The following is a 57,671-nucleotide window of genomic DNA, read 5'->3' on the forward strand; positions in this document are numbered from 1 at the left end:
ATAACGACATTTATCAAAAACTATGATTTTATGGCATATAGCAGTTCTAATTAGTGGAAGCTTACAACCTCATGATGCATTGGATAAAATGGCAACTATAGAATACGCAAAAATTAATGCGCTTTTAAAAACCACAAATAAAACTAAAAACAATAATTTTATACCATCAAGCAGTTCTAATTAGAAGAAGCTTACATTATCAGAAGTTTGAACAAACCGATAAAGAGGGGTTGTCCCGCAAGTTGCATTCTATTATTTTTAGACTGTTTACCTGAAACTTGGAAATAACAAAATATTTACTGGTTCCATTATAATACCAATTTTCCTTATTGTACTTTAGATTGAATGCATAAATTGAAAAAAAAATACCGTAAAGAATTTCTAAAGTTATTGTATGCATTTAAAGATTTTAGGTGCGAGGATGCTGTAGTGATTTACAGCGAGCCTCGCAGCGGGAGTACCTGGTTGATGGAAATTATTCAATACTATACTCCAAACTCAGTAATCAATTGGGAGCCTTTGGATCATAGAAAGGGAGTTTTGCCATCTAATTGTAATATTGGATGGAGGCTTGGTAAACCTATTGATGAGGAAAATAATTTTCAAATAATTTCCTATTTCAAGGAAATTATTACAATGAAAAAGATAAATCACCATACCTTAATGTTAGCAGGGATAAAAGAATTATTCTCGGCTAAATGGGTGATCACAAAGTTTGTTAGAGCAAATGAGATAATTCCTTTACTGTTAGGAAATTTTCCTGATACAAGGTTTATCTACTTGCAGCGGCACCCTTTAGTTTGTAGCGTTTCACAATTGAAAAATTTTAATAAAATTAATTCCAGTAATATCTGGAATGAAATACCTACTTCAGAGCTCCCCGAAATTTTTAACCTACCCGGATTTGAAAAGGACAGAGCATTTATTCTTACTTTAAATACTTATATCGAGCGGGAAGTAGCAATTTGGTGTTTTTATGCCATCAGATTAGAAAATAGAATTCAGGATAAGGAGCATAACATATTTAAAGTGTTTTATGAAGAATTGGTAAATGAGCCTTTTGCAGTTTTAGAGAGGATAAATGAAAAGTTTAGATTTTTAAACCTGGAAAAACCTGACTTTCCATTTAATAATGCCAGTAAATCAAATTATAGAAATACCTATGATTATGAAGATAGGTTAAAAAATAATTCCATATTTAACAGCTGGGAATCAGAAAAATTGGAAAAGATTCAGGCTGTTTTTAATCATTTTAAATATAGAACATATACCGCTTTTTCTCCATATCCCAGAGTTTTAATCAATGAGTAAACCATTAGTAAGCATCATCATCCCTACCTATAACCGGGGCCATTTCCTTGGCGAAACCCTGGATTCGGTCATAGATCAAACTTATATCAATTGGGAGTGTATCCTTGTGGATGATGGCTCTAGTGATTATACTGAGGAACTAATGGAATTTTATTGTAAAGTTGACAAAAGGATTAGTTTTAGCAAAAGACCAGAGGAAAAACCGAAAGGGGCTAGTTCCTGTAGGAATATTGGCATTAATCTTTCTAAAGGCGATTTTATTCAGTTTTTAGATTCAGACGATCTCTTAAGAGAAGGCAAACTAGAAAAGCAAGTGGAATTGAGCGCTGGGGATTCAGTCCTAATGACTTGCAAATGGGGTGGATTTAAGAAAAAGACAGATTTCACCAGTCGGTTTAAATATGAGTATCATTCGTATAGAGATTTTCGTAAAGGAATAAATTTGCTCAAAACCTTTGGAAAAAGGAATGAATTCTTTCCTCTCCATGTATATTTGACTCCCAGAAAATTAATAGAACAAGCAGGTTTGTGGAATGAGGAGCTTACTAACAATGATGATGCTGAGTTCTTTACAAGAATAATCCTTGCTGCTAAGCGTATTAAGTTTACTACTGAAACTGCTGTATATTACAGGTATTCAGGTTCGGATAAATTAAGTAGTTTTACCAACGAGGAGCGAGTTGGAAGTGCAGTAAAAAGTTGGGAATTAATTGAGGAGCATTTAATGAAATTTGGGATGGAAACCCATGTTTATGTTCGAAATGGCAAGAAAATCATTTTAAATTTATTACTTGATAAGTACCCTCATTTAATTAATAGGTATGCTTCTTTTTTAAAACCCAGAAAATCCTAAAAATCAAACTCTATTAAATGCCGAAATCAGTTGTTTTTAGAATGTGGAGGTTTCCCGGTTTCTGTGAAACTTTTCTTTTAAATCAAATTATAACTTCTATAAATTGTGGTTTGGAAACAAAAATATTAGTTGAGGATACTACTCCACTTGAATCCAACCCACATAAAAATTTAATTGAACAAGCAAAGATTAAGCAAAATATACTGATTGAGGAATACCGAATACCAGGGAATATTTTTTTGGCCTACTGCAGGGCTGGATTCCTGATTTTTTCGAGGTCAAGATGGCTATATCAGTTTTACGCCTATATGAAAAGTCATAAGTCGTTTCAGATTTCCGATATATTTAAGTTTTTCTTTTTTATTAAATTAAATAATTACGATATAGTTCATGTGCAATATGGCACCAACGTAAAACCCTTGGAAATATTAAAATTAACAGGTGCATTAAAATCAAAATTAATTGTTTCATTCCATGGTCATGATTTACATTTTCCAATCAATGGTAGAATTTCAGATAAGGATTATTATGACGATGTTTTTAAAGCGGCTGATCTACTAATTACTACTACCGGTTATTTAAGGGGTCTACTTCTTGACCTTGGCGCTCCACAAGCTAAGATAAAAACAATCCCTATGGGGGTTGATACAAATTTTTTCATGCCTGAACATTTTAATAAAAAAAACTCTTTAGTTAAGCTTATAACCGTTGGTAGGTTGGATGAATTGAAAGGACAAAGATATGGTATTGAAGTAGCAAAATCACTTAAGAAAAGAGGCTATCATTTTAAATATACATTGGTAGGGAAAGGAGAGGAAAAGAAAAATCTTCAAAAATTAATAATTAATTATGGACTTGAAAACTATGTGACTATGCTTGGAGAAAAATCTCAGAATGAGGTTAGAGACCTATTACAAGTACATGATATTTTTTTAATGACGTCAGTCGAAAGTACTGGCAAAAGTAGAGAAGGGCAGGGTATTGTTGCCTTAGAGGCTCAAGCCTGCGGTTTACCGGTTGTAGCATTTGATTCTGGAGGCGTGAAATATACTTTCGAGAATAGCAAGACAGGTTTTTTAGTGCCTGAAGGGGATGTAAATGAAATGACAGATAAGGTAGAAAAATTAATTCAGAATGAACAATTACGAGAGCAAATGTCTAAAGCAGCAGTTAAGCATATTGAGATGAAATTTTCTCAAAATAGTATTAATGAAATTTGGTGTAAGGTTTACGATTCTTTGATTGATGGATGATATTTTAACAGAATAAGATATGTTTTTTGCAGATAGAATAAAGTCAATTAAACCAACCGATCGCGTTTTAGAAGTTGGTCCTGGTGCTACTCCCCATCCTCGTTCAGATATTTTTCTGGAGTTAAGATATGAAGATGTAAATGAAAGGATAGCACAATCCGGGAATATTGGCTTACTTAAAACAGACAAAGAAGTAGTATATTATGATGGAGGGAAATTTCCATTTAAGGATAAAGAATTTGATTATGTTATTTGCTCTCATGTTCTTGAACATGTTTTTGATGCCGATGAATTCCTGAAAGAATTACAAAGAGTTGGTTATAAAGGTTATTTAGAGTTTCCAACAGTTTATTATGACTATTTATATAATTTTCCAGAGCATCAACTATTCTTATTTGAGAAAGATGGAGTGATTTATTGGATGACGAAAGAAGAAAGTGGATTGAAAAATTATGAGGAAATCCAAAAATTCTTCAATATATCCTGTCAACTAAGATACCATAATACTATTAATACTTTTAAGGAATATTTTTTTCAGGGATTTGAATGGGAGGGAATTATTGTTTCTCAAAGAGTGAAAGATATTCAAGAGATTACCTATTCTAAAGAACAAATTAAATTAAAACCATATAAGTTTACCGAGGAAAATGCAAAAAAAATATACCCCGTCATTTCTTTTAAAAAATTTTTAAAATATAAAATTGATAAGAAGTTCCAACAGATAAAAAAGAAAATTGGATAAGCTTAATAAAACTGAATAAATAATAATGGTGCAGCTTAATGAGAAATCGAATGATTAATGCTGTATTGAATGGGGATACAAGGGGTCATCATTGGTGCCGGGTTTCCTGGAAAAACCATTTGCATTCTTATATCATTAAACCTAAGGTGTTAAAAATAAAGTATGAAGATGTTTTATCACATTCGGTGAACGAATCTAAAAAGATCCTTGATTTTATTGGGGAAAAAAGAAGTGTAGCAGAGATAGAAAAGGCTGTTGATTTACAGTCTTTCGATTTTGTTAAAAAGAAATTTATTAAAGAAGGTGAAATTCACAAGGCAAAATTTTTAAGGAAAGGATCTTCCAGGCAGTGGAAGAATGGATTAAATAAAAGAGAGAAATTGCTATTTATTAAAAGTATAGCTCCGGAAATTGATTCCCTGGGTTATGAAAGATGGTAAAGATTAAGTGAGAAATATTATTCTTATAAAATTGAACGGAGGTTTAGGAAATCAAATGTTTCAATATGCTTTGGGGCGCCTGATAGCCTTAAAACATGAGGCTGAAATTTTATTGGATAAAGAACTTTTTGATTTAACAGAAATAAAACCGGGGCATACACCTCGGGAATACGAATTAGAGATTTTTGGTCTTGATCATGCTTCTGCTTCCAAAGAAGATATAAACTATTTTGAACAATTAACCGTAATTCATAAAATTAGAAGGGAACTGAATCTGAACTATCCTAAAATGTGCTTTGAGAAGGACTTCAGATTTGATGCTAAAATTGAAAGGGCTGTGCCACCTTTATATTTAAGGGGATTTTTTCAGACTTATAAATATTATTCAGGCTATGAAGAAATAGTAAGAGAATTTTTTAAATTTCCTAACAATAAACTTGATCCTGAAAACAGGAAAACCCTTGCTGAAATAAAGGGAACTAAATCTGTAGCAGTGCATATAAGGAGAGGAGACTACGTAAAAGATAATATCACCAATAAGGTCCACGGTGTATGTGGCCTGGAATATTATCAAAAAGCTATTGAAAAAATGAAAGAGATGGATAACGAGATGGTCTTTTATTTTTTTTCGGATGATATGGATTGGGTGAAAACTAAATTTGGAAGTCTCGAAGGAGAAAAAAAATTTATAACAAAAAATGATGGGGATAACAGCTGGAAGGATATGATGTTAATGAGTAGCTGCGATCATAATATCATTGCTAACAGTTCTTTTAGTTGGTGGGCGGCCTGGCTAAATACCAATAAATCAAAAATGGTGATTGCACCCAAAAGATGGTTTAAAGATCCGGATAAAGAGCAATTTACCTCGGATTTAATCCCAAAAGAATGGATTAGGTTATAATAGGGATAAAGCAATCCTGATTAATGATTAAAAATGATATGAGGCATGGTTCAATAAATAATAACTATTTGCTTAGCATTATAATTCCTTGTTATAATAATTCTGGAACTATTGCCACTGCAGTTAATTCAGCAACCAGCCAGACTTATTCTAATAAAGAAATCATCGTAATAGATGACGGATCAAACAGGGAAACAAAAAAAGTCTTAACCAGCCTGAAATCCTCCATTGATTTATTGCTGGCACAGGAAAATAAGGGACCTTCAGCAGCGAGAAATAAAGGGATCGAAAAAGCGAGCGGAAGATATATCCTGGTCTTAGATGCCGATGATTATTTTGAGCCTGATTTTGCAGAAAAAGCGATTGAGGTATTAGAATCAAATTCACTGTGTAAACTGGTTACCTGTTATGGCAGGTGGTTTGAATCCGACAAGAAATCGGTTATACATAAGCCTGCTGGAGGTGGGATAGATAAATTTATGTATCAAAGCGCTGCTTTTGGCAGTACTTTATTCAGGAAAAAAGATTGGGAGCGTATAGAAGCTTATGATGAAGGGATGAAGATAGGTTTTGAAGATTGGGAATTTTATATTCGTCTTCTTAAGGATGGGGGGCATGCTTATGTAATACCTGAAATTTTATTTCATTATCGGAATACAAAAAATTCCAGGAATTCAGTGGCAAATATTAAAAAATACGAAATCTGGGAATATATTTTTTTAAAACATAAAGACCTCTATATCCAGGATTATGAAAGGATGATTGGAAAGTTTACAAACTTGCTTCAACAGCAGAAAAATGAAAATGAAAGGACCCGGAATAAACCAGATTTTCGGTTAGGCTATTATTTGTTGTTTCCCTTGAGGAAAATCAGGCATTTTCTAAAACTATGACTGTAAAAAAAACTACGCCGAAAATTTCTGTCATCATCCCATTATTCAATAGGGAACAATTAATACCTGAGACCCTGGAATCTTTGCTTTCCCAAACTTTTGAAAACTGGGAATGTATCATCGTAGACGACCATTCCATAGATAAAGGGTTTTCTGTGGTGAAGAATTTTTCCCAGCAGGATAGTCGTTTTAAATGTTATCTGCGCCCGGAAAAACTCAAGAAAGGAGCTAATTCCTGTAGGAATTTTGGTCTTTCTAAATCCCATGGAGAGTTTATTTATTGGTTGGATAGTGATGATATACCCCATCCCAATTTGCTTGAATATGCTTTAAGGTGTTTAAAAGGTTCATGCCTGGACTATGTTCGATTTAAAAGAAAACTTTTTTATGGCAAGTTCGAGCAAAATCTTATAGAAGATAAAAAATTAAAACCTGGCAGGGAACTAATCCCTTCTCCTGATTTAATTGAAGCTATGCTTTTAAATGAATTGGAATTTAATACCTGTAACGTGGTTTGGCGAAGAAATTCTCTAAGTAATCAGCGATTTTGTGAAAATATCGTTTATGCAGATGAGTGGGAATACTATTCCAGATTATTAATAATGGGGTTAAAAGGACAAAATCTCGAAAATATTTTGATTTTTGGACGAAAACATAAGAACTCTACCACTGCTGAATATAGCCTAAAAAGTTCTGTTCGCGTTGCTTCTAAGATTAAGGCAGTACAAATGGTTTTGAAAAACTTAAATGAAAATAAGCTTTTTACTCCCCGGTTGAAGAGTTATTTTCTCCGTTTGGGATTTGAGGTAAAATCTTTTAATATAATAAAGTTGAGCTTAAAGGCAGCTAATGCCGGGATGCTGGAGAAATGGAAATATAAAATAGGTTATCAATTCTACCCGGTTTTAAAACCCATTTTTTATCTTAAGGGCAAAATTCTAAAATCTTGAAAATCCTCCTCTGTTTTGGTACCCGCCCGGAAGCAATAAAAATGGCTCCGGTAATTTTAGCATTAAAAAATAATCATCTTGCTTACGAGGTTTGTGTTACCGGGCAACATCGGGAAATGCTGGATCAGGTGCTGGAGTTCTTTGAAATCAAACCAGACTTTGATTTAAAAATTATGCAGGAGGAACAAAGTTTAAACTCCCTGAGTGCATTAATTCTTGAAAAAACAGATGTGATCCTTCAGGAAGCTAAGCCTGATCTTATCCTGGTACAGGGAGATACTACTACTGCATTCATTGCTGCCCTGACTGCTTTTAACCGCGGAATAAAAATAGGGCATATCGAAGCGGGTTTGCGTACACAAAATTTACATTCTCCTTTTCCTGAGGAAGCCAACCGACAATTAATTAGTAGAATAGCTGATTTTCATTTTGTTCCTACCTCTTCTAATCAGGACAAGCTTTTAAGGGAGGGAATATCTAAAGATAAAATTTTCATCACCGGGAATACCGTAATTGATGCCTTAAGAATGGCGGAGAAGAAACTTAACAGCGGATATGAAAATGAGGAGCTAAAAGGGCTCAAAGGCCTACTAAATAAAAATAAAAAAGTACTTTTAGTTACCGGGCATCGTAGGGAGAGTTTCGGTGGCGGACTCGAGGAGGTATGTAAAGGCCTACGGAAGTTTGCCGAAAGGAAGGATGTGCAAATCATTTTTCCGGTTCACCTAAATCCACAGGTTCGCAGAAAGGTTTTTGAGATCTTAGGCAAGCACCCGAACATTTATCTCATTGAACCTGTGAGCTATCCCAGCTTTTTATGGTTGATGATGCAGGCTAGTGCAATTATTTCAGATTCTGGGGGAGTACAGGAAGAGGCCCCGTCTCTAAAGAAACCCGTTTTGGTAACCCGAAAATTTACCGAGAGGGAGGAGGCAGTAATTGCCGGATTCTCAACTGTGGTGGGGACTTCGGGAGAAATGCTCATAAAGAAATTAGAGGAAGTTCTGGAGAATCCTCCGGATTTTACAGGAGTTCGAAATCCTTATGGAGATGGCGAGGCTTCTCAAAAGATTGTGGAAATAATAAAGAGAGAGAACGCATGAAGCCATAATATAAATCTCGATGATAGTGGTGGCGATTGATGTGGGGGACAGTTGTGGTTCTCACGGAAACACTATTTATGATAGGTGGAAACCATTAAAAAAACATAAACCAAGTGAAAAACCTTAGAAAAAATTAGGATTTACTATTACTTATTTAATTTGTTATGAAAATTCTCTATATCAATGCAAATCTAATGGATTATCAGCAAGACATTATTTATGGGGGGCTGGTAAAAGTACTTGGGGCCAAAAATGTACATCCAATTCCTTTCAATCATTCATTTTATTTTAATTTAAGAAAATACCCTAAAAATATAGGCTACCACCAGGGTGGATTATTTGCCTATTTGAAAAATAGATTTTTAAGTTTTAATTATGACTGTGTAATAGTTTCTTCAACAAAATATCAATCATTTGATTTCTATTCCGAAATTCTAGATAAAATTCCAGACTCCTGTCCTGTAGCTTTTCTTGATGGGGGAGACCGTGCTGAAATAGGAGGTGATTTAAGCAGATTAGGTTATCCTAAGCTTTACCAAGAAACCATAAAAAAAAGACCTTTTGATCTGATTTTTAAAAGAGAAATGCTCAAAAATGTTGATTATCCAACAAATGTCTATCCTTGTCCTTTTGCTTTCAATATGGATAGAATTAAAAGTATAAAAAAGCATACTACAAAAAAATATGATGTTTCTTTTTGGGCAAATGAATCACATAAATCAAGAACGAAAATATTTTCTTTACTTAAGGGGAAATATGATTGTGAAGAAAATGGAACTATAAGGGGATTTTCCTTTGGAAGTTTCCAAAGACGAGGGAATTATTATTTTGAAGAACTTAAAAGATGTAAAGTAGTTCTTAATATACGAGGGGCTGGATGGGATACTTTACGGTTTTGGGAAGTGCCTGCTCTTAGTACGTTTATGTTATCTCAAAAACCAGATATTATGATTCCGAATGATTTCACAGATGAAATGAATATAGCTTACTTTGAAGATGATTTTTCGGATTTTTATGAAAAAATAGATTATTACCTAGAGAATGAGAGCGTTAGAGAGAAAATTGCATTTGCCGGATACCAACACCTTTGTAAATACCATACCGACATTGCCAGGGCTAAATCAATTATTAACAGGATTAGTAGCCTATAGAATAATAATGTTAAACAAGGGATTAATGTTAGGTCTTCAAGAGAGAAACTATAGGTTTTGGTTTATATCTTTGGAAGTCCATCGGATTTTACAGGAGATGTAAACCGATATGGAGATAGCCGTGCAGCCCAAAAGATTATGGAAATTATAAAAAGAGAAAATGCCTGACCTGATAAAAAGAATCCTGGTCGTAGTTGAGTCGATTGATGTGGATGACAGCAGTGGTTCCAAAGCCAACGTAGCCCTTATAAAAAACCTTTACAAAGCCGGCTTTGAGTTGCAGGTTTATCATTACACCAGAAAGGATATTCAGCTGGGTGACATTCCCTGCCATTCTATCAAAGAGAACCGAAGAAGTTTGCTGTTTTTCTTAAGCAGGTCGGAGCGTTATTTACGGTATTGGTTTAATTTGAACTTATATAAACCCATCGAGCAAGTCTTTGGATTTTCCTTTACACTGTTTAACGACCGTAACAGCATTGTAGCCGCTTTAAATAAAATCAATGATTTCGAACCCGATTTGGTTTTAACGCTAAGTAAAGGAACCAGTTTTAGACCGCACCACTCACTTCTTAAAATTCCGAAGTGGCATTCAAAATGGATGGCCTATATTCACGATCCTTATCCCTTCGCTTCATACCCCCGGCCTTATGATTATGTGGAACCCGGGCATCAAAAAAAAAGGGAATTCTTTCTGAATGTTTCAGAAAAAGCCCGCTTTGCAGCTTATCCCAGCAAATTACTGGCAGAATGGATGGAGAGCTACTTCCCTCCTTTAAAGGGGAAATCGGTAATAATTCCACATCAGATTGATGAAGAGGAGGTTGATTCTCCGGAACTACCAGAGTATTTTAAAAAAGATGCTTTTACTATTGTACATGCAGGAGCTTTAATGAACGCAAGGAACCCGAGGGGATTGATTAAAGCATTTAGAGAGTTTCTGAAAGAAGTTCCGGAAGCCGCTGAAAATAGTCAGCTTCTTTTTATTGGTAAAAAATCAAAATATACCCCGGAGTTTGAAGAACTAAAAAGGGAAGTATCGCAGTTTTATTCCAGTGATGATTATTTGCCTTTTACCCAGGTACAGGCCATTCAGAAAAATGCAGCGGTGAATGTGATATTGGAAGCCAAAGGACCCATAAGTCCTTTCCTCCCCGGAAAATTCCCGCATTGTATCCAGGCAGGGAAACCGATCTTGTTGTTAGGTCCTTATTATAGTGAATCAAGGAGATTACTTGGAGATGATTACCCCTGGTGGAGTGAGATTGATGATGAAGAAAAGATCACTCAGCAGATAAGTGAACTTTATTTTAAGTGGCTTGATAATCAGATTTTTATGGAGTATGATTATTCTTTTTTAAGGGAGCGTCTATCTGCTTTAAGTTTAAATCAATTGTACGAGTTAATTAATTAATTTCAGGAAAGACCTTGAAAAAATATTTAAAAAGGAATTTACCGGACTGGTTGTTTTCTGCAATGAAATCAATCCATAGAAACTATAAGTTAATTAAGCACAATTTTCATTATGCAAAAATAAAATTTGGACTACTTCTCGCAGGTATATATTTTACAATTTTTAAAAAAACCTACAAGAACAACGGGTTGATTATTCATATTCCATTCGATTTAACTGACTTTCAATTTAGAGGCCGATTTGCATTGCATCAATACGAAGTAGAAGAAGCGCAATATATTGATAAATATTTACCGAAAGATGCAAAAGTATTGGAGTTAGGAGGCTGTTTGGGATACGTCTCTTGCTTAATAAACAAGAAACTTATAAATAAAACTCAACAGGTTACCTTAGAAGCAAATCCAAATTTAATTGATTGGATAAAAAAGAATAGAGATGAAAACGATTGTTCTTTCTTTGTAGAAAATTCAATTATTTCGAAAGAAACTAAAAATGTATTTTATTTAACGAATTGTTGGAGGCAGTACTAAAAGAGAAACAGGGAATAAAACCTATGTAAACGGACTTGATTTAGACTCCATAATGATAAAATATAATATTGAATTTGATACTTTAATTATGGACATTGAGGGAGGGGAATTAGATATTATTAGAAACTTTAAGGAGAATCTTTCGAATTTTAAAAGAATATTCCTTGAAGTACATCCATTTGGAGGTATTTTAACTCACGCAGAAGTAAAAACTTGTGAGGATATTTTAAAGAGGATTGGATTTAGCATAATTGTGAGAGATGGGAATTTCCAAATTTGGGAGAAAATCTCCACAAAAAGTGTTTGACGAATTCAGATTAACTTCTCATAAATTCGTGATTTAGAATCTTTAATGAGTACTTCATATATGGCCTAAATTGTAACTTTAAAAACTCACAGTCAACAGTAATCTGTTTTATATTTAATTAAACCTTTCGAATGCCCCAATCTTTAACTAGTAAAGAAATTAAAGAATATTTTCTGAAGTTAGAACAGAAGTACCCCGTAAATCATTGGAATATTTTTGGGGTAGATATTTGGCCTCATATTCGTATCAAACTTTATTTCTTTCTATTAAATCTTGATGCTGATAAGCCCAAATTAAATGATTCCTGTAGTTCACAAAAAAGGAAATATGGGATAGTTAAAAGACTACTTAAAATTCCCGGGGCCTTAATGAATGCCTTATCTGGTTTGTATCAATTCTATAAAAAACTCGAGCCTAAAAAGATTATTTTCTTTGGTTCTCATTTTCATCGTACACGGCAGAATGGTGTCTATTTTAATAGATTCTATGACTCGATGGTAGATACCCATAATTTGCAAGATGAGGTATATATGATTGAATTTGAAAAGATTTATGAGAAGAATTATAATCAAAAAGCTATCCTGCCTCTTCATCAATATCTGGATCAATTTAAATTGCTTAAAAAGCTAAATGGGTTATTTTCTCAACCGGTGAAAGAAAATATTGAATTAAGAGACTATAAAACCTTTTATGAAGAGTTGATTTCTGATTTTCCCACGGCTAAAAATTTAAATATCTCCTTGGAGGCCCTGAGCCAATGGGCCCGGAAGGTAAGTCGTACGAAAGGCTTCTTCTCTAAGCTTTTCAAAAAAACAAAGCCAGAAAAAATTATTTTTCTTAGTTATTACGGCTATGATGACCTGGCGGCCGCACTTCTGGCTGCCCATGAATTGGGAATTAAAACCATTGATTTCCAGCATGGGCCACAAACCAATGTGCATATGGCATACAGTGCCTGGACTAAACATCCTGATAGGCCATATAATATAATGCCTGTAGAATACTGGACCTGGGATCAAAGATCAAAGGAGAACATTGAAGCATGGGCAGGAAAAACAGGATTCATAAAAGTTATAAATGTTGGGCATCCTTACCTGGCATATTTCAAAAAGAAAATTTTGTTTCAGGATCTGGGTGAAAAGATATTTTTCAGTCTCCAAACCTTGAGTTTGGAGGAAATGCTTCCCATTGTCCTCTTAGATTTTATGAAAGAATCAGAAATGAAATGGATCCTAAGAATGCATCCGAGAAGTAACTTCACCAGGAATGACCTGGAGTCTTTTTTAAAAAAGAATAAGATTCATAAGAACATTTATAAAATAGAGGATGCCCTGGAAACCCCATTACCGGAATCTTTAGCGGGTGCAAAACTTCACATAACAAACTTTTCAGGCTGTGTGCTTGAGGCCGGGATGCTTAATATTCCCAGTCTTTTAATTCATGAATCGGGGGAGGAGATTTTTAGGGCATATATTGATGATAAATCGGTTTTTTATTTGAATCCTGCCGCGCCTGGATTTAAGGAAAGCTTTAAAAATATTCTGGAGAAGCTACCTGAAAAGGATAGTAAAAGGGAGGTTTTTGAGATCCCAAACCCCCTTATGTAATGTGATTTTGGAATTTAAATATCCTGGGTAAATTCTAAAATAGCGGTCGTGAATGGATTTGCTCAGGCTATAAATCTTATATTAGTCTTAAAAATAATTAATGAAGTCAATTGGTTTTATTCCACTTAGGAAAGATTCAAAGGGAATTAAAGGGAAAAACAAACGGAAATTATTAGGTCGTCCTTTATTTTCCTGGGTACTAACAGAAGCAGCCTTTTCTGATTTGGATGAAGTTTTTGTTTACACCGATGATGATGATATAATTGAATTTATCACCCAACAATATTCCTGGAACTCTAAAATAAAGGTGCTAAAAAGAAGTGCTGAAAGCGCCACTGATGAAGCTTCAACAGAAACTGCCATTCTTGAATTTAGTGAGAAAGTCTCCTATGGATTTGATGTTTTTTGTCTGTTACAGGCCACCTCGCCCTTTACCACAAGAATAGAAATCAATAAAGCCTTAGAGGAAATTAAATCCGGTATGGATTCAGCGCTAAGTGTAGTTAGAACTCAAAGATTTTTTTGGGATAAAAATGGTAAACCAATCAATTATGACTTCCGGGAACGACCCCGGCGTCAGGATTTTAAAGGCACCCTGGTTGAGAATGGAGCCATATATTGTACCACCAAAGCAGCCCTGCAAAAAAGTAAATGCAGGATAAGCGGGGATATAGGGCTTATAGAAATGCCGGAAGATTCTTATACTGAAATTGATTCGGTTCCAGACTGGAATATCGTTGAAAACCTATTACTTCAAAGACTTCAGTCGGAAAGGAATCCTTCAAGGATCACTCATCTCTTTTTAGATGTTGATGGTATTTTTACAGATGGGAGAGTATTATATTCTGGAAATGGAGAGCTTGCCAAATCATTTGATATGAGGGATGGAATGGGGCTTGAGATTTTAAGGCAGGATAATATTGAGGTGTCTGTCATGACCTCAGAGAATTCAGCCCTGGTCGCTGCCAGAATGAAGAAACTGAATATTGATAAAGTTTATTTAGGAGTTAAGGATAAATTGGGGATGCTGAAACATCTTTCCCTAACTCAGAATATTAACTTAAATAATATCGCCTATCTGGGAGACGATGTGAATGATATGGCTTGTATGGCAAGTGTAGGTTGGTCTATATGTCCTAATAATGGCATGGAAGAAATAAAAAGAATTTCAGATATAAATTTAACATCCGATTCCGGTTCGGGAGCGATTCGGGAAGCCTGTAGGTTTATAACTAAATACAATAAACGATTTGAAAGAATATAATACTCCTTTTGTTATAGCCGAAATAGGTTGCAATCATAAAGGTGATTTCGAGATTGCTAAAGAAATGATCAGGGTTGCCAAAATATTTTGCAAGGTTGATGCGGTCAAATTTCAGAAGCGCAGCAACAAAGAATTATTAAGTAAAGAACAATATGAGGCACCACATCCCAATCCCATCAACTCCTATGGAGATACTTATGGGGAACACCGTGAGTTTCTCGAGTTTAATATCGAACAACATAGGGAGTTAAAAGAATATTGTGAGGAAATGCAGCTAACCTATTCCTCCTCAGTTTGGGACCTAACATCAGCCAGAGAGATAGCATCTTTAAATCCTGATTTTATAAAGATTCCTTCAGCCTGCAATAACAATTACCCAATGTTAGCATGGTTATGTGACAATTATAAGGGGGAAATTCATGTTTCGACTGGGATGACCACTCCCCAGGAAATATCGTTGCTAGTAGATTTTTTTAAGGATAAAAGCAGAAATCAGGACCTGAGCCTGTATAATTGTACCTCGGGTTATCCTGTGCCTTTTAAGGATGTATGTTTATTAGAGATTAATAAGTTGAAGAATAAATATGCCGGGTCTGTTAAACAAATTGGGTTCTCAGGACATCATTTAGGGATAGCAGTAGATGTAGCAGCCTTTACCTTAGGAGCCTCTGTTGTAGAAAGGCATTTTACTTTAGATCGTACCTGGCGGGGTACAGATCATGCGGCTTCCCTTGAGCCTGCCGGTTTACGAAAACTCAACCGCGATCTTTGGGCGGTATATGATGCATTGTCCTATAAAGAAAAAGATATTTTGGATATTGAGGAGGAACAAAGGAATAAATTGAAATTCAGACCTGATTCTTAATTGATGAAAATCCTAATGCTCTCCATTTTCGCACCACATTTCTTTAACTGGACCGAACAGTTGAGAGATTCCGGTCATGAGGTATATTGGTTGGATGTATATGACTCCAACACCAAAGTAAAGCAGATAGATTTTGTTGAGCAGATCCTTGGATGGCGATATAAGTGGAATTATCCCGGAAGGTATCTTCTTAAAAGTAAAGCTCCCGGAATAACCCGTTTCATTAATATTTTCAATGAACGCAATTTCCAGGAACAACTGGAAAAGCAAATTAGGAGAATAAAACCGGATGTAGTGCATAGTTTTGTGATGTATCTTGGAGGAGCGCCAGCCTTGCCGGTAATAAAAAAGTTTTCCAACCTAAAATGGACCTATACCGCCTGGGGCAGTGATATGTATTATTATCAACACCAACCAAAACATCTTGAAGATATGAAAGAAACCTTAGCCCAAATGGACTATATGTTCGCCGATTGCCAGAGAGATTATAGCATTGCTCAGGAACATGGCTTTAAAGGTAGGTTTCTCGGAGTTTTTCCCGGGGGAGGTGGTTTTGATTTTAAAAGTCTTGATCCTCTTATTAAGGATAAGGAAAACAGAAATATTATTCTAATAAAAGGGTATCAGGGGCTACACGGAAAATGCATTTCTGTATTAGAGGCGCTTCAAAAACTAGAAATGCAATTAATAGATAACCGGATTGTTGTATTTGGAGCTGCACCGGAGGTATTTAAATTTGTGGAGTCTTCTTCTTTAAAAGCATTTAAAAATTTGGAAGTAGTTGGTAAACTGCCTCACCAGAACCTGATGGAATTGATGGGGCGGTCTTTAATCTATATCGGGAACAGTAGTTCTGATGGGATGCCTAATACCCTTCTGGAAGCAATTGTTATGGGTGCTTTTCCCATTCAATCTAATCCAGGTGGCGCCACAGCCGAGATAATCACCCATAAAAAAAATGGACTCCTAATTGAAGAGCCTGAGGATTCCGGTCAAATTGCAGAATTAATAAGGGAGGCATTGTTTAATCCAGCGTTTAGAAGAAAAGCTATTGCCTGGAATTCAGAAAACATCAAACCAAACCTGGAAAGAGAACGGGTTAAAGCCCGGGTTTTAGAAGCTTATGAATTAATAGAGAAAGATCTGTAATGCAGCCAGTAATTTCAATCCTATACGCCCACCGCAACCGGGATTCCGAAAGGATTAAAATCTCCTTTGACTCCCTGCGGAAACAAGAACTTCAGAATTTTGAAGTGATCTTTGTAGATTATGGGAGCAGGAACAAACTTGTAAATGAATTGGAAGAGCTTGAAAGGGAATTTCCTTTCGTTCGCTTTTATCACCTTCCAGTTGCCCAGCTCTTATGGAATAAAAGCAAAGCCCTAAATTTTGGGATTACAAAAGCGAGTGGAGAATATATCTTCATTGCAGATATTGACCTTGTTTTTCATCCCCAAACCTCTGTTTTATGGAAAAAGTTCCAGAACCCGGATAAATTTTATTTATTCAAACTCGGTTATTTGGAAAAGGAAGAATCACAGAAGCTTTCAGGGAATTATGTATTTGAAGATTTAAAGCCAGCCCGGGTTGGGGAGGTGAATGGAATGATTCTTACGTCCAGGGAAAGCCTGATGAAGGTGAACGGCCTGGATGAGTTTTTTCATTTTTACGGGGCCGAAGACGAAGATCTTTTCGCCCGATTGGAAAATGCGGGGTGTCAGAAAGAGCAAAGAAAGGAGGAGTATTTTTACCATAATTGGCACCAAAGTTTTTCAGGGGCTGAAGACATTCTCCTCACAGGGAATCCACGGGTAAAATTTATCATGCGCATTAATCAACGGCATTTTGAACGCAACCGGGACCGGGGAATTATAAAACCTCTGAGGCAGGGGGAAATGGGGGACTTTATAGCTGCAGAAAGATCAGAAGCTTTAAAGAATCCGGATAAAAAACTTGAAATTCCCAATATCCTGGCAAGGGTAGAACATCTTTTAAGAGAAGAGTTACCTTCCCGGAAAGGAGAAGTGGTTAGGATGGAATTTTTTGAAGACGATTTTTATACTTCTTTAAAACACAGGTTAAAAAAAGGCCTGGGCAAGCAAACGCAGCCCTATATTTCTATGAAGGAAGTTAATGATATGGTATTAAAGGAGATCCTTTATAATTACCGGGATCATAATTATTCCTTCAGGCTGGGAGAAGATTTGAAAAGAATCGACTTCATTTTAGAAGTTTAATTGAAAAAGATTTCGTGATGCCTTACGAGCGAAGAATTTATAAAATGAATTGAATGTCCCTGAAATTAAAACTTAAAGAAGGCCTATTCCGTATATTAAATCTGTTACCTGAGAAACAGGGCTTTTATTTTTATCATAAAATCCAGGACGTTGTTAACGGAGAGAATATGTTACAGCGGGTAAAAACCAACGAGCCCAGTTTTGGCCTTTTACAAAGATTATTACAGGAGAAGGGACTGTCCTTAAAAGGGAAAAATATTTTAGAGATCGGTTCGGGATGGGCACCGGTGATGCCTTACTTTATGCTTTTCCATGGAAAAGCCAAATCAGTCTCCACCTTCGATCTTAATAGGCATTTTAGTAAGAAGGCCGTCTATAGGTTGAACGAAGTTTTCTTTTCGGAATATGGGATCAGAATCACTCCTGAGCCCAAAAGAGCATATCACTTACCAAAAAACATCGAGTATTATCCCAATACTAACCTGATAGCTGCCGACTTACCGGAAACCGACCTTGTTTTTTCCCGATTTGTGTTGGAGCATGTAAAGCCTGAAGACCTCAGATTAATGCATAAAAAATTTAAAAGAGACTTAAAACCGGGGAGTTTAATTGTACACCTGATTTCCCCGAGTGATCACCGCGCTTATGTGGATAAGAATTTGAGTCTGCAGGACTTCTTACAATACAGTGAAGCCGAATGGCAAAAGAAGCAAACCAAATTTGATTACCACAACCGGCTGAGACTTCCGCAATATTTAGCTATTTTTAAGGCAGCAGACCTGGAACTTTTGCATGTGGAATATGATCAACCCGGTGAGGATATTTATAAGAAGTTCAGGGCTGTAAAAATACACGAAGATTTTAAGCACTTTACAGATGAAGAATTGACGGCCGGTTCTATTAATGTGGTTTTGAGGGTGTAGAAGGAAAAGCTTGTCCTGAAGCAAGCAGCATCCGAAGGATCGAAGAACTGTCAGGCTGAGCCCGACCAAAGGGAGGAAAGTCGAAGCCCTTTTGAAAGCCTAAAGACAGTCGTTTCCTACTACTAAGCACTTCGACTTTTCGTCTGCTATCGCAGCCGGCTCAGTGTGACAAATAGTTTTAATAATTAGTTTTTCATAATCCAACAATGTCAGGCTGAGCCTATGTTTCTGGCCAGAAGGACAGAAATATGGAAAAGCCAGTCCTGAGCGCGTAGCAGCCGAAGGGTAGGGGCACTGTCAGGCTGAGATCTGAGATAAAATTTTTATCTAGCGGAGGGGATGACAGATAAAATAGATATTACTGAATTTATAAAGGCTTAAATAGATTCGTGATCTGTTCTTTTTCCATTGATGAAAAAGAACCAAAAAATCTAGGCTTACGAAAATGGATCTAAATTTTTCGTTCGATGTCTAAATTTTCTGAACTCGCGGGAAAAACTTGAGTAAGGAGAAAAAGACGTGTCGCTCAAACAGCAGAAAATTTAAACGACATCTCACTTCAAATTTCACGATCAATTTTCGATAGGCCACTTAATTTTCAACTTAGTCTTTACTACGTAACCTTTTATTAAATAAAAAAACTAACTCTGTCAATACTAGCCAGAATAGATGACCGGGTGGACGGTTGGGGGGAAAGCCTGTCGTGAGCCTGGACGAAGGCTCGAAGCCCTTTTAAAGTTTAAAAAGTCGCTTCGAACTACCAAGCACTTCCCTTCGACTCCGCAAAAGCTGCGCTCAGGACAGGCTCATCGCCTCCTTCGTTGTCGGCTTAGTGTGACAAAGGCTTTAATAATGAGTTATTCATAAACCAGGAATGTCAGGCTGAGCCCCTTTAAGCGGCCGGGAGGACGATTGGAGGGAAAGTCGAAGCCCGTTTGAAGGTCTAAAGACAGTCGTTTCCTACTACTAAGCACTCCCCTTCGACGAAGCTCAGGGCTAGCTCTTCGACTCCGCAAAAGCTGCGCTCAGGACAGGCTCATCACCTCCTCTGTCGGTGGCTCAGTGTGACAGCTCGTTAATAATGGGTAATCAACAAATCAATATCATCGCAACATCACTTCGTCACAACCTTACAAAATCATCACTCAACCAATCCCCAATTCACGAATTCACGAATCCCGAACTAACCAATCCCCAATGAACTAGTTAACCAAATAACCAACCAAAATAATTAACTTGCTTTCTCAATTTGATATCGTGATCTTATGCCATATATAATTGCAGAAGTTGGGCAGGCCCATGAAGGAAGTTTGGGCTTGGCTCTATCTTATATTGATGCCCTGGCAGAAACCGGAGTGGATGCAGTGAAGTTCCAGCTGCATATAGCCGAGGCCGAAAGCAGTAAGTTTGAACCTTTTCGGGTGAAATTCAGCGAGCAGGACAAAACCCGTTTCGATTACTGGCAGCGGATGGAATTTACCCTGGCGGAATGGAGGTTTCTAAAGCAGCGTTGTGATGAAAAAGGGGTGGAGTTTTTGGCCTCTCCTTTTAGCAATGCCGCAGTTGAGCTTCTGGAAGACTTGGGCGTAAAGAGATATAAGATCGGTTCAGGAGAGGTTAGTAATTTCCTGTTGCTTGAAAAAATTGCCCGAACCGGGAAACCGGTCATTCTTTCTTCAGGGATGAGCTCCTTTGAAGAACTGGATCGAACTGTTGGATTCCTAAGGAAAAGAAAGGTGGAATTCTCCATTCTGCAATGCACCACCGCATATCCCACTCAACCTGAAGAATACGGCTTGAATGTAATCACAGAGTTAAAAGAACACTACAAGGTGCCTGTAGGTTATTCCGATCATTCTGCAAAAATAGAAACCTGCATTGCGGCAACTGCTCTGGGCGCTGAAATCCTGGAATTCCATGCAGTCTTCGACCGCCGAAGCTTTGGCCCCGATGCCACTTCCTCCCTGGAGATCGATGAGATCAAAAGCCTGGTGCAGGCGGTAAGGAATATTGAAACTTCTCTTCAACATCCCGTTGATAAAACAGATAATACCCGGTATAAAGACTTGAAGGATATTTTCGAAAAATCTCTGGCCGTAAATAAAGACCTGCCTGCAGGCCACAAACTGACTTTCGATGATCTCGAAGCGAAAAAACCTAAAGGCCATGGCATTGATGCTTCAGAATTTGAACAACTAATAGGACAGGAGTTAAAAAGGGAAATGAAGCAATGGGAGTTTTTGAATGATGAAGATTTGGTGTGATTAAATCGTCATTGCGAGGAAGCGGGGGCTGACGCGGCAATCCGTTGTTTTTATTCAGGCATCTGACTTTATTCTCCAAACAACAACCCCTACCAACTACTAAGCACTTCGACCATCACCTCCTTCGTCGGCGGCTCAGTGTGATGGCATGTTTTAAAAGAATTTCATGAATAAACCAACACTGTCAGGCTGAGGCCGACCGGAGGGAGGAAAAGCCTGTCCTGAGCGCGCCGCAGTCGAAGGGTCGAAGCCCCTTCTTAATTCCAACCACAGTCGTTACCAACTACTAAGCACTTCGACTTCTCGTCTGCTCCCGCAGCCGGCTCAGTGTGACTCTATGTTTAAAAAGAATATTTATGAAAGCCCACTATTGTCCGACTGAGCCCATATTTTGAAAAACCTTGAGTACAGTAGAAGATGTTGCTCCAAGCAACTACATGCTCATTGAGTATAGCTCGTTAGGTTCGAGTGTCCTGACGCTAGTTGGGATGTGTCGAGAACCGTTAAGTAGCAAGAACTCTATAAGCTTCTCGATACTCCCGATAGCTATCGGGATTTATTCCGCTCTGCTACATAAAGAATCACTCGAAGTCAACGCAACATGTTCTACAATTTTATTTTACGCGCTCGTAACGCCCAGCCCGTTGGGTTCGAGTGCCTTTGCAGAGCGATAGCGGTGCAAAGGTGTATCGAGAACCGCATGGGAGAACGAACCCTTCAAGACTTCTCGATACTTTTTTTATTCCGCTATCGCTTCATAAAAAACACTCGAAGTCAACGTCCCTTTCTGTTGGGATAGTTATATGAAAGCCCTCCCCGTGAGTAGCACCATCTTTATTCCGCTTCTCAAATTAATAAATTAACCGGGGCAAATCTGTCCTTTATGACCCGACTCATAAAACAGCCTTCCTGAAGCTTTCATCTTTGTACCTATTAAATGAAGCTTCTGTAAAACTATACCCACTGAGCATGAAAAACCCACAAAATAAAAAAGTTCCTATCTCTTCCGCAGTCAAAAATCGACGCTTTTAGAATGAGAGAATTAAAGAATTAAAGAATTAAAATCCCCTAACCCACCGAAAAGGGAAAAGCTTGGTATTTCTTTTTCGGCTTCTAATTATAACACCCATGAGTAAAGAAAGAAAATTATGGATTGCTTTCCTGCTGGTTATGTCAGTATCCTTTGCCATCCTCGGTTATTATGGTTTTGAAATCTATCAGAAAGCACCCCCTCTGCCTGAACAAATTGTCACCACCGAAGGAGAAGTTGTCTTTGAAGGCCAGGACATCAAGGATGGCCAGAACGTTTGGCAAAGTATGGGCGGCCAGGAAGTTGGCTCTATATGGGGACATGGCGCCTATCAGGCCCCAGACTGGACTGCAGACTGGCTTCACCGGGAGGCCCTGTTTATCCTTAATGAATGGTCTGAAGAAGACTATGCTAAACCTTATGAGGAGCTTGAAAGTGAAAAACAGGCCCTCCTGGAGAGAAGGCTTCAAGTGGAATTGAGAGAAAACACCTATGATGAAGCCGATGGCAGCATTACCATCTCTCCCATGCGGGCAAAAGCGGTTAGATTTCTCAGCAACTACTACCGTGGATTATTCATGGAGAACCCAGAGCTCGACGAACTGAGAAACTACTATGCTATTCCCCCGAATTCTATTAAAGATGAGACAAGAATGCAACAGATGTCGGGCTTTTTCTTTTGGGCTACCTGGGCAACAGTAACCGAAAGACCTGGCAGCGATGTTTCCTATACCCATAACTGGCCTCCGGATGAACTGGTGGGCAATAAGGCTACCGGCGATCTCCTCATCTGGACAGGATTCAGTATTATCCTTCTTCTGGTGGGAATAGCACTAATGATATTCTATCATGCGAAAATGAAAGAGGAGGAAGAGCCTGAAAAACCGGTTGAAGACCCTCTCATGAAACAAACAATTACCCCTTCTATGCAAGCGGTGAAAAAGTACATGTGGATAGTATGCGTTCTTATACTTATCCAGGTGACTTTTGGTGTCATAACGGCACATTTTGGGGTAGAAGGAGATGGTTTTTATGGTCTCGATCTCGCCGAAATTCTTCCTTATTCCATCTCAAGAACCTGGCATGTGCAGCTGGGAATTCTCTGGGTCGCCACTGCCTGGCTGGGAACAGGCCTTTATATGGCACCCGCAGTTTCAGGTAGAGATCCAAAGTTTCAGAAGTTTGGCGTGAACTTCCTCTTTGTCTGCCTTTTAGTAATCGTATTTGGTTCTATGGCCGGGCAATGGATGGGAATTATGCAAAAACTTGGGCTGGCAGAAAACTTCTGGTTTGGACATCAGGGTTATGAATATGTAGATCTTGGAAGGTTTTGGCAAATATTCCTTTTTGTAGGTTTGTTTGTATGGCTTGCACTTATGGTGCGACCGCTTCTACCGGTGATCAGGCAAAGAACTTCTGAAAGGAATCTGCTCATCATGTTCCTGGTTTCTTCTGCCGCTATTGCGCTCTTCTATGGTGCGGGCCTAATGTGGGGAAGACAAACCAACCTTGCGATCGCCGAATACTGGCGGTGGTGGGTGGTTCACCTGTGGGTAGAAGGTTTCTTTGAGGTATTTGCTACAGTAGTGTCGGCTTTCCTGTTTGTAAGGCTTGGTTTGCTGCGCACCAATACTGCCACCCTCAGTGTGCTGTTAGCTACCGTTATCTTCCTTTCGGGAGGTATACTGGGTACTTTCCACCACCTGTATTTTAGTGGTACTCCAACAGCGGTAATGGCCCTGGGAGCCACTTTTAGTGCCCTGGAAGTAGTCCCGCTGGTCCTGATTGGTTACGAAGTTTATGAAAACTACAAGCTATCCAAAGCCACGGAATGGCTTAAGGATTATAAATGGCCTATTTACTGCCTTATTGCTGTAGCCTTTTGGAACTTTTTGGGAGCAGGTATTTTCGGTTTCATTATTAATCCTCCTATCGCTCTTTATTATATGCAGGGACTTAACACCACGGCAGTACATGCCCACACAGCTCTTTTCGGAGTGTATGGTTTCCTTGGAATTGGCCTCATGCTGTTTGTTCTTAGGAGTCTCTACCGGAAACAAATATGGAATGACAAATTGCTGAGTTTTTCTTTCTGGTCTATTAATATTGGTCTTATCCTTATGGTGCTCCTAAGTGTACTCCCTATTGGATTACTCCAAACAGTTGCCAGTGTAAATGAAGGAATGTGGTATGCCCGTTCAGCTGAATTTATGCAGCAACCGGGAATGGATACCCTGCGCTGGATGAGAGCTATTGGTGATACCATTTTTGCAATAGGTTTATTTGCCTTTGTATGGTTCGTTTTCTCTCTTAACAGTAGCAAGAGATTGCCGGAAGAGAAAAAAGAAGCAAAAGTGCGCGAAGAGGAATACGCAGAAGTATAAAATCACAGAGGAGGTAAAAGCTGTCATCGCTCTGAATGCGAGTGTTAAATGCGGTTTTTGCCTCTTTTTTTATCCCGTTGGATTTGAGACTGCTCCTCGATACATTTTTTTATTTCGCTATTGCTGCATAAAAACCCACTCGAAGGCAACGCCCGATTTAGTAAGAGTATTTCCCAACAACCCCTCGCCGTTGGGTTCGAGTGATCCCGATGCAAATCGGGATTGTATCGAGAAACGGTTAGGAGCAGGAACTCTTCAAGACTTTTCGATACTTTTTTTATTTCGCTATCGCTTCATAAAAAACACTCGAAGTCAACGATCGGTTTTGTTTGGGTTGATATTGAAAACTTCACCAGTTGCATTTACCTCACAAGACTTCTCGATACAATTCTTTCTTCCGCTCTGTTACATAAAGAATCACTCGAAGTCAACGTCTGTTTTAATTAGAGTATTTTAATAGATCACTCCATCACAGCGTCACCAATTCACAAATTAACCGACCTCCAGAATGCTACCAACTAAAGACTAATGACTAAAAACAAAACTAAAGACTCCAGGCTACCGACTAACGCCTAATTTATTTACATTTGTTCAAACCAGAAAACCACCTATGCTTCTCATCATCCATCAACATGCTGCAAGGCTTGTCCGCGTCCATTACAAAGGAGAAGATTTAAAGGTAAAGGAAACTGATCTTTGCAGGATTTTTTGGGATTTAGCAGAACAGTATCCTGAGGAATTGATCTGTTGGTGTGAAGAAAGTTATGTTGATGAATTTAACAAGAGCCTTTTAAAGGAAATATTTCCGCATGATTTAATCATGGCCTCTTATGCCCTGGAGCATTCGTATTTTCCAGAACAAATTGGTTATATCGATCAGCATCCCGCAATAAATGTTAACCCGGAAGTACGTTATGGAACCTGGAGAATGAGTACTGATGTCGGCGGTATTAAGGGAAAAACTTTATTGTATTTCCGGGATTCTTTTGGGAAAATAAAAGATATCGGATTTTTATTAAATTCAATTGCTAAATCCGGGCAGCATAACGGATTATTCTGTTATTCAGAGCCGGGTTTCTTCAAAACGAGCCTGGTAAAGCAATATATACCTCAGCCGGTTGCGGGCATTTCAGAGCTTTTCTCCTTTGTATATATGCATTATAAGACAGGTCGGGTTTGGTTGTTATTATGGTGTTTTATAAAGTTTGAGCGCTCCTTGCCGATTCTTTCCCTGTTGAGATTATTTTTCAGAAAGAAGTATTTTTTAAAGGAAATCGATCTAAGGAATCTTGAGAAGAAAAGGGTAAATAAGCTTCCTAAATCGATAAGTATTGATGTGATCATCCCTACCCTTGGAAGAAGAGAATATTTGTTGCGGGTTTTAGACGATCTTAAAAAACAAAGCTTATTGCCAAAAAAGGTAGTCGTGGTAGAGCAAAATCCCGATCCAAAATCCCAAACAGAATTACCAGAGCTAAGCTCGAAAGCCTGGCCTTTTGAAATCGTACACCATTTTATTCATAAAACCGGGGCTTGTACGGCCCGTAATATGGCCCTGGAAGAAGTAGATGCCGATTGGGTGTTTTTTGCCGATGATGATATAAGATTGACTTCTAATTTATTACAATCAAGTTTGGAAGAATTGAATCGATTGGGAATAAATTGTCTCAATTTGAATGCCTATCAAACTGGTGAAAAACAATTCTTTCATAAGATCAAACAATGGGGAAGTTTTGGATCCGGAGTTAGTATTGTTAATTCAAAGTTCACAAAAGACTTAAGATTTGAAGAGGTTTTTGAATATGGGTTTGGCGAAGATCAGGAATATGGCATGCAATTACGAAATGCCGGATGTGATATCATCTATCATCCAGATTTAAAGATATTACATTTAAAAGCTCCCAGGGGTGGCTTCAGAGATATTTCTCTACCACCATGGAAAAACGATGGCCCCAAGCCGTCTCCCACCATCATGTTGTTTGCCCAGAAGTATTTTAGTGCGTACCAGTTGAAAGGATTTAAAACTGAACTTTTTTTCCGGAATTATGACTTTGGCAAAACCCTTAACCCCATAAAATATTGGAGGAATATGCAATTGCGGTGGAATAAAAGTAAAAATTGGGCTAAAAAACTGTCACTTAAATAATTTTCCATGATGAAATTTTTAATCAGCCAGAGGGCCCTTGATCATAATGATTTTCAAAAACTGGAATTGAAATATCAGGTTGAGACGGGTTCTGCAGGGCCATATAGTTTTGTCACCGAAAAAGACACCAGCGTTTACAATGGGCAACGCCTTAGGTTTTTTATAGATGGGTATATACGGGATTTTAATTGTGCAATGCCGGATGTAGCTTCTCAAACTGAAAATGCCATTGGCTTAATTACTAAACAATGGCCCGTCCCAGACTCCATAAGTGGGTCTTTTTCCAGTGTGATCATTGAGGAAAACACTGGGGAAATAGTTATTTGCAATGATGCGATAGGGGTGTATCCTTTATATTACTTTGCGGGGGAGGATGAATTTTATATCTCTAACAGTCTTATTTGGTTGGGTGTCTTCTCTGAGGCTTCCATAGATGAGGTGGGGCTATTTCAACGCACTTATTGTCCTGAATTTGCAAATATCGGGTCCAGAACGCTATTAAAAAATGTAAAACGCCTGTTACCGGGAGAATGGATTAGGTTTAATAAGTCGGGAGAAATAAAAAAGAAAAAATATGATAATGAATTATACCAGAACCTTTCAGATAGTATTCTTCCTTTAGATTATTGGATAGCATTTAAAAGGGAGATATCATATTGCCTGGCAGAGGAGGAGAATGTCCACATAGGCTTGAGTGGTGGGATGGACAGTAGGTTAATAATTGCCGGAGTTCCAGAGGGAAAAAATATGTCCGGACATACATACGGGCAGGAAGATTATTATGAAACTCTTATTGCAAAACGCGTTGCGGAGCTGTATGACGCCAAATTCAAAAGTTATTCCCATCCTGAATTGAATTTTCCATCTAAGGAAATCCTTGAGAAATATACTATTGAAACAGAGGCTATTTATTTAAACCATTGGCTTGAAATTTTAGAGGACCAGAACAAAGATAACAGGGAAATCATGTTGGTAGGGGATATGACCGAATCTTTGCAGGGAAGAAACCTTCCGATGAAAAAAAACTGGAAAAACTTTAAGCAGTATTACCTGGGACGCAAGGAATATCCTTTAACTCAAAATACAAGCGAAAAATTTGAGGATTGGAAAGAAGCTGTCATAAGTAAATACACCGGTTTGGTATCTCAAAAGCATCTCAATCGGATAAATGTAGAACTAACGGAGAAACAAATAAAGAATGAGATTACTGCAGATCTAGAAGAACTATTTTTAAGGATTGAACAGCATAATCTTCCTTATCTGGAACTGGTTTCCGAGATATTTACCTGGTTTACTCATTCCCGAATTCCGATGGGCAAACAGATACTGATCTTAAATTCTAATTTTAAAAGTCTTTGTGTTCCGATGTCTGTTCAAATTCTTCGGTTAACCAGCAATCTGCATCCAAATCTTAGACTGAATGGCAGGTATATAAAATCTTTGTTTGCCTCGGTTAAGGATTTAAAATCGGCTGCAGGCGTGCCTACGAGTCAGATCCCATTTATCCCTTTTAATTCGCCGGAAATATTAAAAGTCCCAATATGGTTTTTAAGATCGGAAATAGATGATTTTCTTATAAAGAGAGTGATGAAGTCTGGTAACCCAAAGAAGAGATACCGGGTATTAAAATCTTTTAATTGGGTAGAAGTGTATCAGCAGCCGAAAATGGAGGCAAAATTGCGGTCTTACTTCGAGAAAAATTATTTAGGAGAAGGATATACAAATGCTGTAATTAATGGAGCTCTCCAACGTAGAGACCTGGAGCAATGGCCGCTTAGCAATATCAATATAATTAATGCTGCAGCATTAAATGCAGAATTAGCCCTGCTAAAAGCCCTCAAAGACGAATGAAATTTAATCTAATCATCTGTACATATCAACGGAGGCAGGCCATAGAGCGACTCTTAGAATCGGTTAGGGAGCAAAAGTTATATCCCGATGAGATCCTCGTCATTGATGCTTCTCCCGATGATTTAACGAAAAAGCTATTTGAGGATAAGGTTTACCCTGCTTTAAAATACCACAAAGTAGGAAAGGATGATAGCGGATTAACCCGCCAGCGTAATTTTGGGATAAAACATTCGAGTCCCGAGATGGAGGTTCTTTGTTTTTTGGATGATGATATAGTGCTTGAACCCGATTATTTTGAGAAGCTGGTTGAGAGCTATATTAAATACCCCCGGGCCATTGGAATTGGGGGTAGGATAAAGGATGATATTGCGTGGAAAAAAGTTTCAGAAAACAATAAACCGCGATTTGCTGAATTTCAATTTGATGGGTATGTCCGGCCTCTGGGACAACGAAATGTCTTAAGAAAACGATTAGGCTTATTATCAGACAAACCGCCGGGCGTCATGCCTGAATTCTCCCATGGTTTTTCAACCGGATTCTTACCTCCTTCGGAAAAGATTTACCCGGTAGAATTCTTTATGGGGGGAGTGGCCTCTTATAAGCATGAACTTTTTTCAGAAATAAATTTTTCAGAAAAATTTATAGGTTATAGTTTGTATGAAGACCTCGATTTTTGTTTACGAGCCTCCAAAATTGGGCAATTATATGTGAATACGGCTGCAAAAGTAGCGCATCTTCATGACGAAGCTGGCAGGCCCGATCATTATAAATATGGGAGAATGGTTGTTGAGAATGGATATCACGTATGGAAATTGAAAAATCCGAAACCTTCCTTTAAAGCAGCCTTTAAATTCTGGGCAATACATGTCTTATTGTTAATGATTAGATTTGTAAATGGCTTTAGTAAAGATAAAAGTGGGTTTAATGATGCCCGGGGAAGACTTCGAGGTTTATTAAGCGTGTTAAACCAATAGATCAACCCGATAAATTTGTTTTAGCTTTTAACTGATAATATGTCTTTGCTGTAATTTAATTTAAGTTGATGGGTGCTGATAAAAATGAAATTGTCTTATTATTAACCGGGACTATTGAAAGGAACTCTTCAGATGTCCTGGCGGTGAAGGATCCAGAAATCAGAAAGCAGCAATATTTAGAAGCAATATCATTTTATTTAGCTAATACTCCTTATAAAATAGTTTTTTCTGAAAATTCCGGTTACTCCCTGGCTGAGTATTTTCCAGGGTCGGAGAGGTTGGAATTTATAACTTTTCAATCTCCGATAACTTCTCCCGATAGAGGGAAAGGTTGGAAAGAGTTAGAAATTATAGATTATACTTTAAAAAAATCAGGATTTATTAAGGAGACAAGTATAGTTGTAAAGATAACGGGGAGGTTGAAGGTTTTGAATATTAATAAATTGGCCAACCCTGCTCAAAAGCTGATGTCATCTAATGATAAATTAGTGATGAGTAATATTTACAAAAGATTGAAAATGGATTCCAGGTGTTTTCTTTTTACAAAGGAATTCTGGCCTTATCTAAAGGAAAACGGAGACTCCATAAATCTGGGATTCTCTTTTGAAAAAGCCCTATGGCAGGCAATTATGGATTTTAAAATTAAAGAGAAGGGGAGTTATAGACAATTCTCCCAACCCTTGAGAATAAAAGGGATTAGTGGAGGTTTTGGCACACCATATAAACACGGGAGTTTAATAATTTTTGCCAAACAGCTTAAACATTTTCTAAATCCTATCGCTTATCGGGAGATTTTAAAATGAGCTGTTTTCAAATAAATAACGATTAATTGATAACCGATGCAAACAGTTTTTATAGCTTTTACTTTAAAGAATTCTTCGGTTGCCGAATTTTTTGTAAGTCTGGCGAATAAACTATCAAAAACTCATCACGTAATTATTTTTACCTATGCCACTGAAGCTCATAAGCTAATCCTTGATGAGTCGATAAGTATTCTGGAATGGCCGTCCAGAAGACCTACGAAGTTTGCTGATTTTCGGTTCTTAGTAAAGAATATAAGGGAGCATAAACCTGAAATCCTGATTGCAAGCTTTGGAGCTGTTAATCTTTTTATTCTGGCAGGCTTCTTAATGAGGGTAAAGCATCGGGTGGCCTGGTATCATACCTTGACAAGCCAATTAGAATTTAAGCATTTCCTGTTTTGGCGAAAAAAAAACCTATTCAAGCTGGCTACCAGGATAATGGCGAATTCAGAATCGGCGAAGTTAGATGCCATCAAGGCCTTTAATATAAATAGTGAAAAATTAGAGGTTGTACCCAATGCAGTACATGACCCCCTGATTCAGGAGAAAACTAATCAAAACAAATTGGTTTATGCCGGGAGATTACATAGCGTTAAAGGAATTAAAGTTCTTTTAAGGTCTTTGGCCATTGTCAGGGAGGATCATCCCGATATTTTATTAGAAGTAATAGGAGGGGAAGATGAGCAAGGACTTATGCCGGAATTGATTAAACTTAAGGAAGAATTAAACCTGGAGAGAAATATTCGGTTTGTCGGGAGTCAATCAAAAGATTATGTATTGCGAGCTTTTTCCACTGCCTTTTGCAGTATTGTTCCTTCTTATTATGAAGCTTTTGGATATGTGGTGATAGAAAGTTTTTCGGTACATACTCCGGTTATAGGTTCTAATACTACCGGGATAGCCGAAATTATAGAAGATGAGGTGAGTGGTCTATTATTTGAGCCGGGAAATCATCGGGAATTGGCATCACAACTACTTAGATTATTGGAGCAACCGCATTTTAGAGATGAACTTGCGGAACAGGCTTATAAGAGGTTTCTGGGGAAATATGAATTAAATAATGTAGTTGATGATTTTGTGGAGCAATCTATTATCTTTAAATAAGGTTTACTGTTTAAATGAATAAAGAACGAGAGGAAATAAATAAGCGACAAAGAGAATTTTATCAAAATTTTGATAAGAATTTACCCAGTAAGATCTGGTCTTATTTTAGAAACAGAGCCTTGAACAGTCTTAAGAAGCAAATTGGCGTAGAACAGGATATTTACGATTTGCATAAAAGCTGGTTTGGAGAGCTTTCACAAAAAAAGGTGCTTGACCTTGGGTGTTATGCCGGAAATGTTTTGAGTATGCATCTCGCCCAGCACTCGAAGGAATATTTGGGGATAGATTTAAGCCCTAAAGGGATAGCCCTCTTTAACCGAAGACTCGAAAATATCCCGGGAGCCAGGGCTGAAGTGATGGATTTTCTCTCGGAGGAATTCAAAGAAAAAGATTTCGACCTGATCTATGCCTATGGGGTTTTACATCATTTTAAAGATGTAGATGAGCTAATAAATACATTGCTGGAGAAACTCGCGGTCGGGGGTGAGATTATTAGTTATGACCCACTTCAAACCAGTAAACCTATAAAGTTATTAAGAAACATTTACCGACCTTTTCAAAGTGACCGCGATTGGGAGTGGCCTTTTTCCAAAAAGACTTATTATAAGTTCGAAAAGGCATTTGAAATGAAGGAGCGCAGGGCTGTGCTGGGCAAGGCCAAGTGGAGTGCCCTGATTGGATTTCTGCCGCTTTCTGAAGAAAAAAAACTAACAAAGGCCAGAGCCTGGCATCAGGAGGACTGGGATATGTCTGCCAGTTCTGATGAACATATGTTTTCATGTATGCATTTAAGTATGCGCATGGCTAAAAAGCCATCAAAATGAGATTTGCCATTTTCACCCATGTGATTCATCATAGAATTCAGGGCCGTTATCATGCCTACAGTCCTTATGTGCGTGAGATGAATTTGTGGTTTAAATATCCAGAAGAAGTTGAAGTTGTGGCAGCTTTAGAGAAGAGAAGGAGAATGGGGGAGAAGGAGACCAGGGGAATGGAGGCTCGCTATCTTCACGAAAACCTGACCTTTACTGCAATCCCGGCTTTTAATCTACTTGGTGTTAAAAATATCGTTATAGCACTCTTTAAAATACCGGTGATTTTCTTCAGAATAATGAGGGCAATGCGGCGGGCCGATCATTTGCATCTGCGTTGCCCGGGGAATATCGGATTGCTTGCTGCTATTGCCCAGATCTTTTTTCCGAAGAAACCCAAATCGGTTAAATACGCGGGGAACTGGGATCCCGATGCCAGGCAACCCCTTAGCTACAGGCTTCAGAAATGGATATTAAGCAATACTTTCTTGAGTCGGAAGCTCAAGGTATTGGTTTACGGGGACTGGCCGGGCCGGACTAAAAATGTAATTCCATTCTTTACCGCCAGTTTTTCTGAAAAAGATAGAGAATTGGTTCAAAAAGATTTCAGCCCGCCATATAAGTTTGTCTATACCGGAAATTTGGTGGAAGGGAAAGGAGTCTTTGAGGCAATCAATCTTATCTGGGCGCTTAAGAAAAAAGGAGTCGAAGTAGAACTTGAGATCTACGGCGACGGAGCTTTAAAAGATTCTCTCAGGGACTATATTCAGAAAAAAGAGCTGCAAAAATTCGTAAGACTAAAAGGCCGGAAAAGCCTGGAAGAATTAAAACAAGCCTATAGAGAAGCCCATTTCGTGGTTCTGCTCTCAAAGAGCGAAGGCTGGCCGAAGACTTTAGCCGAAGGCATGTGGTTTGGATGTGTTCCTGTGGCTACTAATGTTAGTTGTGTGCCGTGGATTTTAGATTACGCCAGGCGTGGAATACTTGATGGTTCAGGGTTTAAAGTTCAAAGTTTAAGCTTCAAGGCTCAGGGGTCAGGGACTTATGATAAGAATTTGAAGAGTAAGCTGGAGAAGGGGGGCAGAGGATTAACGGGGGTGGAGAGTGGAAAGTGGAAAGTGGATAGGCAACACGGATTAGAGGATACAGTAAGGAAAATCGTAGAACATATTAATAATCCGGAAGAGATGAAAAGGATGTCGATGGCTGCGCAGAAATGGAGTCAGGAATATACTTTGGAGAGGTTTGAAAAATCGATTAAACAAATCCTTATTGAAGAAAAACCGAATAAAGTTTACCCCAACCCCAATTCCTCTAAAACAAAAACTGACAACCCACAACCCACACCTGATAACCATAAACAACAAACCATAAACCATAAACATCTCCGGGTATTACAACTAATCGATACTCTAAACCCCGGCGGAGCCGAACGCATGGCGGTGAACCTTGCGAATTCGTTGGTCGGAGAGATTGAAGCTTCATATCTGTGCTGTACCCGAAAAGAAGGCACCTTGAAACAGGAACTGCAAAAGGAAGTGGGTTATCTTTTCCTGAATAAAAAACACAGCCTCGACCAGAATGCTTTTTGGAAGTTGAGGACATTTATAAAGAAGCACCAGATTGATCTGGTTCACGCCCACGGCACTTCCTGGTTCTGGGGAGTACTCCTGAAATTATCCGGACTCAAGCTAAAGCTGGTGTGGCATGATCATTACGGGGAATCGGAGCGGATCGAACAGCGGGATATAAATTTTCTGAAACCGCTCTCAAAGTATTTCGATGGAATAATTTCTGTAAACGAAGACCTTAAAGCCTGGGCTCAAAGGGAATTAAAGTCCACCGAAGTGATACAACTGAACAATTTTATCATGCCTTCAGATGGCATAAATTCCGGGCAACTATTAAAAAGCAGTTCCGCCGATTTTAAAATAATTTGTGTCGCTAATCTTCGTCCGCAGAAGGATCACCTGAACCTGCTCGCTGCTTTTGAAAAACTCGATATAAAGAAAATCAGTTTGCATCTTATTGGGGCCGATCCGGGTACAATTTACTCAAAGAAAGTTAGGGAGAAAATTGCGAATTCAGAAAAGAAAATCTTTTATTATGGCGGTCTTCCCGAGGTCTCAGGCCTTCTCCAACAGGCCGATCTTGGGGTGTTGAGTTCCCGTTCTGAAGGCCTGCCCCTGGCCCTATTGGAGTATGCCCTGGCGGGTTTGCCGGTGGTTTGCACCGAGGTGGGGAATTGCAAGAAGGTGACCGGAAGCTCAGCCTTGCTGGTACCTCCCGGCGATCCCGATGCCCTGGCCGTTGCCATTACGCAATATTTCAGCAATTCAAATATGAGAACAAGGGATGCCCTTTCTCTGCAGACCAGGATCAGAAAAGCCTACTCAAAAAAGGAGGTTCTGCCTCTTTTTCTGGAATTTTATACTAACTTGAGACTTAGATAATGGCTGCCACAAGTAGATATCAATTCAACTATGTAGAGTTACTCCTTATTCATCTGGGGATGGCGCTGGCTATATATCTGTATCGTCCTGCCTCTTCACTAATCCTGCTAGGGGTTATTGTCTATTTCCTGTTTTTAACTATTACAAACGAAAACAGGAACAATGAAGCCCTGATGGGAGCGGCCTATATAGCCGGGGCTGAAGTGTTTTTCCGGCAAACCGACGGAATGTTTTTTTACGAGACGGGAAAATATATGGTGATTGTCTTCCTGGTAATAGGCATGTTCTTTAAAGGTACTTCCTCGCGTACCGTACCTTATTGGACATATCTTCTCATCCTTATTCCCGGGATTGTCGTAGCTTCTATCAACATGAGTTATGAAGCGGAAGTGAGAAAATTAATCGCATTTAATCTAAGCGGACCTGTAGCTTTGGGGGTCACGGCAATTTATTGTTATTATAAAAAGATCAGGGAAAGGGATTTTCAGACAGTGATCTCCTTTTTATTGATGCCACTGATTGCACATATGTTTTATTTATATTTCTATACTCCCAGTATGATGGATGTAGGTATTAACTTACAAGCTAACTATGCGGCCACCGGGGGCTATGGGCCTAACCAGATATCTACCGTTTTTGGCTTTGGTGCCGTTTTATTAGCTATGAGGCTTTTTACCATTAAACATAAACTTATAAATATCATAGACTTGATTTTACTGGGGATGATGGGCTACCGTGCCCTGATCACCTTTTCCCGTGGGGGCGTATTTACCGCTATTGTTTGTATTATCGCATTTCTTGTTTTACTTTATTACAAGAAAGGAGCCCGGGAACAAAAGCGTTTTAATTTTAAAATTCTGCTCCTTGGAGGAGCAAGCCTGATAGTATGGCTATTTTCTTTAGCCCAAACCGGGGGACTTTTAAGTAATCGCTATTCAAACCAGGATGCGGCAGGGAGATTAAAAGAGGATATCACTACCGGCAGGGCTGAACTGATAGAGACAGAATTACAGGCTTTTGTTAAGCATCCGGTAACGGGGATAGGGGTTGGAAAGGGTTATGAATACCGCCTGGAAAATCAGGATATTTCTATTGCCACCCATAACGAGATCAGCCGGATGTTATCGGAACACGGGTTGCTGGGCTTAGTTGCAATATTTATACTTTTGTTGGTGCCGGTGATTTTCTGGACAAAGTTTAAGAACAATTATTATTTTTTGGCGTTCTTAGCTTTTTGGTTTGTTACCATAAACCACTCGGCTATGCGGATCGCCCTGCCGGCCTTTGTTTATGGTTTGGCTTTATTATATATAGTAGATGACAAAAAGGATCCTGTACATAGGAAACGACTTACGCGTTAACAGCTTTACGGCAACTTATATCTCTTTCTTCAGCAAGGTGCTGCGAAGGGAGGGCTACAAAGTAAAAACCGCCTCCACCCGCAATAACAAGGCTTTTAGACTGCTGGAGATGCTGGGCCTGATCATCCGCTATCATAAAAAAACCGATGTGGTGCTCATCGACACTTATGGGGCTATGAATTTCTATTATGCCTACCTGGTGGCCAAAACCTGCCAGGCCTATAAGCTGGATTATATCCCTATCCTTCACGGGGGAAACCTCCCCGAACGCTTAAGGGGCTCCCGGTCTTTTAGCCGAAGCCTCTTCGGAAAGGCCAAAATCAACATTGCGCCATCTCATTTTCTCTATGATATATTTAAGGCGGAAGGCTTTGAGAATATCAGGATTATCCCTAATGCCGTACAGCTGAAGAACTATCCTTTTAAGGAGCGTCGGGAATTCGGACCGAAGCTCTTGTGGGTACGTAGATTTCAGAAGCGCTATAACCCCATGATGGCTTTGCAGGTACTGTTGCTGCTTCAGAAAAAACATCCCGATGCCGAAATGTGCATGGTAGGTCCTGATAAGGATGGGAGCATGAAAACCTGTAAAAACTTTGCCCGGAAACATAATTTAAAAGTAAAATTCCCGGGGAAACTTCCTAAAAAGAAATGGGCAAAATTATCGAGGGATTATGACTTCTTTATCAATACCACAACTGTAGATAATACCCCTATCAGCGTGATCGAGGCGATGAGCCTTGGCCTTGGAATAGTCTCCACCGATGTTGGGGGAATGCCTGTGTTGGTGAAGGACGGGGGAGACGGAGTATTGGTTCCTGAAAACGATGCCACGGCAATGGCTGTGGCCCTGGAGGAACTAATTGCTGATCAGGATAGAACAGCAATTATGTGCCATAAAGCCCGGGAGAAAGTAGAAGCTTTCGACTGGGAGATTGTTAAGCAGGAATGGAATAAGGTTTTGGGGTGAGCTTAGTCTTTAGTTTTGTTTGTGGTTTGGTGTTTATTGCTTGGAGTCAGTTGTGGGTTATGAGTTTTCAGTTCTCAGTTTTTTATATTTTGAACCTTGAATATTAAATCTTGAACCTTAAAAATGAAAAACCTGCTGTACATAGGCAATGAACTTAAGGCCCGGGGAGGAGCCCCAACCTCCATAGATGTTCTTGCCCCTCTTTTGAGAGCAGAAGGTTTACAAATCCAAACGGCCTCTTCGAAGAAAAATCAACTGCTCCGGCTTAGCGATATGCTGATCACTCTTATTAAAAACTCTCACTGGGCTGATGCAGTGCTGATCGACACCTACAGTACCCGCAATTACTGGTATACAGTAATAATTTCACAGCTCTGCAGGATTTTAAATCTGGATTATATACTGATTCTTCACGGGGGAGGTCTACAGAAGAGGCTAAAAAAGAATCCAAAGCTTTCCAGGGTTTTATTTAGTCATTCCAAACTGAATATAGCTCCTTCTCATTACCTGTATGAAACTTTTCAAAATGCCGGATTCAAAAACCTGATATATATTCCTAACAGTGTTTTTCTAAAAGAATATCACTATCTGCCGCGAAAAGTATTGAAGCCTAAACTGCTATGGGTCCGCGCTTTTGCTGAGATCTATAATCCCCATTTTGCTCTTCAGGTTTTAAGGGAACTTTTAAATGAATATCCCGAAGCCGAGCTTTGTATGATTGGCCCCGCAAAAGACCAATCCTACCAGCATTGCCTTGAATATGCTCAAAAGTATAAGTTGCCGGTCAGCTTTCCCGGAAGGCTGAGCAAAGCTGAATGGATAGAACTTTCAAAAAAATATGACATTTTTCTCAACACCACCAATATAGACAACACCCCAGTGAGCGTGATTGAGGCCATGGCCCTGGGACTACCTGTGGTCTCTACCAATGTGGGAGGCCTGCCTTATCTCCTTGAGGAGGGGGAAACCGGTTTGCTGGTGCCGCCCGGGGATTTTTTGGCTATGCTAAACGCCATCAAAAACCTTCTTGACTCACCGGAATTAGCAGAGAAGCTAAGTCAAACAGCCCGTGAGCAGGTAGAAAAGTTTGATTGGGAAGTGGTTAAAAGTAATTGGATTGAAATGTTCGAGCAGTTGTGAGATCCCGGGTCTGGATTTGATTTGTTTATGAGTTGCTGTTTGTAGTTTGCTTGCTGTAGTGTACTGAATAGGCTTGAGCATTTTGAAGTGTAAAGTGTATAGTGAAACTGGAAACAAATAAAAAAGTATCCCCGTAATGAGATGCTGAATCAAGTTCAGCATGACGGTACAATTATCGTGGTGGATTATAAGGTACGTCCTCCGCTAAATTCTTTCCGGTCTCTATGTGAACCCTTTTCTTGTAATAACACGGATTGTTTTTCACGTATATTTTGTTAAACTAACTGAATGGATGTCTCGTTCTAAGCGTCATTCCGGGCCTGACCCGGAATCTCATTATTTTTGGTATGTTCATTATACTTTTAAAGTTCACTCGAATGAGATGCTGAATCAAGTTCAGCATGACGGTACAATAATCATGGTGGATTATAAGGTGAAATCTCTTTACGTCCTCCGCTAAGCTCTTTCCGGTTTCTATGTAACCCCTTTTCATGTAATAACACGGATTGTTTTTCACGTATATTTTGTTAAACTAACTGAATGGATGTCTCGTTCGAAGCGTCATTCCGGGCCTGACCCGGAATCTCATTATGTTGGTAAGGTCTTGAGATTTTTAAAGCTCACTCGAGTGAGATGCTGAATCAAGTTCAGCATGACGTGACGCAAAAAAACCAACAATAACTTCACAATTTCACTTCATTACAAGATCACCAACTAATCAATCACCGATTCCCATTCCAAAAAAAATCTACTGGCTACCGGCTACCAACTGGGCCTTTACACCACTTTAACCCGAAATTCTACAATAAAATCAAGGCTCTTTAAATGAAATCGGGAAACTTCGAACTCAAGCCCAAACAAAAGCTACAAAACTCAAAAAAATTATATCTTAGCTCCCTAACCAAGCTAGAATATGTCGGGAAAACGTCCGTTGTTTCATTTTGAAATTTCCGAGCGAAAGGTTCTGCTTCGGCTGTTCGACAACCTTTGTGTTTTGCTGAGCCTCAGTTTGGTAGGAATCATCTTTAATTTTGATTATTTCCACATCACCTCCGAGACCTGGGCCTGGACCCTGGTCTTTATGCTTTATTTCAATATTTTCAATACGGTTTTTGAACTCTACGATCTTCGGAAAGCGAGTCAATGGGATGCCAGTCTGCAGAATGTCCTGCTTAGCTCTGCCCTAACCGTGCTGTTTTTTATGCTCACTCCCTATTTTACACCTGTGTTGCCTGATAACCGACTTCAAATACTCTTTTTCTTTCTGGCTATTGCCTTGCCTATGCTTTTGTGGCGGTTTCTTTATATCAATCTAATCTCGACTCCCAGGTTCTACAAACGGGTGCTGGTGGTGGGAGATTCCTTTGATATTCGGCTAATTGCCGATTCTCTTCAAAAATCTGATCCCAATTATATGGTGGTGGGTTTTGTGAATACCGATCATAAAGGTAACCATTACCTGGATGAAAGCGACTTGTTGAGGTTTGAGGTGGAAAATCTTAAGGATACCATCAGGGCACATCATATCAACGAAATCGTGGTGGCCAGCGGATATCAGAAAGGTTTGATGCTTAGCCTTTATACCCAATTAAATGAACTGCTGAAAACCGGTTTTCCTATCCGAGATTATATACAGGTTTATGAAGAAGTGACCCGCCGCATCCCTGTGGATAATGTAGATAAGCATTTTTACCGGTATTTTCCCTTTAGCCGGAGCAATCAGAACAAGTTCTATATACTGGCGTTTCGCACTTTTGATATTGTGGTTTCCTTAACCGGACTACTCTTCGGAATACTTATCCTTCCCATTATTGTGATTGGGAATCTCCTGGCTAACCGGGGTTCCCTGTTTTACCGGCAAAAACGGGTGGGACGAAATGGAAAAATTTTTCGTATTCTAAAGTTGCGCACGATGACTAAAAATGCCGAACCCCATGGCCCCAGGTATGCTGAAAAGAATGATGGCCGGGTTACTCGCTTTGGTAAGTTTTTGCGGCGTTCCCGCATCGATGAAATTCCACAATTTTATAATGTGCTAAAAGGAGAGATGAGCCTTATCGGGCCCCGACCCGAAAGACCTGTGTTTGTAAAGGAACTTTCTGAAAGCATTCCCTTTTACGACACCCGTCACGTCATTAAACCCGGGCTCACCGGCTGGGCACAGGTAATGGCAGATTATGGTACCTGCCACACCGATAGCCTTCTAAAACTTCAATACGACCTGTATTACATCAAGCATCGAGGCATCTTTCTCGATATTAATATCCTTCTCAAAACACTTAGTACGGTTATTTTCTTTAGGGGACAATAAGTTGTTTGTTATCACCCGTTGAATAAATCCCGACAGCTTTCGGGTGTATCGAGAAGTTTTGCCGGGTTCACATTCTCATCAGTTCCCGTATTATCTGGGTTTCCATACCTCATACTAGCAAAACTGTTTAACCAAAAGTTAAATAAATCAACACAAGTTAACTAAAAATGCATTTCATCGAAAAAAAGTGTTTTTTATCGATGATTTGAGATAAATATTTCTATCTTTAAGTTTATGATTTTACTATCTGGTTTGATTCGCACTAATGAAAAAGAACTATCTCCATATTTTAATTCTATTTCTCTGCATTCTGGCAGGGGGGAAAGTTTGTGCCCAGGCCTCAGCCACTGCTAATTTCAAGGCTTCCGCGACAATTATTGAACCTATAGGAATCACTACTACTTCAGATATGAATTTCGCCAATATCGATGCCCGAAACGGGGGCACGGTGATCTTAAAACCTGATAATACCAGGACCGCCACCGGCGGCCTGGAACTTAAGGAGGGGGCAAATGTTTCTGCAGCCACATTTATTGTAACCGGGCAACAGGGTTACTCTTTTGATATTAGTTTGCCACAGGGCAGTTATGAACTGCGCAACGGAGCAGAAGCCATGGCCTTACAGGATTTCACCTTTGTACAGGAGCAAAACAGCTTAGGCGAAGGTAAGTCAACCTTAAGGGTTGGAGCCAGTCTTTACGTAAATCCCAACCAGCAACCCGGAGTGTATAACTCGGTTGCCGATCTCCAGGTGACGGTGAATTATAATTAGTCTTTCCTTATTTCTTTTAAAAATTCCTTAACAAAAATCACGAAAACCTTATAGTTTTTAGAGATTTTTGGCTGAAAGTGCATTTCAACGAGTATTTTATCTCCCTTATCGAATAATTTAGATTCCTATAGGGGATTTCCCCCATCTTTGCACCGTTAAATCATTTGAACCCAAATCAAATACAAAATATACTACCATGAAAAAAATTACTTTTATCCTACTTGCCCTTATTACCGGAACTGCTTTTGCTCAGAATGCAGCTGAGGCTTCTGGTACTGCTGATGTTTTTGCTGAAATTGTTACACCTATAGAGATTACCGATGGATCTGATTTGAATTTTGGTAGCATTGTTGCAGCAGAGGGAGGGGCAGTGAGAGTGAATACTGAAGGTGCTAGAAGTTTTTCAAATACTAATATGGAAGTGGTATCTGCTAATGCAATAACTGCAGCTTCCTTTAGTGTTACAGCTGCAGATCAGTATTCATATAGTATTTCAATTCCTTCCATCGTATTAACTGGTGCAGGAAATGATATGCCAGTTAGTTTTACTCATGATTTAGAAGGAGAAACCGATGGAACTGCAACTGGTTCTGGACTGCCTCAAACCTTAAAGGTTGGTGGCCTTCTTACTGTTGCATCTGGACAAACAGCCGATACCTACGAGGGTACAGTTACAGTAACTGTGGCCTATGAATAAGAACTTTGTTTAATATACCAAAACGCCGCCCCCTGTGGCGGCGTTTTTTGCTTATAAGCACTAACTACTAACCAACCAAAAAATAAAATTGAAAAAACTACTTTTCCTTTTTATTGCTCTTTCAGCCCAGCAGATTTGCATGGCCCAGGCTTCGGCCTCGGCGACGGTAGAGAGCAGGGCTACGGTGATTGATCCTATTCAGATAGATAAAACAGTTGACCTGGATTTTGGGAATATCATCTCTGCCTATAACCCGGGTAGCGTAATCCTTTCGCCCGATGGCTCACGGGTAGCCTTTGGAGTGGAAATCTCGAATTCTATTCCCGGAAATGTTGCTCCTGCTGAAGCGGTGGTAACCCACGGAAACAATAATTACGCGATCTCGCTTCCGCAGTCATTCAGCTTGTATCACCAGGAAAATCCTAACCAGATGCTGGTGATCGACCAGTTTACCGTGGAATCTCTAGCGGGAGATACCAGCGATATTTTAAAAATAGGTGCCACTCTAAACCTGGAAGCCAATCAACCAGCCGGGTTTTATACAAATGATTCCGGCTTCAATGTGACGGTTTCTTATAATTAGAATATTAGGATTTCATTAACATATTTAGCTTAAATTCAGTAGCTTTGCTCTATAAATGCAAACCTAAATCCTGCCCCGGATATGATAAGAAAACTACTTAGCCCCCTACTTCTAATATTCATCTTTATATTTTCAGGACTTGCCTCCTACGCGCAGGGCGATCTTATGATCATGCCTAAACGCCTTGTCTTTGACGGCTCACAGCGTTCGCAGGAGATCAATCTGGCTAACACCGGTAGCGATACCGCGGTTTATGCGATTTCCTTTGTGAACTATAAGATGACTCAGGACGGGAATTTCGAACAGGTGGAAGAAGCAGAGGAAGGTCAGCGTTTTGCGACCGACTTCCTGAGATATTTTCCACGGCGTGTAAGTCTGGGACCTAATGAAGCACAAACCATACGTGTACAATTAACCAGAACCGGAAACCTGGAACAGGGCGAATATCGCTCACATATGTATTTCAGGGCTGTGGAAGAGCAAACCGCTTTAGGAGAAGAAACAGCTGAGGAAAGCGAAGGTATCTCCATCAATATCAAAACCGTTTTCGGGATCAGTATTCCCATTATTATTCGCAACGGAGAAAATACCACTCAAATCAAGCTGGATAACTTAAAACTGGACACCGAGGCCGAAACCCCAAAACTTTCGCTGCAGATCAAACGCTCCGGGAATATGTCGGTTTACGGCAATCTAAAAGCCGAACATGTAGCTGCAGATGGCACTACTACGGAGGTAGGGCTGGTAAAAGGGATTTCAGTCTATACTCCAAATTCTGTTCGCGACTTTTCTTTTCAGTTACGAAATGCTGAAGGGGTTGATCTAAATAATGGTAAGCTTCGAATAAGTTATTCAGAAGAAAAAGGAGAAACCTTAGCTACTAAAGAAATTTATCTAAACTAAATGAAAAAAAACTCCCCCCGGTTTTTTAAGGTTTTTAGAATCACCTTGCTGGTGGTGGGGATGTTTTTTACTTCAAATTTACTGGCTCAAGATTTACTTATAGGTAATGATGATATTACTGTATCTGCTGTTGATCCGCCAAGGGAAGTTGACAATGTGATTTATAATAAAAGCTCTAAGCTAACAATTAACGGGACTTTAATTGTAAATGGTGTTTTCAATATGGATCAAAATGGAGCCTCTTTAGAATTAGGAGAAGGTGCCAGATTAATCGTTTATGGTGATTTTATTGCTCATAATCAAGTTAAAATCACTTTACAGAAGAATAGCTATTTAATTGTATATGGTGATTTTACAAAGGGAGGTTCATCTGGTCAGGATTTGGTAATTATAGATAATGCCAAAATCTATATTTTAGGTAATGGTGATAATTGGGGTGGAAATTTTACCGGTTGTGGTGGAGAATATGACGGCACCACTACCACTCAAAGCGATGATTGTGACTTTGGTAATGAAGAGGATTTTGAAAATAATCAGGATCAATTTCCGGATGATTTAGTGGAGCAACTTAATTGTTATGATCTAAGTGGCATATCGGATAAGGTGGTTTGTGAGGGGGAAACAGCGATTTTCAGTGTGCCTCAAATAACCGATGTGACTTATCAATGGCAAGAGAAAATTGGCGATGCTGACTGGACTCCGATTGGAATCGGCACTAATGTTTACACAATCTCCAATACTTCGTTGGCTGATGATGGTAATCTTTACCGGGTTATCGTTAAACCGACCGATCCTGCTAATTCTAATTGTAAAATATCGATCTCCCGAAAAGTAAAGCTAAGTGTGACTCCCACGCCCGGGTTGGAAATTGCCGTCCCTGCTTCGGTATGTGAAAATGATGAGATCTCTATTATTGGAACTCTTAGTGGTCTATCTCCTTTCGAATTGGATGTTACGATAAATGGAGTTGATTCTACCTTTGTATTTGTTGATAATCACTTAGATATTTTGCTGCCTGCAGAAGAAACACAACTGGAACTAAAAGAGGTGCGGTCGGGGTCTTGTGTGGAGGTTCTGAACCAAAATTATTTTATTGAACTTTTAAATGCCGGCTGGACAGGCCAGACCAGTACAGAATGGAACACCGAATCCAATTGGGCCTGTATGCCGCTCCCTACCCTGGACCAGGATGTTACAATTTCCGCCAATGCCCCTAATTATCCTGAAATTAAGACCGGGGAAACAGCTTTAGTTCGGAACTTAAGCATTGAAGAAAATGCTTCAGTGACCATTGTTGGGGAAATGGAAATTGCAGGCAACCTGAGTGCGAATGGAACCCTGGATGCTTCAAAAGGCAGCCTGGTCTTTAAAGGTGCTTCAACACAGTTTATTCCTGATGGAGCATTACTGAACAACAGAATTAAAAACCTTGTCTTGGATAATCCTGCCGGTTTGACTAACGAGGGAGTTCTGGAACTTACCGGGAAATTACTTCTTACGAATGGTGATTTTCAAACCAATGATGCCTTCACTTTAATTTCCAGCGCCACCCAAACCGCACTTATCGATGGAAGTGGAAATGGGCAGGTGCTTGGGCAGGTTACCATGCAGCGATATCTTGATAATGCTTTTGGCTATAAGTATTTCAGCAGTCCGTTTAGTGCTTCTAAAGTTGGGGATTTTACCGATATAGATCTAACTGCTGATTTCCCTAATTTTTATCGCTATAATGAAAATCGAAGGATAGATAGTCTGGATCTTGATGTCACAGGCTGGGAAGCCTATACCAATCCCAATGATCCTTTGAATATCCTCGAAGGCTATGCCCTCAATTTTGGAGATGCCACCGATGCCTTGCTTATTTCTCTTAGCGGGATGGTCAACAACAGGAATTACAGCTTGCAATTAGAGAATAACCATAGGAAATATACCAAAGGTTTTCACCTGGTGGGGAATCCATATCCCTCGCCTATAAATTGGAGCGCTCCAGGATGGACTAAAATCAATATAGACGACCAGATTCATTTCTTTACTGCCAGCACAGATAATCGCTACACCGGGACTTATGAATCTTTTGTAAACGGAATTGCAGTAAATGGAGGCACGGCTACAGCTATTATCCCTTCCATGCAGGGATTTTTCGTAAAAGTGAGCGATTCTGATACAGGAGACCAGGTTATCGGTACTTTAGGGATTAGTAATGAGGTGAGAGTAAAAGATTTTAGTCAGCAGTTTTACCGAAACCAGGAAACGACTCCGGTTTCACTTATCAGGTTAAATGCAGCTTTTAAAGGGGAAAACAGAAAAGACGGGATGGTGATCTATTTTGAAAACCGGGCTACTCAGGGTTTTGAAAATCATCTTGATGCTCATAAATTGATGAACACCGATGCTAATGTTCCTAATTTCTATAGTCTGAGCCCTAACAAGGAACAACTCTCCATAAATGCTGTAGCCTGGCCGGAAGAGGATGAGACTATCCCTCTCGGAATAAGAACAGAAAGGGAAGGGGCGATGAGCATCAGCCTGAAGGATCTTGAAAACCTGCCCTATGATTTTGCGGTTTTTCTGAAGGATAAAGAGAAAAATAAAACAGTAGATCTGCGAAAACAGACATACAATTTTGAAGTGAAAAAAGGCGAGTTCAATTCCAGGTTTGAACTCCTGTTCAGCGATAAACCTATGCTTGTTGATGAAGAGCTGTCCGGTGAGTTTTTTAGCGTTTTTAGCAGTGAAGGGCAAATGCAGGTGGATCTTCATTTGGAGGAAAAAGAGGAAGGGATTTTAAGATTGAGCTCGGTTTCCGGACAGGTATTGGAGACCAAAGCCGGCCGGGGAGAGGAACAGGTGAGCTTTGAAGGAATAGCTAGTTCAGGGGTATATTTTGTGATCCTGGAGAAGGACGGAAAGCGTTATACAAAGAAAGTTTTAATCAGGAAATAAGGCTATGGGGCAAAAAGGGATTAAAAACATCGGATTTATTTTTTCAATATTGCTGTTGGGCTTTTCTTCGGAAATAATTGCGCAGGAAAATCCACCAATACCTATAAGTGTTGAGGTGAATACCGCCCGGAATCTTAATTTCGGAACTTTTACCGTTGGGGCAACCGGAGGCAGCCTTTCTGTTAGTTATGATGATATTCTAACCCCTAATTTAGATGTTTTTCCCTTGAATTATGGGGATAGTCCCAGTGCAGCCCTTTTTGATGTCACCGCCAATCCCGGAACTATTATCAGCATAATTACCCCGGGTCAAATTACGCTCACGGGCTCCAATGGAGGTCAAATTTACCTTAGTATAGACAGCTTCAGCACCGGACAAACTTTTGTAACTACCGCTCAGCCTCCTAATGTGAACGAGGTATATGTAGGAGGAACCCTGAATATCCCGGGGCACAGTGAAGACCTAACAGGGAGTTATAACGGCACTTTTACTCTGGAATTTATTCATCAGTAAGCACTAATTATAGATGTTTAAAATTACTTCGGAAATTATTAAAAAATCACTTCTTAATTTCCCCCTTCAGGTTTTAATTTTTCTTTTGTTTTCTTCGGTAATGGCAGCCCAGGAAGGCTTTCCAGAATATGACGAACTTAATGTAGAGATGAGTGTGCCACGGCTTGGAACAGTCGAAATTCCCATCGCTATCAAGGGCCAGGACGCTTATTTGCCGGTGCAGGAATTATTTGATTTTCTGAAGATAAAAAACGAGGTGACTGCTGAAGGAATTACCGGCTTTATTATTCATCCCGATTCTACTTACAGCATGAATTTCAGGGAGCGGTATATTCGTTTCAAGGAAAAAGAATACAAGCTGGAGGTTTCAGATTTCATAGAAACTCCAATGGGGAATTATCTCAAATCGAATTATTTTGGAGATATCTTTGGGCTCGACACTCAATTTTCCTTCCGAAGCCTTTCTGTAGAACTCGATACGGAGCTGGAATTGCCTATTATCAAGGAAATGCGTCTCAAAAAGATGCGGGAGAGTCTTAACCGTATGCAGGGAGTGGTGGAGCCCGATACTACTATCCAGAGAAGATATCCGTTCTTCAAACCCGGAACCCTGGACTGGGGCGTGGTCACCACCCAACAAAGCGACTTTGAAAACGACAACAGACTTAGTTTAGGACTGGGAACTATGTTCCTAGGAGGAGAGACTAATTTAATGCTAAACTATTCCTCGCGGGTACCTTTTAATTCCCGAAATCAGTTTTATCAGTGGCGTTATGTGAACAACGATAGTTGGCTGTTCAAGCAGGTAAATGTAGGGCGGATTTTTACACGGGCGACTTCATCTTTGTTCGCGCCTGTGAGCGGGGTACAGCTAAGCAACAGCCCAATGCAAAATCGGAGGTCTTTTGGAACCTACCTGTTAAACGATTATACCGATCCGCGTTGGACGGTGGAGCTCTACGTGAATAATGTGCTTATTGATTTTACCCAGGCCGATGCTTCGGGTTTTTATTCTTTTGAAGTCCCGCTGATGTACGGAAACACCGCGGTTAGTCTTAGATTCTATGGCCCCTGGGGGGAGGAACGGGTAGAGGAGAGAGTGATTAATATCCCTTATAATTTTGTGCCGAAGAACGAGGTGGAATATACCCTGAGTGCCGGTGTGGTAGAAAATGAAGAATGGCAACGTTTTTCCCGTTTCAACTTTAATTACGGATTGAGCAATGCCATAACTATTGGAGGGGGGGTAGAGTATCTTTCTGAAGTGACCAGTGGAGAGGTCATGCCCTTTGTGAATTCTTCGGTGCGAATCGCTTCCGGGCTTTTATTTTCCGGGGAATATATGCACGGGGTAAAAGGAGAAGGGGTATTGAGTTACCGCTCCCCACGGAACTTACAGGTAGATTTAAATTATATAAAGTATGATGAAAATCAGACGGCGATAAACTTCAATTACCTCGAAGAGCGAAAAATAAGTCTGTCAGCCCCAATAAGGGGGGGGAGTTTCTCCATGTTTGGGAGGTTTAGCCTCAATCAAATTATTATGCCTACTACTGAGTTTACCACTGCACAGCTATTGCTTTCGGGTGCTTTATTTGGGGTAAGCACCAATTTTACTACCTATGGAATCTATAACGACAGGGTAAAAAAACCAACGGTTTACAGTTCGCTTTCACAAACTTATCGCCTGCCTAAACGCTTTCTGTTTTCGCCTCAGGTGCAGTACGATTACAGTAGGTCGCAATTTAATAACCTGATCCTGGAGGTGGAGCGCCCCATCTTTGAGCGAGGATTTCTGAACCTGGCTTATGAAAATAATTTTCTGCGGGATGCCCATATTTTTGAGCTTGGTTTCCGGTATGCACTCGATTTCGCACAAACCTCCCTTACTTCCAGAATTGGCAACAGGAATACCTCTTTTGTGCAATCGGCACGGGGAAGTATGATGTTGGATGATAACACCGGACAAATACTTACCAGCAACCGGAGTGCGATGTCAAAAGCTGGTTTAACTATAATTCCCTTCCTTGATTTCAACGGAAACGGGCAGCGGGATCCAATGGAGCCCGGAGTTCCCGGAATGGAGTTGAAGAACCGCACCGGAAGGCTCAGCTATCACGAAAATGAAACCATACTTAGGATTCGTGATCTGCAGCCGTATATAGATATCGTTCTCGAGATAGACCCCGTGAGCCTGGATAATATCGCCTGGAAGATAGCTAATCCAAAAATCAAGGTACACACCGTACCTAATCATTTTCAGGAGATTCATGTGCCGGTTGAGGTTATGGGAGAAGTAGGAGGAATGGTATATATTGATGATGATGGACTACGCGGACAAGGCAGGATAATTATAAATATTTTTGATGAAAACGGAAATAAAGCCGCCAAAATTCTCAGTGAAGGTGATGGTTATTTCACTTATCTTGGCCTAAAACCCGGAAAATACACTGCTGAAATAGATCGGGAACAACTTGAGAACCTGGGGTATGTTTCGGAACCGGAGACAATTCCTTTTGAAATAAAGATTGATGAGTATGGGGATATTGTAGATACGCTGGAGTTTGTTCTTAGTAGTCAATAGTCTTTAGACGTTAGCCGGTAGTTTGTTTGGTTGTTTAGAATTTGGCGTTTGTTATTTATTGTTTGGAGCTAAAAATTTTAAATTTAAGTTGGGAAGCATTGAAGATTATGGTTTTCAAGACTTCTCGATACAATTCTTTATTCCGCTACCGCTATATAAAGAATCACTCGAAGTTAAGGTACTTTTTTTGAAAGTATTTAGAAATATCCCGTTGAGTTAGAGTGAATTCAAAACGCGATAACGAATTTGGAATTGTATCGTGAACCGCTTAAAAATTCCAGCTCTTCTATTCTATTCTATTCCCAATCACTAATTAACCAATCCCCCATTAGCTATCTTCTAAGACGGCCTTGTCCTCCGGTATTTAACCATCGCAAAGAGGAAAACAAACAGCGCTAAAAACTGCGCAATTCGCGCCAGGTAATCGCCGTATTTCACATAGAAAGTCTGCTCGTTATTCACCAGGATGGTAGATTTGATGCTACCTTGCTTTTCGTAGCCCAGGCTTTTTACAATATTTCCTTTCTGATCAATAAATGCCGAGATTCCCGTATTGGCACTCCGTACCACATCTTTTCTGGTTTCTATGGCCCGTAGTTTTGCATAACTCAGGTGTTGTTTATGTCCCTGGGTATTGCCCCACCAGGCATCATTGGTGATGATGCTTAAGAATCCGGCGCCATTTCGAATATAACCGGTAACATAATCTCCGTAAACCGATTCGTAACAAATTATAGGCGCGGCCGCGGCGGCTTTCCCGTTTTCCATTTCGAAGACAGATCGCTCCTCCTGGGTTGTTTTCATTGCAACGGTACCACCAAGATCAATCATAACATCCCCGAGGATAGGTTTCAGGACATCCTGATAAGGGAAATTCTCGACCCCTACCACCAATTTAGATTTATGATAAAGCTGGGTAGAGTCGGTGCTATTCATCATAAAAGCCGAGTTATAATCGTCGTACCAGTCATTCGGGCCCAGGTTATTGCTTTGTTCTCTTACTTTATTTGGATCGCTAAAGCGTTCATAAAAGGAAATTCCGCTTAAAAAATTGAGGTTGGGATACCTGTTGAGCAGCTGCCTGCTGAAAAAAGCTGCTTCCGATCTCTCGAAATCAGGCAGGACAGTACCATCGGCAAATACAGTTTCAGGAGCCACCAGAAGTCGAGTGTTTTCGGTGGTCTTATCTTCAGCAAGATCCAATAAGAGTTCCCCGATGCGGGTGTCGTTAATATTATATTTTTCGGTATAAGGATCGATATTAGGTTGGAGGATTACTACTTCCAGTTTTTCTCCGTGAGGTTCATAATTTGAGGCAATAAGCCAGGAAATACCTAAGGGCAGGACGATAAACACAGCGGTTTTAAAGATTCCGTGGTAAATAACTGCTTTATCTTTGTATTCCCGGTAAAGGATTACAGCTTTAAAAACAGCGATATTTACCAGCCAAACCCAAAGGGTTCCCCCAAAAGTTCCGGTATACTCGTACCACTGCACCCAGTTATGATATTCAGAAAAGGCATTCCCGAGGTTAAGCCAGGGCCAGGAAAACTCCCAGTCGAGGTGAAGTTTTTCAAAGACCATCCAGATGCTCACCAAAAAAGTTGCGGCCGCTCCAAAGCCGGTGCGTTTTGCTACCAGGTGGTAAAGCATGAAGACCAGGGCCATAAGCAATGAATTTACCAGAATGGCGAAGGCACCCCCAAAGGGCGTGGAGAAATAGATCCAGTAGGTGGTGATGAGGTTCCAGATGAAAAAACTGAAGTAGGCGAGTCCGAAGACTTTCCAGCCTGTAAATCGCCTGGAGAAATTTCGCAGTTTAAATTCGGCGTAAAGCAGGGGCACAAAGGCGAAAAACAGCAACAAAGGAAAACCATAGGTTGGCCAGGCCAGGGCAAGTAATATTCCGGAGACTAGGGCGTAAAGAAAATTCTTCATATTCTGATATTCTTTTCAAAAATAGGAAACTGCGACTTCTTTTTCAGGGAGCCAGGCTAAAAATCCTTCAGGGGGCCTTTTTTGAAAATTTTAAGCACTCAGGGCCTTCTTAATTTTACTTTAGTATTTTTACCAAAAACTAAACCAATGGCCATCAAAAAATACGTTCCTAACTTCATTACTCATCTAAATCTTTTAAGCGGAACCATAGCGGTGATCTTCGCCGTACAGGGGAATTTGATTATGGCAGCTGTTTTTGTGGCAGCGGGAGTTTTCTTTGATTTCTTTGATGGGCTTGCCGCCAGAGCATTTAATGTGAAAAGCGAGGTAGGGCTGCAACTGGATTCGCTTGCCGATGTGGTGACCAGCGGGGTAGTACCGGGTATTGTTATGTACCAGATGCTGAGCAAAGCACTTGCTAATCGGGGAGAAGCTTCCACTACCGAATGGAGTATCCAGGGGACCTGGTGGGAATGGAATTTTAATACTTTGGCGCTTATCGGCTTATTTATTACCCTGGCTTCGGCGTTCAGGCTGGCAAAATTTAATGTAGATGATCGTCAAACCGATTCATTTATAGGGCTGCCAACGCCGGCCAACGCAATGTTGATCCTGAGTTTGCCTTTAATTCTGACTTTTCAGCCCGGGGACTTTATTTCCTCCTTATTGCTGAATGAATGGTTTCTTATCGGCTTGACGCTTTTAAGCTGTTATTTGCTGAATGCAGAAATCAAACTATTTGCACTTAAATTCAGTGATTGGTCTTTTGCCAAAAATAAGTTACGCTATTTCTTCCTGCTCTGGTGTTTGGCTTTAATCGTGCTTTTTAAATTTATCGCTATTCCACTAATTATCGTGAGCTATGTATTGCTTTCGGTATTGGTGCCGGCAAAAGAGAACGTGTAGACCAGATTTAATCGAAGATCTTTTTCTTCCGAAGCTCAAAATTCTTTCCGAGATATACTTTTCTCACCATTTCATCTTCTGCGAGTTCTTCAGGAATACCATGTTTCAGGATACTACCTTCAAACATAAGATAGGTGCGGTCGGTAATGGCAAGAGTTTCCTGGACATTGTGGTCGGTGATCAGAATCCCGATATTCTTGTTCTTTAATTGTGCTACAATACGTTGAATATCTTCTACCGCTACGGGATCTACCCCGGCAAAAGGTTCATCGAGAAGAATGAAATTAGGGTTGGTTGCCAGGGCTCTTGCGATCTCGGTACGCCGGCGCTCGCCACCGCTTAAGAGGTCTCCGCGGTTCTTGCGAATATGGTTAAGCCCGAATTCTTCAATTAGGGATTCCATCTTCAGGTGGCGTTCCTTTTTAGAGAGATCGGTGAGTTCCAGCACGCTCATAATGTTATCTTCAATGCTTAGCTTCCTGAAGACTGAAGCTTCCTGGGCCAGGTATCCTATCCCGTGCTGTGCCCGTTTATACATCGGATATTTAGTGATTTCAGCATTATCGAGAAAAATCCTTCCTCCATTGGGTTTTATAAGGCCTACTATCATATAGAAAGAAGTGGTTTTCCCGGCACCGTTAGGGCCCAAAAGTCCTACGATCTCTCCCTGATTAACTTCGATGGAGATGCCTTTAACAACTGCTTTTCCCTTATATGTTTTAACTAAGTTTTCAGCGCGTAATTTCATCTGTTATATTTTTTAACCAGGGTTTGGCAATAGGCACAGGCTTATAATCCTACTCCTGTTTGTTGCCATTTTTGGGTCCAGCAGCATGCTGGTTTCATACTGCAAATTAAGTGCACTAAGATACATTAATTATACCAGCCTTATTCTTTCACTTCTTCCAGCTCCTCCCAGTATTCAAACGCTCTGCGCAGATGAGGTATCACAATCGTACCTCCTACAAGTGTGCCTATACTAAGGGTTTCCATAACCTCTTCGCGGCTTAGGTTTGCTTTGTAGCTGCTCTCCAGGTGGTATTTTACACAATCGTCGCATCTTAGCACCAGGGAAGCCACCAGGCCGAGAAGTTCTTTTGTTTTTTTATCGAGGGCCCCTTCGGTGAAGGCATTGGTATCAAGATTGAAAATTCTTTTTAAAACCTTGTTATTCTCACTCAGGATCTTATCGTTCATCTGAGCGCGGTACTCATTAAACTCTTCTACTTTATTGCTCATAGCCTTGTTTTTTCATTTTTCGTTGTTCCTGTTTATAAATCACCTTTGAGATCAGGATACTTACCTCGTAGAGCAGAAGTACCGGGATTGCAACGATAATCTGGCTCACAATATCGGGAGGAGTGATTATAGCTGAAAGTATCAATACCAGCACCAATGCGTATTTTCTGTATTTCTTCAGAAACCCGGGGGTTACGATCCCAATTCGGGTAAGAAAATAGATAAGAATAGGTAATTCAAAAATGAGTCCGCTTGCCAGCACCGATGCCCTTACCAGGCCAATATAACTGCTGAGGTCAAAGTCGTTAAAGACGGTTTCACTTACCTGGTATTTTCCGAGGAAATTAATGGAAAGTGGTGTTACCACGTAGTATCCAAAAACCACACCGAGGAAGAACAACAGGGAAGAGATGAAAATAAAGCCTTTGGCGTACCTGCGTTCGTTATTGTGCATGGCCGGGGCCACGAATTTCCAGAATTCATAGATCACATAGGGAAATGCTATAATAAATCCGGCGGTAATGGAAGTCCAAACGTGCGCAGAAAATTGTCCACCCATAGTTCTACTTTGGATCCGGAAGGGCATTTCGTCAAAACAAAAACCACCATCAATTCCCAGGGCGGTAGAGATTCGGCAGAGAATATCGTAGGAAAAGAAACTTCCTTTACTGGGCCCAAACAGTAGGACATCAAAGATAAATCCTTTGGCTAAAAATGCTATACTTCCGGCAATTACTACAGCCAGGGTAGCTCTGATAAGGTGCCAGCGCAGGTCTTCTAAATGGTCCAGAAAGGACATCTCATCCTGAGGAGTGCCTATTTGCTTCATTATAAAATGCCTTCTCTAATTAGGTTATGAATATGGACAACCCCTTTATATTTTCCATTTTTTACGGCCAGGAGTTGGGAGATCTTGTTCTCTTCCAACATTTCAAGCGCATCTACGGCAAGGCTATCCTGGTCGATTGTCTTTGGATTGATGCTCATGATATCTCTGGCAGTAAGGTTTTTGAATTCGGTTGAATCCTTCAACATTCGTCTTATATCTCCATCGGTAATTATTCCAATGATCTTATCGTTTTCAAGCACAGCCGTAACCCCCAGCATTTTTTCGGAAATCTCTATGATCGCATCGGTGACTGAAGTCTCAGGCGCGACGATAGGTTTTTGATTCTGGGCGGTAATATCGCTCACCCGCAGGTAAAGTTTTTTGCCAAGCGAGCCTCCCGGGTGATATTTGGCAAAATCCTTACGGGTAAAACCTTTCAGATTAACCAGGGCAATGGCCAGGGCATCGCCCAATACCATTTGTGCCGTGGTACTTGTGGTGGGCGCCAGGTTATTGGGGCAGGCTTCCTTTTCTACATAGGAATTTAGTACAAAATCTGATTCCTGGCCCAGGAATGAATTTCTATCGGCAGTGATCCCTATAAGAGGATTTTTAAAGCCTTTAATAAAGGGAACCAGCACCTTAATCTCCGGGCTGTTTCCACTCTTCGAAATACAAATCACCACATCATCTTTTTGAATATTTCCCAGGTCGCCGTGAATCGCATCGGCTGCGTGCATAAAAATTGCCGGGGTGCCAGTAGAATTTAATGTGGCTACGATCTTACTGGCAATAATAGCACTTTTCCCTATTCCGGTAACTACCACTCTTCCTTTAGAATGATAGATTTTTTCTACTGCCTCAACAAACTCATTATCAATAAGATGTTCTAAATTGGCAATCGCTTTGGCTTCAATGGAAATGGTTTCTCGGGCAGCAATAAGAATTTTTTCCTGGAGTTTCAAATTAGATAAAATTATGAATTGTGAGTCTAAAGAAATATGTATCTTTAATTTGCAAATGTATGTAAAATTGTAACACAATTGAATGAGTTTGAAGGAAATTGATTTACACCAACAGCTAAAGAAGTACTTTGGATTTAGCCAGTTTAAAGGGCTTCAGGAAGAGGTGATTACCAGTATTGTGAAAGGAAACAACACCTTTGTGGTAATGCCTACCGGAGGAGGGAAATCCCTATGTTACCAACTCCCTGCGTTGATTGAAGAAGGAACGGCAATTGTGGTTTCGCCCCTTATCGCTTTAATGAAAAACCAGGTAGATGCTATACGCGGGATTTCCTCGGAACATGGGGTTGCCCATGTTTTAAATTCTTCCCTGAACAAAACGGAAGTGCGGCAGGTGAAAGAGGATATCGCTAACGGGGTGACTAAGTTATTATATGTAGCTCCCGAATCGCTTACCAAGGAAGATCATGTAGATTTTCTCAAAAAGCAAAAGATATCTTTTATGGCCATAGACGAAGCTCACTGTATTAGTGAGTGGGGGCATGATTTTAGGCCCGAATATCGTAATCTCAGGCAGATAATTCAACGTATAGGGGATAACATCCCAATAATTGCACTTACGGCAACAGCGACTCCAAAAGTACAGGAAGATATTCTAAAAAATTTGGGAATCCCTGATGCCAAGGCTTTTAAGGCGAGTTTCAACAGGCCTAATCTGTATTACGAGGTAAGGCCGAAGACCAAAAATGTAGATGCCGATATCATCCGTTTTGTAAAACAAAATGAAGGTAAGTCGGGGATCATTTATTGTTTGAGTCGAAAAAAGGTGGAAGAGCTGGCCCAGACCCTCCAGGTAAATGGAATAAAAGCTGTGCCTTATCATGCCGGGCTCGATGCCAAGACGCGTTCTCGACACCAGGATATGTTTCTTATGGAAGATATAGATGTGGTAGTGGCCACTATTGCTTTCGGGATGGGGATTGATAAACCCGATGTGCGTTTCGTGATACACCACGACATTCCCAAGAGTATAGAGAGTTATTATCAGGAAACCGGCCGTGCTGGTCGTGATGGGGGAGAAGGGCATTGTCTTGCTTTTTATTCCTACAAAGATATTGAGAAGCTCGAAAAATTTATGAGCGGTAAACCCGTAGCCGAACAGGAAATAGGGCATGCTCTTTTGCAGGAAGTAGTGGCCTATGCCGAGACTTCAGTTTCCAGGCGAAAATTCATACTTCATTATTTTGGAGAGTCATTTGACGAGGAAACCGGGGAAGGAGCTTCTATGGATGATAACGTAAGATATCCCAAGAAAAAACATGAGGCTAAAGACGAAGTAGAGCTTGTACTAAAAACAGTAAAAGAAACCAAAGAACTGTATAAGGCCAAGGAAGTGGTTAAAACCCTTCTCGGGAAATCCAATGCGGTAATCTTATCGCATAAAACCAATGAACATCCACTTTTTGGAAAGGGAAAGAACCGTGACGGAAAATACTGGATGGCCCTGATAAGACAGGTGTTGGTTGCCGGCTTCCTCAAAAAGGATATCGAAACTTACGGGGTAATAAAACTTACTGAAAAAGGCCGAAAATATCTGGAAGAGCCTCAGTCTTTCATGATGACCGATGACCATATTTTCGACAGTACTACCGAGGGAGTTTCTGTTAGTACTCAATCTACCGGAGGCGGGGTAGATAAAAACCTGGTTAAAATGTTGAAGGAACTTCGCAAAAAGGTTGCTAAGAAACTGGAAGTACCTCCCTTTGTTGTTTTTCAGGATCCTTCCCTTGAGGATATGGCCTTGAAATATCCTGTCACTATGGAAGAGCTTAATAATATTTATGGGGTTGGTGAAGGTAAGGCCAAAAAGTACGGAAAGGATTTTGTAGACCTTATCGGCAGGTATGTGGAAGATAATGATATTATAAGGCCCGATGACCTAGTGGTGAAATCTACCGGCGCCAATTCTGCCCTTAAGCTTTATATCATTCAGAATGTAGACAGGAAATTACCCCTGGATGATATCGCTTCAGCGAAGGGCATGGAAATGCCAGAGTTTATTAAGGAGATGGAAGCCATAGTTTACAGTGGTACCAAACTCAATATCGATTACTGGGTTGATGATATCCTGGATGAAGATCAGCAGGAAGAATTACATGAATATTTTCTCGAAGCTGAAACAGACAAAATAGATGCTGCTATAGAGGAATTTGAAGGAGAATATGATGATGAAGAATTAAGGTTATACCGCATCAAATTTATTAGTGAGGTGGCAAATTAGGTGTAGGTAAGACGTTAATTGGAGATTCGTTCACTGGATTTTGATTTCAGGGAAAAAATTGAGAACCGGGAGCAGCTAGCTGTAAACTATTTTCCCCCGTTCTTTTGAAGATCAAAAATGCACTGATCATCAAGACCGGGAATGCTCCCACCATCTATTACATCAAC

The 57,671-nt window shown here is 39.8% G+C and carries 47 protein-coding genes (1 of these 47 running past the window's edge); 41 read left to right on the top strand and 6 right to left on the bottom strand.

What is annotated here, in order from left to right:
• The first annotated feature begins 345 nt into the window (after positions 1-345).
• The 39 genes from BUW93_RS08800 to BUW93_RS08990 all read left to right on the top strand — a co-directional run bounded on the left by BUW93_RS08800 (position 346) and on the right by BUW93_RS08990 (position 49,346).
• Positions 346-1,311, top strand: a complete 966-nt coding sequence (locus tag BUW93_RS08800; protein WP_081211243.1) for a sulfotransferase domain-containing protein — start codon at positions 346-348, stop codon at positions 1,309-1,311.
• Entirely contained in the window at positions 1,304-2,164 is an 861-nt protein-coding gene (locus BUW93_RS08805; RefSeq protein WP_081211245.1) for a glycosyltransferase family 2 protein, read from the top strand. Before BUW93_RS08800 ends, BUW93_RS08805 begins: the two co-directional genes overlap by 8 nt.
• Positions 2,165-2,181: 17 nt before the next feature.
• Positions 2,182-3,417 (top strand): glycosyltransferase family 4 protein, encoded by a 1,236-nt coding sequence (locus BUW93_RS08810; protein ID WP_081211247.1) that lies wholly within the window; start codon positions 2,182-2,184, stop codon positions 3,415-3,417.
• 19 nt (positions 3,418-3,436) lie between these two features.
• Positions 3,437-4,159 (top strand): class I SAM-dependent methyltransferase, encoded by a 723-nt coding sequence (locus BUW93_RS08815; protein WP_081211249.1) that lies wholly within the window; start codon positions 3,437-3,439, stop codon positions 4,157-4,159.
• 38 nt (positions 4,160-4,197) lie between these two features.
• Positions 4,198-4,599: a sulfotransferase domain-containing protein gene (locus BUW93_RS08820; RefSeq protein WP_081211251.1), complete on the top strand. Its 402-nt coding sequence runs from the start codon at positions 4,198-4,200 to the stop codon at positions 4,597-4,599.
• A gap of 7 nt (positions 4,600-4,606) precedes the next feature.
• On the top strand, positions 4,607-5,503 hold the full coding sequence (locus BUW93_RS08825; RefSeq protein ID WP_081211253.1) for an alpha-1,2-fucosyltransferase: 897 nt from the start codon (positions 4,607-4,609) through the stop codon (positions 5,501-5,503).
• A gap of 23 nt (positions 5,504-5,526) precedes the next feature.
• A complete protein-coding gene (locus tag BUW93_RS08830) occupies positions 5,527-6,396 on the top strand; it encodes a glycosyltransferase family 2 protein (RefSeq protein ID WP_081211255.1) in 870 nt (289 codons plus the stop codon).
• Positions 6,393-7,346 (top strand): glycosyltransferase family 2 protein, encoded by a 954-nt coding sequence (locus BUW93_RS08835; protein WP_081211257.1) that lies wholly within the window; start codon positions 6,393-6,395, stop codon positions 7,344-7,346. Before BUW93_RS08830 ends, BUW93_RS08835 begins: the two co-directional genes overlap by 4 nt.
• Positions 7,343-8,449, top strand: coding sequence for a non-hydrolyzing UDP-N-acetylglucosamine 2-epimerase (wecB, locus tag BUW93_RS08840; protein WP_081211259.1), 1,107 nt, complete (start codon positions 7,343-7,345; stop codon positions 8,447-8,449). The genes BUW93_RS08835 and wecB overlap by 4 nt, the downstream gene beginning before the upstream one ends.
• Positions 8,450-8,613: 164 nt before the next feature.
• Positions 8,614-9,600, top strand: coding sequence for a glycosyltransferase family protein (locus BUW93_RS08845; RefSeq protein WP_081211261.1), 987 nt, complete (start codon positions 8,614-8,616; stop codon positions 9,598-9,600).
• 160 nt (positions 9,601-9,760) lie between these two features.
• Positions 9,761-11,014 carry a glycosyltransferase family protein gene (locus BUW93_RS08850; protein WP_110688288.1) on the top strand — a complete coding sequence of 418 codons (1,254 nt, stop codon included), beginning with the start codon at positions 9,761-9,763 and terminating at the stop codon, positions 11,012-11,014.
• A gap of 14 nt (positions 11,015-11,028) precedes the next feature.
• Positions 11,029-11,544 carry a hypothetical protein gene (locus BUW93_RS08855; protein ID WP_157893305.1) on the top strand — a complete coding sequence of 172 codons (516 nt, stop codon included), beginning with the start codon at positions 11,029-11,031 and terminating at the stop codon, positions 11,542-11,544.
• Positions 11,525-11,851, top strand: coding sequence for an FkbM family methyltransferase (locus tag BUW93_RS08860; protein ID WP_262507203.1), 327 nt, complete (start codon positions 11,525-11,527; stop codon positions 11,849-11,851). Before BUW93_RS08855 ends, BUW93_RS08860 begins: the two co-directional genes overlap by 20 nt.
• Before the next feature lie 131 nt (positions 11,852-11,982).
• Positions 11,983-13,458, top strand: coding sequence for a hypothetical protein (locus BUW93_RS08865; protein WP_081211267.1), 1,476 nt, complete (start codon positions 11,983-11,985; stop codon positions 13,456-13,458).
• A 100-nt stretch (positions 13,459-13,558) separates the two neighbouring features.
• Entirely contained in the window at positions 13,559-14,722 is a 1,164-nt protein-coding gene (locus BUW93_RS08870; protein ID WP_081211269.1) for an acylneuraminate cytidylyltransferase, read from the top strand.
• Positions 14,709-15,587, top strand: coding sequence for an N-acetylneuraminate synthase family protein (locus tag BUW93_RS08875; RefSeq protein WP_232778337.1), 879 nt, complete (start codon positions 14,709-14,711; stop codon positions 15,585-15,587). Before BUW93_RS08870 ends, BUW93_RS08875 begins: the two co-directional genes overlap by 14 nt.
• A gap of 3 nt (positions 15,588-15,590) precedes the next feature.
• Entirely contained in the window at positions 15,591-16,736 is a 1,146-nt protein-coding gene (locus BUW93_RS08880) for a glycosyltransferase family 4 protein (RefSeq protein WP_232778338.1), read from the top strand.
• Positions 16,736-17,824, top strand: a complete 1,089-nt coding sequence (locus tag BUW93_RS08885; protein ID WP_081211271.1) for a glycosyltransferase family 2 protein — start codon at positions 16,736-16,738, stop codon at positions 17,822-17,824. The genes BUW93_RS08880 and BUW93_RS08885 overlap by 1 nt, the downstream gene beginning before the upstream one ends.
• A gap of 53 nt (positions 17,825-17,877) precedes the next feature.
• A complete protein-coding gene (locus BUW93_RS08890) occupies positions 17,878-18,747 on the top strand; it encodes a class I SAM-dependent methyltransferase (protein WP_081211273.1) in 870 nt (289 codons plus the stop codon).
• Between the two features lie 1,265 nt (positions 18,748-20,012).
• The gene (locus BUW93_RS08895; RefSeq protein WP_081211275.1) at positions 20,013-21,011 is read left to right on the top strand and encodes an N-acetylneuraminate synthase family protein; all 999 of its coding nucleotides are present in this window, start codon (positions 20,013-20,015) and stop codon (positions 21,009-21,011) included.
• Between the two features lie 1,128 nt (positions 21,012-22,139).
• On the top strand, positions 22,140-24,425 hold the full coding sequence (locus tag BUW93_RS08900) for a nitric-oxide reductase large subunit (RefSeq protein WP_081211276.1): 2,286 nt from the start codon (positions 22,140-22,142) through the stop codon (positions 24,423-24,425).
• Positions 24,426-25,035: 610 nt separating this feature from the next.
• Entirely contained in the window at positions 25,036-26,571 is a 1,536-nt protein-coding gene (locus tag BUW93_RS08905) for a glycosyltransferase family 2 protein (RefSeq protein WP_081211277.1), read from the top strand.
• 6 nt (positions 26,572-26,577) lie between these two features.
• On the top strand, positions 26,578-28,422 hold the full coding sequence (locus BUW93_RS08910) for an asparagine synthetase B family protein (protein ID WP_110688289.1): 1,845 nt from the start codon (positions 26,578-26,580) through the stop codon (positions 28,420-28,422).
• On the top strand, positions 28,419-29,396 hold the full coding sequence (locus BUW93_RS08915) for a glycosyltransferase family 2 protein (RefSeq protein WP_081211279.1): 978 nt from the start codon (positions 28,419-28,421) through the stop codon (positions 29,394-29,396). Before BUW93_RS08910 ends, BUW93_RS08915 begins: the two co-directional genes overlap by 4 nt.
• A gap of 68 nt (positions 29,397-29,464) precedes the next feature.
• Positions 29,465-30,199 (top strand): hypothetical protein, encoded by a 735-nt coding sequence (locus BUW93_RS08920; protein ID WP_081211280.1) that lies wholly within the window; start codon positions 29,465-29,467, stop codon positions 30,197-30,199.
• A 36-nt stretch (positions 30,200-30,235) separates the two neighbouring features.
• Positions 30,236-31,303, top strand: a complete 1,068-nt coding sequence (locus BUW93_RS08925) for a glycosyltransferase family 4 protein (protein WP_081211281.1) — start codon at positions 30,236-30,238, stop codon at positions 31,301-31,303.
• Positions 31,304-31,317: 14 nt separating this feature from the next.
• The gene (locus tag BUW93_RS08930) at positions 31,318-32,127 is read left to right on the top strand and encodes a class I SAM-dependent methyltransferase (protein ID WP_081211282.1); all 810 of its coding nucleotides are present in this window, start codon (positions 31,318-31,320) and stop codon (positions 32,125-32,127) included.
• On the top strand, positions 32,124-34,568 hold the full coding sequence (locus BUW93_RS08935; protein WP_081211283.1) for a glycosyltransferase family 4 protein: 2,445 nt from the start codon (positions 32,124-32,126) through the stop codon (positions 34,566-34,568). Before BUW93_RS08930 ends, BUW93_RS08935 begins: the two co-directional genes overlap by 4 nt.
• Positions 34,568-35,929 (top strand): O-antigen ligase family protein, encoded by a 1,362-nt coding sequence (locus BUW93_RS08940; protein ID WP_081211284.1) that lies wholly within the window; start codon positions 34,568-34,570, stop codon positions 35,927-35,929. Before BUW93_RS08935 ends, BUW93_RS08940 begins: the two co-directional genes overlap by 1 nt.
• Positions 35,886-36,899 (top strand): glycosyltransferase family 4 protein, encoded by a 1,014-nt coding sequence (locus tag BUW93_RS08945; protein WP_081211285.1) that lies wholly within the window; start codon positions 35,886-35,888, stop codon positions 36,897-36,899. Before BUW93_RS08940 ends, BUW93_RS08945 begins: the two co-directional genes overlap by 44 nt.
• Positions 36,900-37,022: 123 nt before the next feature.
• The gene (locus tag BUW93_RS08950) at positions 37,023-38,039 is read left to right on the top strand and encodes a glycosyltransferase family 4 protein (RefSeq protein WP_081211286.1); all 1,017 of its coding nucleotides are present in this window, start codon (positions 37,023-37,025) and stop codon (positions 38,037-38,039) included.
• 913 nt (positions 38,040-38,952) lie between these two features.
• Complete coding sequence (locus BUW93_RS08955) at positions 38,953-40,350, top strand: sugar transferase (RefSeq protein WP_081211287.1); 1,398 nt, start codon at positions 38,953-38,955, stop codon at positions 40,348-40,350.
• A 265-nt stretch (positions 40,351-40,615) separates the two neighbouring features.
• Positions 40,616-41,122 carry a DUF4402 domain-containing protein gene (locus BUW93_RS08960; protein WP_081211288.1) on the top strand — a complete coding sequence of 169 codons (507 nt, stop codon included), beginning with the start codon at positions 40,616-40,618 and terminating at the stop codon, positions 41,120-41,122.
• 196 nt (positions 41,123-41,318) lie between these two features.
• The gene (locus BUW93_RS08965) at positions 41,319-41,819 is read left to right on the top strand and encodes a DUF4402 domain-containing protein (RefSeq protein WP_081211290.1); all 501 of its coding nucleotides are present in this window, start codon (positions 41,319-41,321) and stop codon (positions 41,817-41,819) included.
• Between the two features lie 88 nt (positions 41,820-41,907).
• Complete coding sequence (locus BUW93_RS08970; RefSeq protein WP_232778339.1) at positions 41,908-42,402, top strand: DUF4402 domain-containing protein; 495 nt, start codon at positions 41,908-41,910, stop codon at positions 42,400-42,402.
• Between the two features lie 81 nt (positions 42,403-42,483).
• On the top strand, positions 42,484-43,305 hold the full coding sequence (locus BUW93_RS08975; RefSeq protein WP_081211294.1) for a fimbrial biogenesis chaperone: 822 nt from the start codon (positions 42,484-42,486) through the stop codon (positions 43,303-43,305).
• Entirely contained in the window at positions 43,306-46,248 is a 2,943-nt protein-coding gene (locus BUW93_RS08980; protein WP_081211296.1) for a T9SS type A sorting domain-containing protein, read from the top strand. It begins immediately after the preceding gene.
• A gap of 4 nt (positions 46,249-46,252) precedes the next feature.
• On the top strand, positions 46,253-46,762 hold the full coding sequence (locus tag BUW93_RS08985; protein ID WP_081211298.1) for a DUF4402 domain-containing protein: 510 nt from the start codon (positions 46,253-46,255) through the stop codon (positions 46,760-46,762).
• Positions 46,763-46,775: 13 nt separating this feature from the next.
• Positions 46,776-49,346, top strand: coding sequence for a hypothetical protein (locus BUW93_RS08990; RefSeq protein ID WP_081211300.1), 2,571 nt, complete (start codon positions 46,776-46,778; stop codon positions 49,344-49,346).
• A gap of 339 nt (positions 49,347-49,685) precedes the next feature.
• On the opposite strand, the gene lnt is transcribed toward BUW93_RS08990, so the two are convergent.
• Complete coding sequence (lnt, locus tag BUW93_RS08995) at positions 49,686-51,284, bottom strand: apolipoprotein N-acyltransferase (protein ID WP_081211302.1); 1,599 nt, start codon at positions 51,282-51,284, stop codon at positions 49,686-49,688.
• A gap of 147 nt (positions 51,285-51,431) precedes the next feature.
• On the opposite strand from lnt, the gene BUW93_RS09000 reads away from it, so the two are divergent.
• Positions 51,432-52,190 (top strand): CDP-alcohol phosphatidyltransferase family protein, encoded by a 759-nt coding sequence (locus tag BUW93_RS09000; RefSeq protein WP_081211304.1) that lies wholly within the window; start codon positions 51,432-51,434, stop codon positions 52,188-52,190.
• A gap of 7 nt (positions 52,191-52,197) precedes the next feature.
• On the opposite strand, the gene lptB is transcribed toward BUW93_RS09000, so the two are convergent.
• The 4 genes from lptB to BUW93_RS09020 all read right to left on the bottom strand — a co-directional run bounded on the left by lptB (position 52,198) and on the right by BUW93_RS09020 (position 55,223).
• Positions 52,198-52,938: an LPS export ABC transporter ATP-binding protein gene (lptB, locus tag BUW93_RS09005; RefSeq protein WP_081211306.1), complete on the bottom strand. Its 741-nt coding sequence runs from the start codon at positions 52,936-52,938 to the stop codon at positions 52,198-52,200.
• Positions 52,939-53,078: 140 nt separating this feature from the next.
• Complete coding sequence (locus BUW93_RS09010) at positions 53,079-53,429, bottom strand: carboxymuconolactone decarboxylase family protein (protein WP_081211308.1); 351 nt, start codon at positions 53,427-53,429, stop codon at positions 53,079-53,081.
• Positions 53,419-54,258, bottom strand: coding sequence for a twin-arginine translocase subunit TatC (gene tatC, locus BUW93_RS09015; protein WP_081211310.1), 840 nt, complete (start codon positions 54,256-54,258; stop codon positions 53,419-53,421). The genes BUW93_RS09010 and tatC overlap by 11 nt, the downstream gene beginning before the upstream one ends.
• Positions 54,258-55,223, bottom strand: coding sequence for a KpsF/GutQ family sugar-phosphate isomerase (locus tag BUW93_RS09020; protein WP_081211312.1), 966 nt, complete (start codon positions 55,221-55,223; stop codon positions 54,258-54,260). The genes tatC and BUW93_RS09020 overlap by 1 nt, the downstream gene beginning before the upstream one ends.
• A gap of 82 nt (positions 55,224-55,305) precedes the next feature.
• Here BUW93_RS09020 and recQ point away from each other — a divergent pair, with 82 nt between their 5' ends.
• Positions 55,306-57,504, top strand: coding sequence for a DNA helicase RecQ (recQ, locus tag BUW93_RS09025; protein ID WP_081211314.1), 2,199 nt, complete (start codon positions 55,306-55,308; stop codon positions 57,502-57,504).
• Between the two features lie 86 nt (positions 57,505-57,590).
• On the opposite strand, the gene BUW93_RS09030 is transcribed toward recQ, so the two are convergent.
• Positions 57,591-57,671, bottom strand: the 3' portion of a protein-coding gene (locus BUW93_RS09030) for a hypothetical protein (RefSeq protein ID WP_081211316.1). It continues 693 nt past the right edge of the window; 81 of the gene's 774 nt are visible here — the last part of the coding sequence; its start codon lies beyond the right edge, outside the window; the stop codon is at positions 57,591-57,593.

The sequence above is a fragment of the Salegentibacter sediminis genome, assembly GCF_002078605.1.
Classification (GTDB): domain Bacteria; phylum Bacteroidota; class Bacteroidia; order Flavobacteriales; family Flavobacteriaceae; genus Salegentibacter; species Salegentibacter sediminis.

Coding starts and splice junctions, on each gene's coding strand:
- BUW93_RS08800 (WP_081211243.1), top strand. CDS start 346: ATGCATAAATTGAAAAAAAAATACCGTAAAGAATTTCTAAAGTTATTG.
- BUW93_RS08805 (WP_081211245.1), top strand. CDS start 1,304: ATGAGTAAACCATTAGTAAGCATCATCATCCCTACCTATAACCGGGGC.
- BUW93_RS08810 (WP_081211247.1), top strand. CDS start 2,182: ATGCCGAAATCAGTTGTTTTTAGAATGTGGAGGTTTCCCGGTTTCTGT.
- BUW93_RS08815 (WP_081211249.1), top strand. CDS start 3,437: ATGTTTTTTGCAGATAGAATAAAGTCAATTAAACCAACCGATCGCGTT.
- BUW93_RS08820 (WP_081211251.1), top strand. CDS start 4,198: ATGAGAAATCGAATGATTAATGCTGTATTGAATGGGGATACAAGGGGT.
- BUW93_RS08830 (WP_081211255.1), top strand. CDS start 5,527: ATGATTAAAAATGATATGAGGCATGGTTCAATAAATAATAACTATTTG.
- BUW93_RS08835 (WP_081211257.1), top strand. CDS start 6,393: ATGACTGTAAAAAAAACTACGCCGAAAATTTCTGTCATCATCCCATTA.
- BUW93_RS08845 (WP_081211261.1), top strand. CDS start 8,614: ATGAAAATTCTCTATATCAATGCAAATCTAATGGATTATCAGCAAGAC.
- BUW93_RS08850 (WP_110688288.1), top strand. CDS start 9,761: ATGCCTGACCTGATAAAAAGAATCCTGGTCGTAGTTGAGTCGATTGAT.
- BUW93_RS08865 (WP_081211267.1), top strand. CDS start 11,983: ATGCCCCAATCTTTAACTAGTAAAGAAATTAAAGAATATTTTCTGAAG.
- BUW93_RS08870 (WP_081211269.1), top strand. CDS start 13,559: ATGAAGTCAATTGGTTTTATTCCACTTAGGAAAGATTCAAAGGGAATT.
- BUW93_RS08880 (WP_232778338.1), top strand. CDS start 15,591: ATGAAAATCCTAATGCTCTCCATTTTCGCACCACATTTCTTTAACTGG.
- BUW93_RS08885 (WP_081211271.1), top strand. CDS start 16,736: ATGCAGCCAGTAATTTCAATCCTATACGCCCACCGCAACCGGGATTCC.
- BUW93_RS08890 (WP_081211273.1), top strand. CDS start 17,878: ATGTCCCTGAAATTAAAACTTAAAGAAGGCCTATTCCGTATATTAAAT.
- BUW93_RS08895 (WP_081211275.1), top strand. CDS start 20,013: ATGCCATATATAATTGCAGAAGTTGGGCAGGCCCATGAAGGAAGTTTG.
- BUW93_RS08900 (WP_081211276.1), top strand. CDS start 22,140: ATGAGTAAAGAAAGAAAATTATGGATTGCTTTCCTGCTGGTTATGTCA.
- BUW93_RS08905 (WP_081211277.1), top strand. CDS start 25,036: ATGCTTCTCATCATCCATCAACATGCTGCAAGGCTTGTCCGCGTCCAT.
- BUW93_RS08910 (WP_110688289.1), top strand. CDS start 26,578: ATGATGAAATTTTTAATCAGCCAGAGGGCCCTTGATCATAATGATTTT.
- BUW93_RS08915 (WP_081211279.1), top strand. CDS start 28,419: ATGAAATTTAATCTAATCATCTGTACATATCAACGGAGGCAGGCCATA.
- BUW93_RS08920 (WP_081211280.1), top strand. CDS start 29,465: ATGGGTGCTGATAAAAATGAAATTGTCTTATTATTAACCGGGACTATT.
- BUW93_RS08925 (WP_081211281.1), top strand. CDS start 30,236: ATGCAAACAGTTTTTATAGCTTTTACTTTAAAGAATTCTTCGGTTGCC.
- BUW93_RS08930 (WP_081211282.1), top strand. CDS start 31,318: ATGAATAAAGAACGAGAGGAAATAAATAAGCGACAAAGAGAATTTTAT.
- BUW93_RS08935 (WP_081211283.1), top strand. CDS start 32,124: ATGAGATTTGCCATTTTCACCCATGTGATTCATCATAGAATTCAGGGC.
- BUW93_RS08940 (WP_081211284.1), top strand. CDS start 34,568: ATGGCTGCCACAAGTAGATATCAATTCAACTATGTAGAGTTACTCCTT.
- BUW93_RS08945 (WP_081211285.1), top strand. CDS start 35,886: ATGACAAAAAGGATCCTGTACATAGGAAACGACTTACGCGTTAACAGC.
- BUW93_RS08950 (WP_081211286.1), top strand. CDS start 37,023: ATGAAAAACCTGCTGTACATAGGCAATGAACTTAAGGCCCGGGGAGGA.
- BUW93_RS08955 (WP_081211287.1), top strand. CDS start 38,953: ATGTCGGGAAAACGTCCGTTGTTTCATTTTGAAATTTCCGAGCGAAAG.
- BUW93_RS08960 (WP_081211288.1), top strand. CDS start 40,616: ATGAAAAAGAACTATCTCCATATTTTAATTCTATTTCTCTGCATTCTG.
- BUW93_RS08965 (WP_081211290.1), top strand. CDS start 41,319: ATGAAAAAAATTACTTTTATCCTACTTGCCCTTATTACCGGAACTGCT.
- BUW93_RS08975 (WP_081211294.1), top strand. CDS start 42,484: ATGATAAGAAAACTACTTAGCCCCCTACTTCTAATATTCATCTTTATA.
- BUW93_RS08980 (WP_081211296.1), top strand. CDS start 43,306: ATGAAAAAAAACTCCCCCCGGTTTTTTAAGGTTTTTAGAATCACCTTG.
- BUW93_RS08985 (WP_081211298.1), top strand. CDS start 46,253: ATGGGGCAAAAAGGGATTAAAAACATCGGATTTATTTTTTCAATATTG.
- BUW93_RS08990 (WP_081211300.1), top strand. CDS start 46,776: ATGTTTAAAATTACTTCGGAAATTATTAAAAAATCACTTCTTAATTTC.
- lnt (WP_081211302.1), bottom strand. CDS start 51,284: ATGAAGAATTTTCTTTACGCCCTAGTCTCCGGAATATTACTTGCCCTG.
- BUW93_RS09000 (WP_081211304.1), top strand. CDS start 51,432: ATGGCCATCAAAAAATACGTTCCTAACTTCATTACTCATCTAAATCTT.
- lptB (WP_081211306.1), bottom strand. CDS start 52,938: ATGAAATTACGCGCTGAAAACTTAGTTAAAACATATAAGGGAAAAGCA.
- BUW93_RS09010 (WP_081211308.1), bottom strand. CDS start 53,429: ATGAGCAATAAAGTAGAAGAGTTTAATGAGTACCGCGCTCAGATGAAC.
- tatC (WP_081211310.1), bottom strand. CDS start 54,258: ATGAAGCAAATAGGCACTCCTCAGGATGAGATGTCCTTTCTGGACCAT.
- recQ (WP_081211314.1), top strand. CDS start 55,306: ATGAGTTTGAAGGAAATTGATTTACACCAACAGCTAAAGAAGTACTTT.